The following is a 57,671-nucleotide window of genomic DNA, read 5'->3' as shown; positions in this document are numbered from 1 at the left end:
ATGCCGCGAAAGACGGCGACACCGTGCTCGTACCTGCCGCGTACCGCGCCGTGAACCGTCCTGACCACGGGGTTCGTCTGGCCTGACCGCATGCGCCCACCAGCCCTTCGCCGCACTCTCGTACCGCTCAAGGCATAGCGCCACGCGACCGGGGTTCTATTCCGGGAGGCCCCGGTCGCCACGGCTGGGGGACAATGGAGACCACGCACGCGATGCGCGACCGAGGAGGCTGCCGTGACGGACGCACCCGTAAGGATCGCCGAGGCCGACGGGCAGCACGCGGTACTGGCCTTCTCCGGAGACCTGGACGCGCCCGCCCTGGGCGTGCTGGAGGAGTTGCTCCTCGACCCGCGGCTGCGGGAGCCGGGGACCTGGACCCTGGAGATGAGCGGTCTGGACCACATCGACCTGGCCTGCGCCTACGCGCTGCTGCGGACGGTGACGCGCACGCCGGAGCCGGTGGCCCTCACCGTCCGGGGCGCCCGCCCGGCCGTCCACCGCACGCTGCGGCAGGCCGGTCTGGACACGGTGGCGGCCTTCACGGCGTAACCGGACCGCCGGGTCAGCCGCCCACGTCCACGTGGTTGTCGGGGGCCCCGTCCCCGAACGGCGGCAGGTCGCCGCGCTCGACCGGCGTGGCGGGCGCGGGTTCGGTGGAGGGCAGGAGGCGGTCGGTCTCGGCGGCGTAGGGGCGGTGGGCGGCGAGGGCGGCCGCGCGCAGGGCGTCGCGCGGTACGGCGTCCTGCTCGGCGGACACGCGTACGACGTGCCCCTCCTCGGGCACCGCGTACTCGTGCCGTCCCGCGCCGGTGCGGTACCAGGCCTCGCCGTCGCGCTCGCAGGTGGTGTGCTCGCCGGACATGTCGCCGACGGGCTGCTCGGGGCAGGTACCGGCGGAGATCGTGCCCCGGTCGACGGCCAGGCGCAGTAGCGCGTTGGTGTCGCGGTCGACCCAGGTGGCGGAGAAGCCGTCGTCGCCGAGGACACCGACGGACTGCTGGGCGAGGGTGAAGCCGGGAGCCTCGGTGACGTAGACCAGTTCGGGGGCCACACCCATCGCCTGGGCGCGGGACGTGAGTTCGCCGGTGCCGGGGGCCGCGGCCGGGGCGGCGGCCGAGGGGGGACCGGACGGACGGGGGTCGCCCGCCTTCTCGGTGCCGCAGGCGGTGAGCAGCAGCGGGGCCAGCACCAGCACCGGCAGGACACGCGCGTGACGAATCATGCGGTCATACTGCCGCACCCGCGTTCCACACCATGGAGTCCCGGTCACTCCGGTCGCGGGTGACTTCCGGTGGTCGAGAAATCCATTTCACGTACGGGCCGACCTGCCGCAACGGCGATTTCACTCGGGCAGCTCCAGGCTCCGCGCCTCCCCGACCTCACGCCGCAGCAAAGCGGCCCTTCCTCCCGATTTGCCCCCAACATCGTGGCTCAGCAGCCCAGTTGACGCACCCACAGCGCCCTAGTACCGTCCGCTGAAATCGATTTCGAAGCTGGCCGACCCGAGTCGCACCGGGAGCAGAATCCCATGCCCAGATCCGCCCCACCCCTCAGACCGGCCAGAGCCCTGGGCAGTGCCCTGGCCGCAGCCTCCGTCGTCCTCGGTATGGTGCTGACCGCCGTGCCGTCGAGCACGGCCGCGGACGCCCCGGCCCCGGAGCCCTCCGCCGTACCGGCCGCCGCCCTCGCCTCCGCGTCCCCTCCGGCCGGTGACTTCTTCTCGACCGTCGCGGTGGACCCCGCCGCCTCCGTGGGCGCCCCCGCGGCCGGCGACAACAAGAACCACGGCGACCTCTGGCCCAACTGCTGGGCCGACGACGACAGCGTGTACACCGCGTACGGCGACGGCGTCGGCTTCGGCGACGTCTACAGCGACATCGGCGTCGCCAAGGTCTCCGGCATGCCCGGCGGACTGACGGGCACGCAGCTCTCCACGGACGTCGGCCAGATATGGAGCGAGGGCCACAACCGCAAGCCCACCGGCATGGCCTGCGTGAACGGCGACCTCTACCTCGCGGTGCAGGACCTGGCGATGGACTTCAACGACGCGCCGGCCGCCACCATCGCCAGATCCACCGACAAGGGCCGCACCTGGACCTGGGACCGCGACCGCCCCATGTTCGGCGGCGGCGTCTTCACCACGGTGATGTTCCTGGACTACGGCAAGAACTACGCCAACGCCCCCGACGACTACGTGTACGCCTACGGCCTGGACCACAACTGGCGGGACTCCTTCGACGACACCGTCCCCGACCCGGTCGACCTCTACCTGGCCCGCGTGCACAAGAACTCCGTCATGGACGAGAACGCCTGGCAGTACGCATCCGGTACCGACGCCTCCGGCAACCCGGTCTGGTCCGCGGACATCGCCCGGCGGCAGCCGGTCCTCCACGACGACCGCCACGTCTACCAGGACGTGTTCACTCCCGGCCGGGCGCGGAACATGACCGTCCTCGGGCAGGGCGGCGTGGTCTACAACAAGCCGCTCAACCGGTACGTCTACACCTCGTGGACCGAGTACACCTTCGAGTTCTACGAGTCCCCGACGCCCTGGGGGCCCTGGAAGCACTTCGCGACCAAGGACTTCGGCGGCTACCCCTGGACCCACACCAAGCACGGCGGCTACGCGACCACCATCCCCTCCAAGTACATCAGCGCCGACGGCAAGTCGATGTGGCTCCAGTCCAACGTCTGCCCCTGCGGCGGCGGTTACCCGTTCGGCGACCACTGGGCGTACACCTTCTCCCTGCGGCAGCTGCGTCTGGAACCGCGCCGCGACACCGTCCCGGACAACGCCGCCGACCCGGACCGCAACCTCGCCCGCGAGCCCGGCACCGTGCCCGTCCAGCGGGCCACCCACTTCGGCAAGGACGCGTACTACGCCGACGGCAACCGGGACCAGAGCGAGGACGACTGGAACGACGAGCGCAAGACGGAGAGCTGGTGGGGCTACACCTGGCCGCGCCAGTACATGATGAACAGGGTCACCTACACCACCGGTGACATGTTCGCCGACGGCGGCTGGTTCGCGGCCGACCTGAGGGTGCAGGTACGGCGCGACAACCGGTGGGTGGACGTCTCCGGGCAGCGTGTGGGTCCCGACTACCCGTACGGCAGCTCCGCGGGCCCGCACCGGACCTACACGTTCTCCTTCGACCCGACGGCGGGCGACGGCGTGCGGATCGTCGGACGGCCGGGCGGCGACAGGACCTTCACCTCCATCGCGGAACTCGAGGTCCACTACGGCGACGCGGGCGGCCTGATGCTCGGCGGCTCACCGACCGACGTGACCGGTGACGGCAAGGACGACATCGTCACGTTCACCCGCGGCAGCGCCGCCGAGGTCTACGCGGCGCCCTCGGACGGCACCGCCTTCACCGGTGGCGGCAAGTGGAACGACCACTTCGCACCCGCCGGGGAGACACCGCTCACCGGTGACTTCAACGGGGACGACAAGGACGACGCGATCACCTTCACCCAGGGGTCGACGGCCGACGTCTACGTGGCGCCCTCCACCGGCACCTCGTTCGCCGCCGGGCAGAAGTGGAGCGACCACTTCGCACCCGGCGGCGAGGTCCCGGCCGTGGGCGACTTCGACGGCGACGGCACCGACGACATCGTCACCTTCACCCAGGACGACTCCTCCGACGTCTACGTGTCCCTCTCCAGCGGCACGTCCTTCGCCACCGGCGGGAAATGGCACGACCACTTCGCACCGCGCGGCGAGTTCCCGGCCGTGGGCGACGTGAACGGCGACGAGAAGGACGACATCATCACCTTCACCAAGGGCACCGAGGCCGCCGTCTACGTCGCCTTCTCCGACGGCTCGTCCTTCGGACCCGCGCGCAAGGTCCTCACCGGCTTCTCCCCCGGCGCCGAACTGCCGCGCGTGGGCGACTTCGACGGGGACGGCCTCGACGACATCGCCTCCTTCACCGCCGACGCCGCCGCCGAGGTCCGCGTCGCCCTGTCCGACGGCACGGGCTTCGTCGCCAAGGGCGTCTGGCACGAGGGGTTCTCGGGCCCCGGCGCCTTCCCGTACGTCGGTGACTTCGACGAGGACGGCCGGGACGACGTGGTCTCCTTCGACCACGCTCCCGGGGCCGACGTGCACGTGGCGCTCTCCACCGGCACCGCCTTCGGGGCGTCGAGGAAGTGGAACGACTTCTTCGGCCTCCCCGGCGAAACCTCTCTCTGAACCCGACCGACGGCGACCGCCGTTCCCGAGGAAGGACCTCCGAAGTGCGAAGACGGCAGCTCAGTCTGGGCCTGGCCGGCACCGCCGTGCTGGCCCTGGGCTCCCTCCTGCTTCCCGCCCAGCCGGCCTCGGCCGCCGGCCCCCGCCCCGACTTCCGCGCGCCCTGGCCGTGCGGAGAGGGACGGGACTACTACCACCACTCCTCCGAGGTCCACAACGCGATCGACTTCAACATCGCGGGCTCGGCCGACCTCGGCACCCCGGCCCTGGCCTCGGCGTCCGGCACCGTGATCGACGCCGTGCCCATGCCCAACAGCTCCGGGTACGGCAACTACGTGCGCGTCGACCACGGCGGCGGCTGGACCAGCCTGGTCGCCCATCTGGACCGCATCTCCGTCGCCAAGGGCCAGTACGTCCGTACCGGCGACGAGCTGGGCAAGGTCGGCAACACGGGCGAGTCGTTCGGCGCCCACCTGCACTACGAGCAGGAGGCCGACGGCCAGAACATGCCCGTCGTGATCGACGGCGTGGCACTGCGCTACAGCGCCACGGCCGCCCGCCACACCAGCGGCAACTGCGGCACACCCCAGCCGTTGCTCGGCGGTTCGCCGACGGACTTCACGGGTGACGGTGTGGACGACATCGTGACGTTCACCCAGAACCCGGAGGCGGACGTCTACGTCGCGCCGTCCACCCGCGCCGGATTCGGCGAGGCGAAGGTCTGGCACGACTTCTTCGCCCCCGGCGGCGAGACCCCGCTCACCGGCGACTTCAACGGCGACCACAAGGACGACGTCGTCACCTTCACCAAGGGCACCGACTCCGACGTCTACGTCGCCCTCTCCAACGGCAACGGCTTCGCAACCGCCACCGTCTGGCACGACCACTTCGCCCCCGGCGGCGAAGTCCCGGCCGTCGGCGACGTCAACGGCGACGGCTACGACGACATCGTCACCTTCACCCACGACGCCGACGCCAAGGTCTACGTCGCCCTCTCCAACGGCACCGACGGCTTCCACACCGCCACCGTCTGGCACGACTTCTTCGCCCCCAACGGAGAATTCCCCGCCCTCGGCGACATCGACGGCGACGGAGACGACGACCTCATCACCTTCACCCAAGGCACCACCGCAGACGTCTACGCCGCCCTCTCCAACGGCAAGGACGCCTTCGGCACCGGCCAACTCGTCCACGACCACTTCGCCCCCGCCGGAGAACTCCCCCGCATCGGCGACGTGAACGGCGACCAGAAGGACGACATCATCGCCTTCACCCAAGGCACCGAATCCGACGTCTACGTCGCCCTGTCCGACGGAAGCAAGTACGGCCCCGGCTCCCGCTGGAACGACTTCTTCTCCCCCACCGGCGAATTCCCCTACGTCGGCGACTACGACGGCGACGGCAAGGACGACATCGTCACCTTCACCCACAACACCGAAGCCGACGTCTACGTATCCGTCTCCAACGGCACCGACGGCTTCGTCAACGGCCGCAAATGGCACGACTTCTTCGGCACCCCCGGCGAAACCAGCCTCTGACCGACCAGTACGAAAGGGAACCTCTGTGAATCGCAGACCCGGGAGACTGCTCCCGGCCGCACTGTCGCTGGCCTCGCTGGTCATCGGCTCGCTGTTCGCCGGCGCGGGTACCGCGTCGTCCGCACCCCCGCCCGGCCACGACAAGGCACCGGGCGTGACCACCAAGGCGGCGGTCACCTCCGCCGACGTCAGGGCCGCCGGTGTGCTGTCGCGCGCCGAGCGGGTGGCCAAGCTGACCGGGCCCGGCTCGACCAGCGCCACCGATGCCCGCTGGCAGTTGAAGGCGACCGACCTCGGCATCATGTGGGACAACGGCAAGGGCGAGATCCTCACCGCGTTCGGTGACTCGTACGGCAACGGCTGGACGGGGCCGGGGGCCGCCGTCGGCGACCCGGCCACGCTCGACTGGCGTTGCAACCTGGTGGCGCGCAGCGCCGACCGCAACCTGGCCGACGGCATGAACATCGACAGCATGGCGACGGACCGTCCGGGCCACGCCAAGCAGGTCCTGCCGTGCAAGCGCGTCGACAACGACGAGCTGACCACCATCCCCACCGCCGGCATCTCGGTCGGCGACCGGCAGTACATGCACTACATGTCGGTGCGCCGCTGGAGCGCGAAGGGCGGCGAGTGGTTCACCAACTACTCGGGCATCGCCTACTCGGACGACAACGGCGAGAACTGGGTCAAGGACGCCGACGCCCGCTGGCAGAACGACGCGGGCTTCGGCAACAAGTTCCAGATGGCGGCCATGCTCAAGCAGGGCGGCTACGTCTATCTGTACGGCACCAAGAACGGCCGGTTCGGCGACGCGTACCTGTCCCGTGTCCCCGAGGGGCAGCTCCTGGAGCCCGGTGCCTACCGGTACTGGACGGGCGGCGACTGGGTGACCGACCCGTACGCCGCGACGCCGGTCGCCGGTGGTCCGGTCGGTGAACTGTCCGTGCAGTACAGCCGCTATCTCGGCCGGTTCGTGATGATGTACCTGGACGACCCGGGCGGCTCGGTCGTGATGCGGACCTCGGCGACCCCGTGGGGGCCGTGGAGCGGCAAGCAGGTGGTCGCGTCGGGCGCCGACTACCCCCAGCCGTACGGGTCGTTCATCCACCCGTGGTCGGCCGACTCCAACAGTCCGTACCTGTACTTCGCGATGTCGCAGTGGCAGCCCTACAACGTCTTCCTGATGCGGGTGCGGCTCACCGGCGGCGGCATGGCGGGCGGTTCTCCGGCCGACTTCGACGGCGACCAGAAGGACGACGTCGTCACCTTCACCCAGGACGACCGGGCGGACGTCTATGTCGCGAGGTCCACGGGCAACGGGTTCGACGGCCGGGAGGTGAAGTGGAACGACCACTTCGCGCCCGGCGGCGAGACCCCGTTGACCGGCGACTTCAACGGCGACCGCAAGGACGACGTCGTCACCTTCACCCACGGCGCGAACGCGGACGTGTACGTCGCCACCTCCGACGGCAAGTCGTTCGGCACGGGCCAGAAGTGGCACGACCACTTCGCTCCCGGCCGCGAGGTGCCCGCGGTCGGCGACTTCGACGGTGACGGCGTCGACGACATCATCACGTTCAGCCGCGAGGACACGGCCGACGTGTACGTCGCCCTCTCGGACGGCGGGGCCTTCGGCGAAGGCCGGAAGTGGCACGACGACTTCGCGCCGTGGGCGCAGTTCCCGGCCGTCGGCGACGTGGACGGTGACGGCCTGGACGACCTCGTCGCCTTCACCCAGGACGCCAGTAACGACGTGTACGTCGCCCTGAACGAGGGCGGGAAGTTCGGCGCCCCGTACAAGGCGCACGACCACTTCGCGCCGGAGGGCGAGCGGCCCCGGGTCGCCGACGTGAACGGGGACGGCCACGACGACATCGTCACCTTCACCGGAGGGGAGGCCGCGGACGTCTACGTGGCGCTGTCGGACGGCGCCGTGTTCGGCGGCGGCCAGAAGTGGGCGGACTTCTTCGCCCCGGACGGCGAGTTCCCGTACGTCGGCGACTACGACGGCGACGGCAACGCCGACATCGTCACGTTCACCCACAACGACCTCGCCGACGTGTACGTGAACGTGTCCAACGGCAGCGACGGGTTCGTCGACGGCCGCAAGTGGCACGACTTCTTCGGCCTCGCCGGAGAGACGAGCCTGTGACGCCCGGCGCCGCCGCCTACGGCTGGTGGGCGGCGGCGTCCTTCGTCAGTTTGACGGCCTGGCGCAGGCTGAGGCCTGGGGCGGCCTCGCGCAGGGTCTTGACGGCGCGGACGGAGTCGACGGGGCCCTGGTGACCGGCCGCGGCGAGGCGTTCGTGCACCCAGCGTGCCAGCAGCTCCGCGTCGGGGACCGCGGCGGACCGCTCGACCAGGGCCGCGGCGCGCTCCAGTCCGGGCCGTTCTTCGGGCGTCGCCTCGGCGAGCGCCTGGCGGATGTCGTGCGCGGCGACGTCCGTGTCGCGCAGGACGAGGACGTTGAGTTCCGGTGGGGCGAGTCGTCCGAGCATGCGGCCATGATCGGCTGTGCACCCGGTCGTGTTCAACGGACTTGAGGAGCTTCTGAGGCGGGCGGCGCGGCGCCCGGGTGTCCGTTTCCTTCAAGACCGGGTGCGCGCGCCCTGCCTACGGTGGCCCCATGACCGCACGATTCAACGCCATCGGCCTCGTCGTCTCCGACATGGCCGCGTCCGTGACCTTCTACCGCCGGCTCGGTTTCGCCTTCCCCGAGGGCTCCGAGGAACAGCCGCACGCCGAGGCAGCGCTGCCGGGCGGGATCCGGCTGCTGCTGGACACCGAGGCGTCCATCCGTTCCTTCACTCCCGGATGGGAGCCGCCTGCCGGGGGCGGGCGGCACTCGCTCGCCCTGCTGTGCGACACGCCCGCCGAGGTGGATGCCCTGTACGCCGAGCTGACCGGAGCCGGCTGCAAGGGCGAGCGCGAGCCCTGGGACGCCCCCTGGGGGCAACGCTATGCCGTCGTCAACGACCCCGACGGCCACGGCGTCGACCTGTTCGCGCCGCTAGCTTCCGCGCAGTAGCTCGCCGGGGGTGGCTCCCGCCAGCTCCCGTACGTCCCGGGTCAGATGGGCCTGGTCCGCGTATCCGGTGCGGGCGGCCGTCTCGGCCAGGGGCGTGCCGTCCCGGGCCAGGGCGAGGGCGCGTTGCAGGCGCAGGACGCGGGCCAGCGTCTTGGGGCCGTAGCCGAAGGCCGCCAGGGAGCGGCGGTGCAGGCGCCGGGCTCCGATGCCGAGCGCGTCGGCGGTCCCGGCGACCGGGCGGCCCGCGTCGAGGGCGGCGACGACCCGGGCGAGCAGCGGGTCCGGGGGCCCGGCCTCGGCGGCGCGGGACAGCGCGGCCTCGTCCAGGCCGGTCGCCGGATCGGGGGCGGCGTTCACCCGGGCGGCCAGCCGCCTCGCGCGGGCGGCCGGCCAGAGGTCGGTCAGCTCGACGCGCCGGTCGCGCAGGGCGTCGGCGGGGACGCCGAGGAGGGCGGGCGCGGTGCCGGGGTAGAAGCGGACACCGGCCCAGGGCCCCTGGGCGCTCCCGGTGACGTGGGCCCGGGTGTCGGGGCCCGCGACCAGTAGCCGGCCGTCGTACCAGAGCAGATCCATACAGCCGTCGGGAAGGACCCGCCCGGGACCGGGCCCGGACGGCGTGTTGGTCCACACCACCGCCCCGCTCAGCCGGGACGCCCGCTCCGCGTACACGCCTGCCAGGTTACGCCGGGGCCGGGACCCGGTACTCCTGCGGGCTGACCCCGTACGCCCGTTTGAAGGCGGTGGACAGGGCGAACGCGCTGCCGTAGCCGACCTGGCGGGCGATGGCGCCGAGGGTGTCCTCGCTGTCGCGCAGCCGGTCGGCGGCCAGGGCGAGGCGCCAGCCGGTGAGGTATCCCATGGGCGGTTCGCCGACCAGGTCGGTGAAGCGCCGGGCGAGCGCGGCACGGGAGACCCCGGCCTTGGCGGCGAGGGACGCGACGGTCCAGGGGTGCGCCGGGTCGTCCTGGAGCAGCCGCAGCGCCCGGCCGACGACCGGGTCGCCCAGCGCCCGGTACCAGGCGGGTGCCTCGGCCGCGGGCCGGGCGAACCAGGCCCGCAGCGCGGCGATGACCAGCAGGTCCAGGAGCCGGTCCAGGACGACTTCCTGGCCCGGCTCGTCCCGCGTGACCTCCGCCATCAGCAGCGGGGTGAGGGGGTTGTCCCACGCCTCGGAGGTGAGGGACAGCAGCGGGGGCAGCGCGTCGAGGAGGCGGCCGCCGATCTCGCCCCGGACCAGGTAGGTGCCGATGAGGAGGACGGCCTCGCCGTCGGCGCGGTCGCCCCAGGTGCGTACGCCGAGGTCCATCGAGCCGTTGAGGGGCCGTCCGTCGGGGTAGCTGCACGCGCCGCCCGGCAGGATCACCGCCTGCGGGGCGGTGCCGGGGTCGTCGGCGCAGACGTACGGGTCGGGGCCGCGGGCGATGGCCAGGTCACCGGCCCGCAGCCGCAGCCGCTCCCCCGTGTCCGGCACGATCCAGGCGCCGCCGCGGACCATGAGCATGACGGTCAGCGGCGCCCGGTCCTCGACGCGCACGGCCCACGGCGGGTCGAAACAGGCGCGGATCATGAAGGCCCCACGGGCCCGGGGGCCCTCCAGCAGTCCGGCGAGTGCGTCCACGGTGCCAGTGTCCCGGTTCGGCCCGCGATTCGTTCACCGAGGGGTGCCCGGGGCCTCCGCACTCCGTGCGACGGCGGCGTCGAGCGCTCTCCTGGCGGCCGCGACGACGGTGCCGTCGGTCAGGAAGTGGGTGTCGTCGGCGGCCGAGGTGCCGCCGGCGCCAAGCGGCACCCAGCCGGCCGCGCGCCGGGGGGTCGCCCGGGTCTTGGCCGAGAGGTGCACCGAGGTGGCGCCCGCCGCCAGCAGCGCGGCGATGTCGTCCGGCCGCACTCCGCCCCCGGCGGCCACGTCGGTCCCGGGGGCCGCGGCGGCCATCGCGGTGAGCGCGGCGCTGCCCCCGACGGCGGTCGGCGCGCCGCCGGAGGTGAGGACGCGGGTGATGCCGAGCCCCGGCAGCGCCGCGACGGCGGCCACCGGGTCGGCCGCCTGGTCCACCGCGCGGTGCAGCGTGACCCCGGCGGCGGGGTCGGTGTCCCGCGCGGCGCCGGCGAGTGCCGCGAGGGCGTTCGTGTCGAGGGCGCAGTCCGCGGTCAGCGCCCCGACGACGACGCCGCGGGCGCCCGAGCGCAGGGCGGTGCGCACCTCGGCTGCCATCAGGGCGACCTCCTCGGCGTCGTACACGAAGTCGCCGGGGCGGCAGCGGACGAGGACGTGGACGGGCGGCCCGGACTCGACGGCCGCCTCGACCGTCGCGGTCGAGGGGGTCAGGCCGCCCAGTTCGAGTGCGGTGCACAGTTCGACGCGGTCCGCCCCGTTCTCGCGGGCGGTGCGGGCGCCGGCCGGGGAGACGACGGCGATCTCGAGGCTGGGGCGGGGGCTCATTCGTCGTCCCCGGTCAGCGGCCGGTCGGCGGCCGGGATCAGGCGGGCGGTCAGGTCCGGGTCGGCCATGGCGGGGTCGAAGGGGAACATGGGCCGGCGGATGCGGCGGTGGCCGAGGCGTACGAGGTCCTGGTCGACGCCGCCCGGGGTGAGCGCCATCTTCCAGTCGGCGGCCATCGCGAACAGCTCGGGTTCCAGGTAGCCGATCTTCACTACGACGATGTCGGCGCCGCGCGGGTCGAGGTCCAGGTCGGTGAAGTCGTGCTCGTGGTGGTAGGGCTTGCGCAGCTCGGTGAGGATCACGTAGGCGCTGCCGACGCGGACGACCACCTCGGTGCGGGCGTCGCGGTCGCCGAGCCGGACGGCGTGCACGACTCCGGTGAGGGTGACGGGTCCGGCGTGCCGGTCGTCGACCTCGGCGCCCGCCGTCACCGTCACCGTGGCTCCGACACCCGCGGCGGCGGCCTGCCGGACGGCCTCGGGGCCGGGCACCGAGGCGTACAGGACGGTCGGCCCGTCCTCCTTCTGGAACTCGGGGCGGGCGAGCAGGCGGGCCAGGCCCCAGGTCACGTCGCCGGCGCCGCCCGCGGTCGGGTTGTCGCCGGTGTCGCTGACGTAGTACGGGCGCCGCTCGCCGGCCAGGGCCTCGTCGAGGATGTCGTCGAAGGTGCCGGTGGGGGCGACGAAGTCGAAGTCGTGGCGGGCGTCCCAGAAGCCGCGGGCCAGCCGTTCGGCGCCCGCGGACACCGCCTGCTCGTCGTGCCCGGTGACGACGACCGCGGCCCGGTTGCGGGGTTCGTCCGCCCAGGCGTAGCCGACCCAGATCGCCGCGTCGATCACGCCGTCCTGGGCCTCGACCTCGGGGACGGCCGCGTACACGCTCTTCGCGGGCTCGATCCGGGTGGAGGTCTGCTCACCGGCCAGCAGGACGGGCACCGGCACCCATGCCTTCAGCGGGCGGGGGGCGCCCGAGGCGAGGTGGGTCAGCAGGTTGCGGACGGCGCGTTCCTTGGTCTCCATGTGGTCCTCGTGCGGGGCCATCCGGTAGCAGGTGATCAGGTCGCTGCGGTGGACGAGGGCGCGGGAGACGTTGCCGTGCAGGTCCATGGAGGTGGAGACGATCACGTCGTCGCCGACGACGGAGCGCACCTTCTCCAGCAGCAGGGCCTCGGCGTCGTCGACGCCCTCGACGGTCATGGCTCCGTGGATGTCGAACCAGAGGCCGTCCAGCGGGGGCAGGGCGGCGAGCCGGGTGAGGAGTTCCCCGGTGAGTTCCTCCCAGGCCTCGGCGGTGACGGTGCCGCCGGGCAGCGACTTGCCGACCAGGGCGCCGTGCCAGTCGGCCGCCTCGCGCAGTTCCCCGCCGGCGGCGAGGAAGGGGTAGCGGTCCAGTACCTCCTGGCCGCGGGAGGGGTGGAAGGCGGGCGCCTGGGTGCGGGCGGGCGAGAAGGTGGACGACTCGATGCCGAGGCCGGCGATGGCGACGACGGGGCGGCGGGAGGGGGCCGGGGCCGAGGTGGGGGTTGAGGTGGGGGTGCTGGGGTGGGACATGGCTCCTCGTTCGTGCGGGTGGTGCGGGAGGGCGTTGTTTCAGGGGATTTCAGGAGGTTCAGGGGGTTTCAGGAGGGTCACGGGGTGGTGGGGGCCTGGAACCGGTCCGGGTCCAGCTGCGCTCCGCCGACCTGGCGCAGCGCCTGCCCCAGTGCCCGCTGGAGGGCGAACAGTCCGGCGCCGACCAGACCGGCATCCCGGCCGAGGACGGCTCGTTCGATGGCGAGGTGTTCGGTGACCAGCGGGTGGCAGCTCTCGTAGAGCTGGCTGCGGACGGCGGCGACGAACGGCTCGACGGTGGAGAGGATGCCGCCCAGGTAGACGGCGTCCGGGTTGAAGAAGTTGACGTTCGCGGCGAGCACCTGGCCGAGGTAGTCCCCGGCCCTGCGCACCGCCCGGTTGGCCTCCGGGTGCGCGTCGGTGGCCAGCCGCACCACGTCCTCGGCGCTGGTGACCTCCACGCCCCCGTCCCGCAGCACCCGGACCAGTGCGGCGCCGGAGGCGACCGTCTCCAGGCAGTCGGTGTTGCCGCAGGAGCAGGGCACGTGGTCGCCGCGGGCGATGCGGATGTGGGTGATCTCCCCGGCCGCGCCCGTGCCGCCGCGGTAGAGCCGGCCGTCGACGAGGGCGGCGGCGCCGATCGCGGTGCCCATCTTCACCATGATCACCTGCTGGTGGCGCCCCTTGCGGGCGATGTGCTCGCCGACGGCCATGCAGTTGGCGTCGTTGTCGGCGACGGCGGGCACCGCGAAACGCTCCCGGAGCCAGGACTCGACGGGGAAGCGGTTCCACCCCGGCATCCGGGAGGGCTGTACGACACTGCCCGTCGCGGTGTCCACCGGGCCCGGCAGGGAGAGACCGACACCGCGCAGCCGTCCCCGCCCGTGGTGTCCGACCAGCTCTTCCAGGGTGGCGGCGAGCCGGGAGAGGGCCGCCTGCGGGCCCTCGGCGATCACCAGCGGCACGGTGGAGACGTCGCGCAGTTCGCCACCGGGCAGGACCACGCCGACCCGGGCGTGGCTGCCGCCCAGGTCGGCGGCGACGGCGAACTCGTCCTGGCCGCCGAGTCTGAGCACCTTGCGCGGACGTCCGCCGGTGGAGGACTGGGTCCCTTCCTCGGCGACGAGGCCGTGCTCGACGAGCTGGGCCACGGCCACCGAGACGCTGGAGGCCGCGGCGCCGAGCAGCTCGGCGAGCTGGGCCCGGGAGGTCGCCCGGCCGGAGGCGATGAGTTCGAGGGCTCGCGCCGCCAGTGCCGAGGTGCCTGCCGTCCTCCGGCCGGGCGTACTTATTTCATTCATGTACGTGCTTACTTCCCCATCGTCGGTCCGATGCAGACAGTACGCCTAAAACGCCGTCCCGTGAATGGTGATCAGTGCGGCAATTCCCGGCTACGACAGGGGCGGGACTTTTTTCAGAAACGGAGATACTTAGTTGTTACTCAACTTTGTTTGTGCCTGCACCGAGTCAGGCGTTAGCTACCTCCAGGCCACTCACCTGGAGGAGATACATGTCCCCTGCTCGCACAGCGCCACGCCGACGCCGGGCGCTCGTCGTCGGCGCATGCGCGGCCGTGGGCGTGCTGCTCAGCGGCTGCACGGGCGGCGTGTCCGCCCCCGCCGGCTCCAAGGACGAGATCAACTACGCCCTCCCGGCGAACTTCACCCCGAACTGGATCGTGCCGATCGGGACGCCGGGGCACCTCAACACGAACAACGCCTCCATATCCCAGGTGCTGTGGGAGCCCCTGATCGCCTACGACGGCTCCTCCGGCGAGATCGGCTGGAACAAGGACAACTCGCTGGCGACGGACGCGAAGTTCGCCGCGGACGACAAGAGCGTCACCATCACCCTCGGCGACCGTCACTGGAGCGACGGTGAGCCGATCACCTCCCGGGACGTCGAGTTCTGGTTCAACCTGGTCAGGGAGAACAAGAAGTCGTGGGCCAGCTACAGCCCGGGCAAGGCCCCGGACGTCTGGTCGTCCTTCAGGACCATCGACGACCGGCACTTCACGCTCGACTTCGACCGCGCCTACAACCAGCAGTGGATGCTCGCCAACGAGCTGAGCATGATCCGCGTGATGCCGCAGCACGTGTGGGACAAGACCAGCGACTCCGGAACCGTCTCCGACCTCGACCGCACCCCGGCCGGCGCCAAGAAGGTGTGGACGTACCTGATCGACGCGGGCAAGAAGATCTCCCGCTACGCGAGCGACCCGCTGTGGAAGACGGTCAGCGGACCGTACCGGATCAAGTCCTTCTCCACCTCCGGCCGGGTCGAGCTCGTCGAGAACGAGAAGTACGACGGCGGGGGCGCGGCCCACGTCGAGCAGATCAACCTGCTGTCCTTCACCACCGTGGCCGCCGAGGAGAACGCGCTGCGGGCGGGCACGGTCGACTACGGCTACATCAGGGCCTCCGACCTCGGGATCAAGAAGTCCTTCACGGACCTCGGCTACCACGTCGAGCGGTGGTCCGGCTGGGCCGTCACCTACATGCCGTACAACTTCAACAACCCCGAGATGGGCGCGGTCTTCCGGCAGTTGTACGCCCGGCAGGCCATCCAGATGTCCGTCGACCAGAAGACGCTGTCCAAGGTGCTCTACAACGGCACCGCCGTACCCACCTACGGTCCCGTCCCGCAGGGGCAGCCGTCCGGCTTCCTCTCGGACGAGCAGAAGGCGGAGCCGTACCCCTTCTCCAACTCCGCGGCGCGCAAGCTGCTGACGGACCACGGCTGGAGCATGAAGGACGGCACGATGGTGTGCACCTCACCGGGCGCGGGCGAGGGGCAGTGCGGCGAGGGCGTCGAGAAGGGCACCGAGTTCAGAATGCGGGTGCTCTCCCAGTCCGGCTCCACCGAGACGGACAACATGATGAGCGCCCTGCAGTCCTCCTTCGAGGAGACCGGCATCGACTTCGACATCAAGACCGCACCGGTCAACTCGGTCCTCTCGCAGACCGGACAGTGCGAGAAGGACGACCCCGCCTGCAAGTGGCAGCTCTCCTTCTTCGGCAGCGCGGGCAGCTGGTACTTCCCCGCCTACCCCAGCGGTGACGCGCTCTTCGCGAGCGGCGGCGGCTCCAACTTCGGCAGCTACTCCAACCCCGAGGTGGACCGGCTGATCGACCGGACCACCACCTCCTCGTCGTCCGACGCCATGCTCGACTACAGCAAGGCCCTCGCCGAGGACCTGCCCGTCGTCTGGCTTCCCGAGCCCGACTACCAGGTCTCCGTGATCAGGGACGGTCTCGGCGGATTCGCCCAGGACTCCCTCGCCAACTTCCACCCCGCCATGTGGGCGTGGACCGAGTGAGCCCGCGCCCGCGTCCCCTCACCGGCAGCCGTCCCGTCCCCACCCAGTCACCCGGAAACCCATGAGTACATACTCCTTCCTGATCAGGCGGGTCCTGCAGGCCCTGGCGGTGGTCCTCCTCGTGACCGTCGTGGTGTTCTGCCTGCTGCACGCCCTGCCCGGGGGGCCCGCCCGCGGCATCCTCGGCCCCTAGGCCACCGCCTCGCAGATCGCCGCCTTCAACCACGAGCAGGGGCTCGACAAGCCGCTGCCGGTTCAGTACGTGTACTACCTGAACCAGCTGATCCACGGCGATCTCGGCATGTCCTACACCCTCAACGAACCCGTCTCCCAGCTGATCACCGAGAGGCTGCCGAAGACCCTGCTGCTGACCGTGCTCTCGGCGGTCGTCGGCCTGCTGGTCGCGGTGCCGCTCGGGGTGTGGCAGGCCGTCCGCCGCAACAAGCCGGTCGACTACGTCATCACCACGCTCAGCTTCATCGCCTACTCCACCCCCGTGTACTTCCTCGGACTGATCCTGGTCCTCGTCTTCAGCCAGGTCCTGCCCTGGTTCCCGGCCCAGGCACCCCAGGGCAACAGCGTCGCCGACGTCCTCTCGCAGCCCCAGGGGCTGGTGCTGCCGGTGGTGGCCGGCGCGGCCACGATGGTCGCCGTCTTCAGCCGCTACATGCGCTCGGCCACGCTGGAGAACCTCACCGAGGACTACGTGCGCACGGCGCGGGCCGGCGGCACCCGTCCCCGGGCCATCCTGACGCGGCACGTCTTCCGCAACTCGCTGACCCCCGTGGTGGCCATGCTCGGCTACTACATACCGGTCCTCTTCGGCGGTGCGCTGGTGGTGGAGCAGCTCTTCAACTACCCGGGCATGGGCCTGCTGTTCTGGACCGCCGCCCAGTCCTCCGACTATCCCGTGCTGCTGGGCTGCGTCCTGGTCATCTCGATCGCCACCGTGACCGGCACCCTCCTGGCCGACGTCCTGCAGCGCGTCATCGACCCCCGAGTGAAGGCAGGTCGGTCATGAGCTCCCTCACCTCCCTGGACGGGCTCGCCGCGAAGCCCGAGCGCGCCGCCTCCGGCACCCGGCTCGCGGTCCGCCGCTTCCTGCGCAACCGCCTCGCCGTGGTCGGGCTCGGGATCGTGGTCTTCTTCGTGCTGTTCTGCTTCGTGGGTCCGCTGCTCTACACCACCGACCAGACGCACACGCTGCTCCAGCAGGTCAACCAGTCGCCCAGCGGCGCCCACTGGCTCGGCACCGACGCCGTCGGCCACGACGAACTGGGCCGGCTGATGTACGGCGGCAAGGTGTCCCTGATCGTCGGTCTGTCGGCCGGTGTGCTGGCCACGGTCATCGGCACGCTGTGGGGGGCCGCCGCCGGTTACGCGGGCGGCTGGATCGACGCGGTCATGATGCGTGTGGTGGACGCGGGCATCGCCATCCCGGCCCTGTTCATCCTGCTGGTGGTCTCGGCGATCACCACCCCCGACCTGACCGGCCTGGTCCTCATCCTCGGTCTCATCTCCTGGCTGGTGCCCTCGCGCCTGGTGCGGGCGGAGACGCTGACCCTGAAGAACCGGGACTTCGTCCTCACCCTGCGCGCGATCGGCGGCACCCACGCGCGCGCCATCATCCGGCACATCCTGCCGAACTCGGTGTCGACCGTCATCGTGGCCGCCACCTTCCAGATCGCCGACGCGATCCTGCTGGTGGCCTACGTCTCCTACCTCGGTCTGGGCGTCCAGCCCCCGTCCACGGACTGGGGCGGCATGCTCTCGTCCGGCATGACGGCGGCCTACTCGGGCTACTGGTGGCTGATCGTGCCACCCGGCCTCGCCATCATCCTGGTGGTGTGGGCGTTCAACGCGATCGGAGACGGACTCCGGGACGCATTCGACGTGAGGGGGCGGGCATGAGCGCCGTTCGACGACCGGCCGCTCCCGCCACCGGCGGGCACATCCTCGACCTGGACGACCTGGGCGTCGTCTTCACCACGGAGACCGGCACGGTACAGGCCGTGCGCGGCGTGTCCCTGAGCGTCGCGCCCGGCGAGACGCTCGCCCTGGTCGGCGAGTCGGGCTCGGGCAAGTCCACCGTCGCGCTGGCCGCCATGGGCCTGCTCGCCGGCAACGCCCGGGCCACCGGAACGGCCGTGGTCGACGGGATCGACATCGTCGGCGCCGACGAGGAACAGCTGTCCGGGCTGCGCGGATCGACCGTCTCCATGGTGTTCCAGGAACCGGCCACCGCGCTCGACCCGCTGACCCGGGTCGGCAAGCAGATCGCCGAGGTGATCCGCAACCACCGGCGGATCTCCGCGGCGGACGCCGCCGCGCGCGCCGTCGAACTGCTGCGCCGCGTCGGCATCCCCGAGCCCGAGCAGCGGGCCCGCTCCTACCCGTTCCAGCTCTCCGGCGGCCAGCGCCAGCGCGTGGTCATCGCCATGGCCATCGCCAACGAACCGGCGCTGCTGATCGCCGACGAGCCCACCACCGCGCTCGACGTGACCGTGCAGGCCGAGATCCTCGACCTGCTGCGGCGGCTCGCCGCGGAGACCGGCACGGGTGTCCTGCTGGTCACCCACAACATGGGCGTCGTCGCGGACTTCGCGGACCGGGTCGCGGTGATGTACCAGGGCGCCGTCGTGGAGACCGGGCCCGTCGAGGACGTGCTGCTGCGTCCGACGCACGACTACACCAAGCGGCTGCTGTCCGCCGTACCGCGCCTGTCCGTCGCCGAATCCGGTGAGCCCGGTGCGTCATCAGGTGCGTCGGGTGCGTCCGGTGCGTCCGGTGCGTCCGGTGAGCGGCGGGCCGACGGGTCCGGTGCCGCGCCCGGCTCAGAGCCCGCGGTCGAACTCAAGGACGTCTCGGTGGTCTTCGGCCGCGGGAAGCAGGCGGTGCACGCCCTCAAGGGTGTCTCCTTCGCCGTCCACCCCGGGGAGACCCTGGGCCTGGTGGGAGAGTCGGGTTCCGGCAAGTCCACCGCCTCCCGGGTGGCGCTCGGCCTGATCACGCCCACGGCCGGGTCCGTCACCCTCTTCGGCGCCGACCTGGCCGCCACCCGCGCGCGGGCCCGGCGTGCGCTGCGGGCCGGCATCGGTGTCGTGCTCCAGGACCCGGTCGCCTCGCTCGACGCCCGTATGACGGTCGGCGAGTGTGTCGCGGAACCGCTGCGGATCCACCGCCGGAAGCTGTCCGGCAGGGAGCGGGAATCCCTGGTCGCCGACGTGCTGGACCGGGTCCGGCTGCCGCGCGAGGTGGCCCGGCGCGCGCCGCGCGAGCTGTCCGGCGGCCAGCGCCAGCGCGTGAGCCTCGCGCGCGCCCTGGTCCTCGAACCCCGCCTGCTGGTGGCGGACGAACCCACCAGCGCCCTGGACGTGAGCGTGCAGCAGGCGGTCCTCGAAGTGATCGGCGAGCTGCAGGAGGAGCTGGGCTTCGCCTGCCTCTTCGTCTCCCACGACCTGGCCGTCGTGCAGCAGTTCGCCCGCCGGGTGGTGGTGATGCGGGCGGGGCTGGCCGAGGAGCAGGGCCTGACGTCGGCCACCCTGCTGCACCCGGAGACCGACTACACCCGCCGTCTGCTGGCTGCGGTGCCCGTGCCCGACCCCGTCGTGCAGCGCGGCCGCCGGGCCGAGCGGCTGGCGACCCTCGCCGCCGGGCGGACGGAGGAGCAGGGGTGAGCGGTCCCGGCGCCCCGGTCTTCGCCGGGGTCGACATCGGCGGCACCACCACCCAGGTGGTGCTCTGCGACGAGGAACTGAAGGTGCTCGACCGCGCGGAGGTGGCCACTCCGGCACGTTCCGGCGGCCGGGCGATGATCGCCGCGACACTCGACGCGCTCGCCGCCGTGCGGGCGCGCACACCCGGCCGGCTGGCCGCCGTGGGGGTGGGCGCGGCCGGAGTGGTCGACGCGGCCTCCGGTCACATCCTGGTGGCCAGCGACTCGTTCACCGACTGGGCCGGCTTCCCGGTGACCGCCGCCCTGCGCACCGCACTGGGCGTACCCGCCTTCCTCGACAACGACGTCAACGCGTTCCTGCGCGGCGAGATCGCGTGCGGTGCGGCGGCGGACGAGGAGGACGTCCTCGGCATGACCCTGGGCACCGGTGTCGGCGGGGCGTTGTGGACGGGGGGCGAGCTGCGCACCGGGGCGCACGGCGCGGCCGGCGAGATCGGCCACATCCCCGGCTTCGGCGACCTGCCGTGCACCTGCGGCGGCCGCGGCCACCTGGAGACGCTGGCCTCGGCCCGTTCGCTGCGGGCCCGCTACGGCGAGCGCACCGGGCGGGAGCTGACGGCCCGCGAGGTGGCCGAGGCGGCCCGGGACGGGGACGCCGACGCCCACGGCGTGTTCGCGGCGGCGGGCGCCGGTATCGCTCGCGCGATCGTGATGACCGCGGGCCTCGTCGACATCGGCACGGTCGTGATCGGGGGCGGCGTCAGCGGCGCCTGGACGCTGCTGGAACCGCTGATCCGGGAGCCGCTCGCCGCCGAACCGCCGATCAGCGGCCACCCCGTCAAGCTGCTGCGGGCGGCCCTGGGAAGCGACGCCGTGCCGCTGGGCGCGGCGGCCCGGGCCCGCCACGAGCTGACCGCCCGCTGAGCCCCGGGCCGCTGAGCCCCGGGCCGGTGTGCGCCGGCCCGGTGTGTCCGGCCCGCCGCAGCTCCGGCGGGCCGGGCGGAACGCCTACGGTGCGGGGCGCATGGGCACGCCCTTGTTCAGCGTGCCGGTGCCGGTCCCGGTGTACAGGATCAGCGTGCCCTGACCGCCGACGGCGGCGATGTCGCCCTTGCCGTCGCCGTTGAAGTCGCCGCCGACGATGCGCTTCATGGGGGTCCAGGTGTTGTCCGGCCACAGCTTGCGGGCGAGGTCGAGGCCCCCCGCGGAGTTGCCCGCGTACCAGTTCAGGCTGCCGTCGTCCCGCACCGCGACCAGGTCGTCGCGGCCGTCGGCGTTGATGTCGGCGGTGCCGGTGAGGCGGGTCTTGCTCCAGGTGGCGTCCGGCCACATCTTGACCTTCTCGCCGGTCAGCACGCCGTCGGCGCCGGTGTGGTAGCCGTAGAGGTTGCCGTTGCCCCACTGGGCGATCAGACCGTCACGGCCGTCGAAGGTGAACCGGGAGACCTGCTCGATCGTCTTCCAGGACGTGTCGTGCCACATGGGCGTGCTCTTGTTGAGCATGCCGGTGGGGGTGCCTGTGTACAGGTTGAGGGTGCCGTCGCTTCGCACCGCGGCGATGTCGCCGTTGCCGTCGTCGTCGAAGTCGCCGCCGATGATCTGCACCATCGGGCCCCAGGTCTTGTCGTTCCACAGTTCGCGCCCGTACTCCAGCGTGCCGTCGGGCTTGGTGTAGAAGGCGTGCAGGGATCCGTCGTCCAGGACGGCGGCGATGTCGGTGCGGCCGTCGCCGTTGAAGTCCGCGGAGGCCACCAGGTCGCTGAGACTGCCGGTGCCGAGATCGCGGTTGACGGTCTGTCGCACGAAGTCGACGTCGCTCGCCGCGGCGACGGCGTCCGTACTGGTCGACTCCGATCCGAAGCAGCCGCCCTGCATCGAGCGGCTGTTGACGCCCACCAGCTCCAGGGCACCGTCGCTGTTCCGGAGCAGCGGGCCGCCGGCGTCCCCGGCGCACACGGCGTCGCCGTCCTGGCCGGTGACGTTGACCGCGTCGGCGGTGACCGAGGTGACCGTGAAGGCGCCCTGGTGACGCTGGACGGGCACCCATTCGTCCTTCGTGCGTCCGAAGCCGACGGCTGTGAGTGGTGCGCCGGGGTCCGGTGCGCCGGCCGCGAGGGGCACCGGGGCGATGTCGGGGACGGCCTTGTCCAGCCGGGCGAGAACCATGTCCCGGTCGGGGTGCGGGACGAGTTCGACCACCTCGCGCACATAGCCGTTGGCGATGCCGGAGTCGGCCCGGCCCACGGTGGCCCGGGTGAGCCGCTCGGGCTTTCCGGCCGGCACGGCGACCGACCGGGCGGGGTCGTCCGCGAAGCAGCTCGCCGCGGTGAGCACCCACTGCGCGTCCACCAGAGCGCCGGAGCAGGCGCGGTAGTCGGTGCCTATGGTCAGACGAACGGCGAAGTCCAGCTTCGCTTCGGTGGCCGGAGCACCGGCGGTGGCATGAGCCGGGCTGGACGCCAGGGCACCGGCCAGCAGGGCGGCGGCGGCCGTCAGGACCGTGCCGCCGGTCAGGGCCCCGCGAGCCCGCCGCGTGCGGATTTCTTTGTTGAGCAACGTACTTCCCTTCTTCGGAATCATGGTGGCCGCAAAAGGGCCTTCCGAATTCGCAATGGAAATACCTGACACGTGACGCATCGTACACAAGCCGTCCCGAAGAGCTGCACAGCAAAGTCACCGGCAGCTCGGAATTTCTTCACGGAAATGTGCATGGTATGCGAATGAAGTGCGGCACTACCGCTGGAAGCGGACACAACGCCCAAGGTGTGGAGCACTGCCACATAGAGTGTGATCTTGCTCGTCGGATTTCCGGAAACCGCATTGTTCCGCCATCGAGAAATTACCCTCGGCCGAAGCGGCGGCTATTTCCCTTTTCCCTTGCCCTCAGGCGGCGTCGTCGCCGTTGTTGTGGTTGTGGGTCTGGGTGTGGTTCGCGGGAGGCGCGCTCTTCGGGTGGCTGCGCAGCCGGGCCGTGACGTCCTCGGGGGGCAGGAAGCGGGACCAGCGCTCGGGGAACTCGGAGGGCATGTCGGGGTCGCCCTCGCCGTTCGCGGTCGTACGGGCCACGTACTCGGCGACCTGGGCCTGGCGCAGTCGTTCGTTGGCCTCGCGGGCGGCGGCGGTCGCGGCGGCCGGCCACACCCGGTCGATGGCCGCGTTGACCGCGGCGCCGACGAGCACCGCGAACGCGGACACCCCGATCCACAGCAGCACGGCGACGGGCGCGGCGAGGGAGCCGTAGATGGTGGGGCCCTCGACGGTGCTGGTGAGGTAGATGCGCAGCAGGAAGCTGCCCAGCACCCACATGGCGAGGGCGACCAGCGCGCCGGGGACGTCCTCGATCCAGGGCGAGCGCACGGGCACCGACACGTGGTACAGCGTGGTCAGGAAGGCCACGGAGAGGATGATGACGACCGGCCAGTACAGCACTTGTACGACCGTCGTCGACCAGGGCACGACCCGCACCACGGCGTCCGGTCCCGCCACCATCAGCGGCAGCGCGATCGACCCGATCACCAGGGCCACGATGAAGAGGAGGAAGGCCATCAGGCGGGTCCTGACGATGCCCCGGACGCCGTCGAGGCCGTACATCACGGTGATGGTGTCGATGAAGACGTTCACCGCGCGGGATCCGGACCACAGGGCGAAGAGGAAGCCGATGGAGATGACGTCGGGCCGGCCGCCCTTCATCACGTCGTCCAGGATCGGCTCGGTGATCTGCCGGACGCCCTTCTCGGAGAGCACGGCGCGGGAGGCGTCCAGGATGTTGTCGCGCAGGCTCTCGGTGGTGTCGGCGCCGATCCAGGAGTCGACGTAGCCGAGCAGCCCGAGGAGGCTCAGCAGCAGGGGCGGCACCGAGAGCAGGGTGAAGAAGGCGGCCTCGGCGGCCAGGCCGAGGATGCGGTACTCCATGCACGAGTTGACCGTGTCCTTCAGCAGCAGCCAGGCGGTCCTGCGTTTGGAGACGTTCCGGTAAAGGACCCGGGCACGGTGGAGCCGGCCCGAGGGCCGTTCGGGAGAATCACTTGCTGGCTGCACTCCCTAAAGGTATCCGGCGCGGAGGGCCGCGCCGGTCCGCGGACGCCCGGTGATCGCGTACCGCCCCGCCGCGGTCCCCCGGCACGGTAGGTTCACGTCCATGGCAGGCAGCACCCACACCGTGACGAATCAGGCGCCGCCGCTGACCGGCTACGACGTCTTCACCTCTGACCGTGCGCTGACGGAGGCGGTCCGGCGGCAGCTGCCGGCGGGAGCGCGCGAGGAGGCGCTCGCCGAGCTGTCGGGGCTCGGCCGGGGCTGCGGGTCGGCGCAGACCCAGGAGTGGGGCGCGCAGGCCGACGCGCACCCGCCGGTCCTGCGCACCCACGACCGCTACGGCCACCGCGTCGACGAGGTCGACTTCCACCCGGCCTGGCACCGGCTGCTCGGCAAGGGCGTCTCGGCGGGCCTGACCGACGCCTGGTCGCGGCCGGGCGGGCACGTGCGGCGCGCGGCGGCGTTCCTGATGTGGACCCAGGTGGAGGCGGGCAACTGCTGTCCGCTGTCGATGACCCACGCGGCGGTGCCGGCCCTGCGCGCCGACCCGGGACTGGCCGCCGAGTGGGAGCCCCGGCTGACCTCCCGGGTCTACGACCGGGAGCTGCGGCCCGCCCACCTGAAGGCCGGGGTGCTGTTCGGGATGGGCATGACGGAGAAGCAGGGCGGCAGCGACGTACGGGCGAACAGCACGGCGGCGCGGCCGCTGGCCGAGGACGGGACGTACGAGCTGACCGGGCACAAGTGGTTCTGCTCGGCGCCGATGTCGGACGGCTTCCTGGTGCTGGCGCGCGCTCCGGAGGGGCTGACCTGCTTCCTGGTGCCGCGCGTGCTGGCGGACGGCACCCGCAACGTGTTCCTGATCCAGCGGCTCAAGGAGAAGCTGGGCAACCGGTCCAACGCCTCCGCCGAGGTCGAGTTCGCCGGGACCTGGGCGCGCCGGGTCGGTGCGGAGGGGCGCGGGGTGCCCACGATCATCGACATGGTGGCGGCGACCCGGCTGGACTGCGTGCTGGGCTCGGCGGGCCTGATGCGCCAGGCGGTGGCGCAGGCGGTGCACCACTGCGCGTACCGCGAGGCGTTCGGCGCGAAGCTGGCCGACCAGCCGCTGATGCGCAACGTCCTCGCGGACCTGGCGATCGAGTCGGAGGCGGCCACGACGCTCGGGCTGCGGCTGGCGGCGGCCTGCGACGCCGCCGCCGGCGGCGACGAGCGGGAGCGGGCGCTGCTGCGGCTCGCGGTGCCGGCGGCCAAGTACTGGGTGACCAAGCGGTGTGCGCCGGTGGTGGTGGAGGCGGCCGAGTGCCTGGGCGGCAACGGGTACGTCGAGGAGTCCGGGCTGCCCCGGCTGGTGCGCGAGTCGCCGCTGAACTCGGTCTGGGAGGGCGCCGGGAACGTGCAGGCGCTGGACGTGCTGCGGGCGCTGGGCCGGGAGCCGGCGGCGCTGGACGCGTATCTGACGGAGGTGGGCGCGGCGCGCGGGGCCGATCACCGGCTGGACGCGGCGATCCGCGGGCTGCTGACGGAGCTGGCCGACCTGGCGGCCGCCGAGGGGCGGGCCCGGCTGCTGGCGGAGCGGCTGGCGCTGGTGCTGCAGGGCGCGCTGCTGGTGCGGTACGCGCCGCCTGAGGTGGCCGACGCGTTCTGCGCCTCTCGGCTGGGCGGCGACGGGGGCGCGGCGTTCGGCACGCTGCCGCCGACCCTGGACCTGGCGGCGGTGGTGGAGCGGGCGCGGCCCGTGGTCTGATTCCGGCCGCGTGGCGCGGGGGTGGTGCTGCGCCGACACGGCACCACCCCCGCCACACGGGCCCGTTCAGGCCGCGTACGCCGCTCGGGACGGCGTGGTTCAAGTTTGGACACCCGCGAAGCCGTCCACCAGGGTTGCAGGGGGTTGCAACTTGCGGTCGGCTGTGTGCGGACCGTGCCCGCGGGGCGTGGGCAACCGGTCAGTATGAGACGAACATTCGCCTTCCGGAAGGACGAGGTCCCGTGGCGCTCTCGCCCATGGACGTGACACAGTTGGCCGCCGCCGACACGGCGCGGGCGGCCCGGATGCTCAGCGAGGTCCGCTCCGCGAGACTCTCGGGCGGGCGGGCTCCGGTGGCGCCGCGTCCGGTGATCGAGCAGTCCTGGGACCGGATGCTGCGCAGCGGCGTCGACCCGGAGCACGACTTCCGTTCCGGCCTGCTGACGCCGCAGGAGGTGCTGCGGCGGCGCGAGTGCTCCCAGCTGCGGCACGTCCTGCCGGTGCTGCGGGAGGCGCTGCTGTCGGTCGCGGACGTGGCCCACCACATCATGGTGGTCGCGGACGAGGACGGCCGGGTGCTGTGGCGCGAGGGCAGCGCGCGGGTGCTGCGGCGGGCCGACGGGCTGGGGTTCGAACTCGGGGCGGACTGGCGCGAGGAGGTGGTCGGCACCAACGGCGTGGGGACACCGGCGGTGACCGGGCGGCCCGTACAGGTCTTCGCCTCCGAACACTTCGTGCGCTCGCAGGCGACCTGGACCTGCGCCGGGGCTCCGATCACCGACCCGCGCAGCGGCCGGCTGCTCGGGGTGGTCGACGTGAGCGGCCCGCTGGAGACGATGCACCCGGCGACACTGGCCTGGGTCGACTCGGTGGCCAAGCTGGCCGAGGCCCGGCTGAGGGAGCTGCACACGCGCTCGCTGGACCGGTTGCGGGCGGTGGCGGCCCCGGCGCTGGCCCGGCTGGCGGGGCGGGCGCTGGTCACGGACCGGGACGGCTGGACCGCGGCCGTGACGGGGATGCCCTACGTGGACCGGGTGATGCTGCCCAAGTCGCCGGAGACGGGGATCCGGTGGCTGCCGGCGTTCGGGGCGTGCACGGTGGAGCCGCTGGCCGAGGGCTGGCTGGTGCGGGCCGCGGCGGGGCCGGGGCCGCAGGACGCGACCCGGATCGTGCTGGACCTCGCGCAGCCGCGCCGCTGGTCGGTACGGGTGCTGGGCGGCGCGGAGGACTGGGCGCGGGAACTGAGTCCGCGGCACGCGGAGTTGCTGTACCTGCTGGCGGTGCACCGGGGTGGCCGCAGCGCCGCCGGGCTGGCCGAGGACATGTTCGGCGACCCGGCCCGCACGGTGACGGTGCGGGCCGAGATGTCACGGGTGCGGAGGTATCTCGGGGCCCATCTGGAACACCGGCCGTATCGTTTCTGCGAGGACGCGGAGGTGGAGATCCTGCTCCCGGCCGACCTCCGGGACCTGCTTCCCCACTCCACGGCTCCGGCGGTGGCGCTGCGGCGGGTGTCGCCGGGCGTGCCGTGACGGGGCGCAGGCGCGCGGGGCGCCCCGGATGGCCGTAAAGGCGGGTTGATTCCGCATATTTGCATCGTCTGCGTCCGCCGGGCCGTCCGTCTGCCGTAGCATCATTGACGGACCGTCCCATCCGCTCCTCGGGCAACGCGACCACCGTCGAGCGCAGTTGGTCCGGCGTCCGTGGAGGTTCGATGAAGCAGCGCGGCAGACACCGCAGGCGCAGACGGGGCAGGGCGCTGCGCGCCGCCCTGACCGGCGCCGCCCTCGCCCTGACCGGTGCCGCCACGCTGATCAGCGCCTCGCAGGCCACGGTCGCCGACGACCCGGGCGCCCTCAAGCCCCTCACCTCCGCCGCCGAGACCGGCGCACTGCGCCTGACCGAGCACCGGGTGCCCACGGCCTGGCTCGACCGGCTCTCCGCCTCGATGGGCGACCCGGTGGGCGTCGACACCGTCCTGGAGTCCGCCGACCGCACCCTGCGCGACGCCGCCGACTGCACGGCCGGGGAGCGCGAGGCACTGCCGGTCTCCCCCGCCGCCACCCGCGCCTACTGCTGGGACGAGGCCGACACCGACGGCTGGCGGCCCGGCGCGGTCACCACCTCCGGTGACGCCGACGAGGACGGCCGCTGGGGCGCCCACCAGGTCATCCTCTCCGCCTGGTCCCGCGACGACGGCACCCCCCAGGGCGGCCTCGCCCGGGTCTCCTTCGTCGACGCCGACGACCCCGGCCGGCTCGGGTACACCTCGGCACTCCTCGCCGTCCCCGTGGACGGCGGCCACGACTACCGGGGGCTCGCCTCGCCCGTCACCGGCATGGTCTGGTACCAGGACAAGCTGCTGGTCACCACGGCCGCCGGGGACCGCGACGCGCTGTACGTGTACGACGTGGAGCGGGTCCAGCGCGCCACCACCGCGGCGGACGCCGTCGGGCGGGTGCCCGGCGGCTGGGCGGCGGGCGGCCACCGGTACGTACTGCCCGCCATCGCCTCCTACCGGCTGCCCGACACCGACGGCGCGGCCCGCCCGGGCGCGATCTCCCTGGACCGCGGCACCAGCCCCGACAGTCTGGTGGCCACGGAGCACGTGGCCGCGGACGGCGACCGGCCCACCCGGCTGTGGCGCTACGCGCTGCGCACGGCCACGGATCCCGACCGCACCGGACTGCCCGCCACGGACTCCGCCGGCCATGTGGACGCGGTCGAGGCGTACGAGACCGGGGCGGCCGAGGTCGGGGGCGTGCTGTCGTACCGGCCGCCCGGCGCGACCCGGTCCGACTGGTATCTGGGGCGCGCGGCCGGCGGGCAGGACGGGCGCGGGACGCTGTGGCGCCAGGACGCGGAGGGCGCCCGGGCCGTGGAGTGCGGCGCGGACCGCTCGCAGCAGTGCTGGAGCGGACCGGCGGGCTCGATGTCGTACTGGGAGCGGACCGGCGAGGTCTGGTCCCAGTCGGGCCGCATGCTGTTCGCGCTGCCGCTGACGTCGATCGAGGACGCGCTCGACTGAGCGGCCGTCGCGGGCGCCCCCGGCCGCACGGAGCGGGGATCGACAGATCCGCGGAACGGATGATTCCCTGACCGGCATGACCAACATCGCCGTGACCACGTGGTCCCTGGAGCAGACGGCGCCCACCGATCTGCTGCCGGCCGCCGCACCGGAGGGGGACGTCCGGATCGTCCGCGCCGAGGTGCCCTCCCCCGAGTTCAGCCGTTTCCTGTACGCGTCGGTCGGTGGCGACATCCGCTGGACGGACCGGCTCGGCTGGAGCCACGCGCGGTGGCGGGAGCACCTGGAGCGGCCGGGCGTGGAGACCTGGGTCGCCCACGACCGCGGCACGCCCGCCGGATACGTGGAGCTGACGCCCGGCGACGACGGGGTCGTGGAGATCGAGTACTTCGGCCTGATCGAGGCCTTCCGCGGCCGGCGCATCGGCGGCCACCTCCTCTCGTACGGCACCGCCCGCGCCTGGGACCTGGCGGAACGCTGGCCGGGGCTGGCCACCACCAAGCGGGTGTGGCTGCACACCTGCAGCAAGGACGGCGAGTACGCCATGGACAACTACCAGCGCCGCGGCTTCCGGCTCTTCGACACCAAGGTGGAGGAGGAGGCGGACGTGGCCACCCCCGGACCGTGGCCCGGGGCCTTCCCCGCCTGACCAGCACCGACACGTCTGTTTTCGGCCGTCCGGCCGAGCCCTCACCGCACATGTGATCCACGACACCCTTGTCTCGCTCCACGAGACAAGGGTGTCCACATTTTGGATTAAGCTGGACCAGTCACAGATCGCCGTGCCACGCTTCCGTCATGCCTGGAACTGGAATTGCCTTGGTGAGTCGGCGGCACGTCGACCTCGGCCGCATGTCCAGCGCCATCTGTCCGGGCCGCTGAGAGCACTCTCCAGCACCTCCGGATTCCCCGCATTCGCCTCGCTCCCGCGCAATGACGCGCACGCGTGTCTCACGTACGCCCACGTAGTGCCATGCGCCATGCGCGCAGGTCAGAGCCGCATTTCGCCTGTCACCAAAGGACGTGTCACCCATGGCCGCCACCCCGCCCGACTCCGCTGCCGCGACCCCGCGCCGCAAGGTGAGCCGTCACCGCGGCGAGGGCCAGTGGGCGGCCGGACACTTCACCCCGCTCAACGGCGCCGAGCAGTTCAAGAAGGACGACGACGGTCTCAATGTGCGGACACGCATTGAGACGATCTACTCCAAGCGGGGCTTCGACTCGATCGACCCCAACGACCTGCGCGGACGCTTCCGCTGGTGGGGCCTGTACACCCAGCGCCGTCCCGGCATCGACGGCGGCCGCACCGGTCTGCTGGAGCCGGAGGAGCTCGAGGACGAGTACTTCATGATGCGCGTCCGCATCACCGGCGGGCGGCTCACCACCGAGCAGTTGCGGACCATCGGCGAGCTGTCCGAGACCTACGCCCGCGGCACCGCCGACATCACCGACCGGCAGAACATCCAGTTCCACTGGGTCCGCATCGAGGACGTGCCCAGCATCTGGGAGCGGCTGGAGGCCGTCGGCCTGTCCACCACCGAGGCGTGCGGCGACTGCCCGCGCGGCATGCTCGGCTCCCCGGTGGCCGGCGTCGCCGAGGACGAGATCATCGACGGCACGGCCGCCCTGGACGAGATCGCCCGCCGCTACCTCGGCGACCCGCGCTTCTCCAACCTGCCGCGCAAGTACAAGACGGCGGTCAGCGGCTCCCCGCTGCTCGACGTCGCCCACGAGATCAACGACATCTCCTTCGTCGGCGTGGTCCACCCCGAGCACGGCCCCGGCTTCGACCTGTGGGTCGGCGGCGGCCTGTCCACCAACCCCAAGTTCGGTGTGCGGCTGGGGGCCTGGGTGCCCGAGTCCGAGGTCCCGGACGTGTGGGAGGGCGTCACCTCCATCTTCCGCGACCACGGCTACCGGCGGCTGCGCAACCGCGCCCGCCTGAAGTTCCTGGTCGCCGACTGGGGCGCGGAGAAGTTCCGCAAGGTCCTGGAGGACGACTACCTGGGCCGCAGGCTGATCGACGGCCCGGCGCCGGAGATGCCCGCGCAGCAGTGGCGCGACCACATCGGCGTGCACCGCCAGAAGGACGGCCGCTTCTACGTCGGCTTCGCCCCGCGCGTGGGACGCATGGACGGCTCGGTGCTCACCAAGGTCGCCGAGCTGGCCGAGAACCACGGCTCGGGCCGGGTGTCCACCACCGTCGAGCAGAAGATGATCGTCCTCGACGTGCCCGGCGACCGGGTCGACTCCCTCGTGGAGTCCCTGGAGGCGCTGGACCTGCGGGTCAAGCCCTCGCCGTTCCGGCGCGGCACGATGGCCTGCACCGGCATCGAGTTCTGCAAGCTCGCCATCGTCGAGACCAAGGAGCGCGGCAGCGACCTGATGGACGAGCTGGAGCGCCGGATGCCGGACTTCGACGAGCCCCTCACCATCAACATCAACGGCTGCCCGAACGCCTGCGCCCGCATCCAGACCGCGGACATCGGCCTCAAGGGCCAGCTGATGACCGACTCCGAGGGGCGGCAGGTCGGCGGCTACCAGGTGCACCTGGGCGGCGCCCTCGGCCTGGAGCCGAGCTTCGGCCGCAAGGTGCGCGGCCTGAAGGTGACCTCCGACGAACTGCCGGACTACATCGAGCGCGTCCTCACCCGCTTCCAGGCCGAGCGCGAGGACGGCGAGCGCTTCGCCGCCTGGGCGGCCCGGGCCTCCGAGGAGGCCCTGTCGTGAGCGAGCGCGCCGCGCCCTTCTACTGCCCCTACTGCGGCGACGAGGACCTGCGTCCCGGCGAGCAGGGCCACGGCGCCTGGGAGTGCGGGGCGTGCAACCGCGCATTCCAGCTGAAGTTCCTCGGACTGCTCGCCCGGGGTCTTCAGTCCGACTCCGACTCCACGGGAGGGGAACGGATATGACGGCGGTTCAGGAAGAACGTACGGCCGAGGACCTCAAGGCGCTGGCCGAGCGGGCGGGCCGCGAGCTGGAGGACGCCACCGCGCTGGAGATCCTCCAGTGGGCGGCGAAGACGTTCGGCAGCCGCTTCTGCGTGACCTCCTCCATGGAGGACGCGGTCGTCGCCCACCTCGCCTCCCGCGCCCTGCCCGGCGTGGACGTGGTGTTCCTCGACACCGGCTACCACTTCCCGGAGACCATCGGCACCCGCGACGCGGTCGAGGCCGTGATGGACGTGAACGTCATCACGCTCACCCCCCGGCAGACGGTCGCCGAGCAGGACGCCGAGTACGGGCCGCGGCTGCACGACCGCGACCCCGACCTGTGCTGCGCGCTGCGCAAGGTGAAGCCGCTGGAGGAGGGCCTGCGGGGCTACCAGGCCTGGGCGACCGGGCTGCGCCGGGACGAGTCGGAGACGCGGGCGAACACGCCGGTCGTCGGCTGGGACGAGAAGCGGGGCAAGGTGAAGATCTCGCCCATCGCCAAGTGGTCACAGGAAGATGTGCAAACGTACGTCACCGAGCACGGCGTCCTCACGAACCCGCTGCTGATGGACGGCTATGCCTCCGTGGGCTGCGCGCCCTGCACCCGTCGTGTGCTGGAGGGCGAGGACGCCCGCGCCGGACGCTGGGCGGGCCGCTCGAAGACCGAGTGCGGACTGCACGGCTGACATGACGACCACCAAGGGACCGACGGCCACCGGGCCGACGACCACCCGACCATCGAGATCCAGGGAGAACCACGTGACGACCGGAGCCACCGTCTGGCTCACGGGGCTGCCCAGCGCCGGCAAGACCACCATCGCCCGCGAGCTGGCCGACCGCCTGCGTGAGGAGGGCCGGCGCGTCGAACTGCTCGACGGCGACGAGATCCGCGAGTTCCTCTCCGCGGGCCTCGGCTTCGACCGCGCGGACCGGCACACCAACGTGCAGCGCATCGGCTTCGTCGCCGAACTGCTCGCCCGCAACGGCGTCACGGCCCTGGTCCCGGTGATCGCGCCGTACGCGGACAGCCGCGACGCGGTGCGCGAGCGGCACGGGGCGAACGGCACGGCGTACGTCGAGGTGCACGTGGCCACGCCCGTCGAGGTGTGCTCGGTGCGCGACGTGAAGGGCCTGTACGCCAAGCAGGCCGCGGGCGAGCTGACGGGGCTCACCGGGGTGGACGACCCGTACGAGGAGCCCGTCAAGCCCGACCTGCGCATCGAGTCGCAGGACCAGACCGTGCAGGAGTCCGCCGCGGCGGTCCACGCGCTGCTCACCGAAAGGGGACTGGCATGACGACGACCGCCGAAGCGGCGCGGGAGGGTACGGCGGGCCCGTACGCCCTCTCCCACCTCGACGCCCTCGAGTCGGAAGCCGTGCACATCTTCCGCGAGGTGGCGGGCGAGTTCGAGCGGCCGGTGATCCTCTTCTCCGGCGGCAAGGACTCGATCCTGATGCTGCACCTGGCGCTGAAGGCGTTCGCCCCGGCGGCCGTGCCGTTCTCCCTGCTGCACGTGGACACCGGGCACAACTTCCCCGAGGTCCTCGACTACCGCGACCGCACGGTCGAGCGGCACGGGCTGCGCCTGCACGTCGCCTCCGTGCAGGACTACATCGACCGCGGGGTGCTCAGGGAGCGCCCGGACGGCACCCGCAACCCGCTCCAGACGCTGCCGCTGACCGAGAGGATCCAGGCGGAGAAGTTCGACGCGGTCTTCGGCGGCGGGCGCCGCGACGAGGAGAAGGCCCGGGCCAAGGAGCGGGTGTTCTCGCTGCGCGACGAGTTCTCCCAGTGGGACCCGCGCCGCCAGCGCCCCGAGCTGTGGAACCTGTACAACGGCCGGCACGCCCCCGGCGAGCACGTCCGCGTCTTCCCGCTCTCCAACTGGACCGAGCTGGACGTGTGGCAGTACATCGCCCGCGAGGGCATCGAACTGCCGCAGATCTACTACGCCCACGAGCGCGAGGTCTTCGCCCGCTCCGGCATGTGGCTGACGGCCGGTGACTGGGGCGGCCCCAAGGACGGCGAGACGACCGAGAAGCGGCGGGTGCGCTACCGCACCGTCGGCGACATGTCCTGCACCGGCGCCGTCGACTCGGACGCCGACAGCATCGAGAAGGTCATCGCCGAGATCGCCGTCACCCGGCTCACCGAACGCGGCGCCACCCGCGCCGACGACAAGATGTCCGAGGCCGCGATGGAAGACCGCAAGCGCGAGGGGTACTTCTAGACATGACCAGCACCACTGAACCCGTCGAGCCGCTGTCGGTCTGGCAGCTGTCGGAGTCGACCCTGCTGCGGTTCGCCACCGCGGGCTCGGTCGACGACGGCAAGTCCACGCTGGTCGGCCGGCTGCTGCACGACTCCAAGTCGGTCCTCACCGACCAGTTGGAGGCCGTCGAGCGCGCCTCCGCGAGCCGCGGCCAGGAGGCCCCGGACCTGGCGCTGCTCACCGACGGCCTCAGGGCCGAGCGCGAGCAGGGCATCACCATCGACGTGGCCTACCGCTACTTCGCCACCCCGCGCCGCCGGTTCATCCTGGCCGACACCCCCGGGCACGTGCAGTACACGCGGAACATGGTCACCGGCGCCTCCACGGCCGAGCTGACGGTGATCCTGGTCGACGCCCGCAACGGCGTCGTCGAGCAGACCCGCCGGCACGCCGCGATCGCCGCCCTGCTGCGCGTCCCGCACGTCGTCCTCGCCGTCAACAAGATGGACCTGGTCGACTACCGGGAGTCCGTGTTCGCGGCCATCGCCGAGGAGTTCACGGCATACGCCACCGAGCTGGGCGTCCCGGAGGTCACCGCGATCCCCATCTCGGCCCTGGAGGGCGACAACGTGGTGGAGGCGTCGGCGGTCATGGACTGGTACGGCGGCCCGACGGTGCTCGAACACCTGGAGACCGTCCCGGTCAGCCACGACCTGGCGCACTGCCACGCCCGGCTGCCGGTGCAGTACGTGATCCGGCCGCAGACCGCCGAGCACCCCGACTACCGCGGCTACGCGGGGCAGATCGCCGCCGGCACCTTCCGGGTGGGCGACGAGGTCACCGTGCTGCCCTCGGGCCGCACCTCGAAGGTGTCCGCCATCGACGTGCTCGGCGAGCCGGTCGACGCCGCCTGGACGCCGCAGTCGGTGACGCTGCTCCTGGAGGACGACATCGACGTCTCGCGCGGCGACCTGATCGTGCCCAGCGAGGACGCGCCGGCCACCAGCCAGGACGTCGAGGCCACCGTCTGCCACGTCGCCGACGCGCCGCTCACCGTGGGCCACCGGGTGCTCCTCAAGCACGGCACCCGTACCGTCAAGGCCATCGTCAAGGACATCCCGGCCCGGCTCACGCTGGACGACCTGTCGCTGCACCCGCACCCCGGGCAGCTGGTCGCCAACGACATCGGCCGCGTGAAGGTCCGCACCGCCGAGCCGCTGCCCGCCGACTCCTACGCCGACTCGCGGCGCACCGGCTCGTTCATCCTGATCGACCCCAGCGACGGCACCACGCTCACCGCCGGCATGGTCGGCGAGTCCTTCGCCGCGCCGGAGCCGGTCAAGGACGCGGCCGACGACGACGGGTGGGACTTCTGAGCATGTCCTCCCCCGACTTCTACTCCACGTTCGCCAAGGAGGGCGGCCGCGTCGGCAGCGGCGCCGAAGGCAGCGGCCAGGGCGGAGTGGCGCGATGTGCGCGGTGACGTACGCGCACCGCTCGCGCGCCCTCACCCCCCACAGCCGAAGACCTGCCGACCTCCCGGCCACGCCCTGACACCTCGGACCCACCGACAGGCGTGCGTGCCGGACCAACGAGAGGAACACCTCCCGTGCCTGCCACCACCGCCCTGCGCCGCACCCTCGCGGTCATGGCCGCCCTTCCGTTGCTCACCCTGGCCGCCTGCGGGTACGGCTCCGAGGCGAAGGACGACGACAGCGCCAAGGTCGCCGAGGGCGCCGAGAAGATCGACGGTCTCGACTCCGTCCGGATCGGCTACTTCGGCAACATCACCCACGCCACCCCGCTGGTCGCCAACCAGAAGGGCTTCTTCCAGAAGGCGCTGGGCGCCACCGAGGCCAAGTACGCGGTCTTCAACGCGGGCCCGTCCGAGATCGAGGCGCTGAACTCCGGCTCCATCGACATCGGCTGGATCGGCCCCTCGCCCTCGATCAACGGCTACACCAAGTCCGGCGGCAAGAACCTGCGCATCATCGGCGGTTCGGCCTCGGGCGGCGTGAAGCTCGTGGTCAACCCCGACAAGATCAAGTCCCTGAAGGACGTCAAGGGCAAGCGCATCGCCACCCCGCAGCTGGGCAACACGCAGGACGTGGCGTTCCTCAACTGGATCGCCGAGCAGGGCTGGAAGGTCGACGCGCAGAGCGGCAAGGGCGACGTGACGGTCGTCCGCAGCGACAACAAGGTCACCCCGGACGCCTACAGGTCCGGCTCCCTGGACGGCGCCTGGGTGCCCGAGCCCACCGCGTCCAAGCTGGTGGCCGCGGGCGGCAAGGTGCTCCTGGACGAGTCGACGCTGTGGCCCGACGAGAAGTTCGTGATCACGAACATCATCGTGTCGCAGAAGTTCCTCAAGGAGCACCCGAAGGCCGTGCAGGCGGTGCTCGAGGCGTCGGTCGACACCAACGAGTGGATCACGGCCAACCCGGACGAGGCGAAGACCGCGGCCAACGCCCAGCTGGAGAAGGACTCCGGCAAGGCGCTCCCGGCGGACGTGCTGGACCCGGCCTGGGAGTCGATCAAGCTCACCGACGACCCGCTGGCCTCCACCCTCGACGCCCAGGCGGAGCACGCCGTGAAGGCCGGTCTGCTGGACGAGCCCGACCTGAACGGCATCTACGACCTGACGCTGCTGAACAAGGTCCTCAAGGCCAAGGGCAAGCCCGCGGTCGACGACGCCGGGCTCGGCGTCGAGTAAAGCCCGGATCCGACCACCCAGGAGGTGACGACCATGGCCACGACCACGACCCTCGCCAAGGCCGCCGACGGCACCGAGCCGGCCGAGTACGCCGCCCGGATCGAGCACGTCTCGAAGTCCTTCGCGGGCCCCGCCGGGCAGCAGCTCGTCCTGGACGACATCACCCTCGATGTCGCGCCCGGCGAGTTCGTCACCCTCCTGGGCGCCTCCGGCTGCGGCAAGTCCACGCTGCTGAACCTGGTGGCGGGCCTGGACCGGCCCAGCGCGGGCGGCATCAGCACGGACGGGCGGCCGGCCCTGATGTTCCAGGAGCACGCCCTGTTCCCGTGGCTGACCGCGGGCAAGAACATCGAACTCGCCCTCAGGCTGCGGGGCGTGCCCAAGACCGAGCGCCGCGACAAGGCGGAGGAACTGCTCGAACTCGTCCGTCTGAAGGGCGCGTACGGCAAGCGGGTGCACGAGCTGTCGGGCGGTATGCGCCAGCGGGTCGCGATGGCCCGGGCGCTGGCCCAGGAGAGCAAGCTGCTGCTGATGGACGAGCCGTTCGCGGCGCTTGACGCCATCACGCGGGACGTGCTGCACGACGAACTGACCCGCATCTGGCGCGAGACGCAGGTGTCCGTGCTGTTCGTGACGCACAACGTCCGCGAGGCCGTGCGGCTGGCCGAGCGGGTGGTGCTGCTGTCCTCCCGTCCCGGGCGCATCGCGCGCGAGTGGACGGTCGGCATCCCGCAGCCGCGCCGTATCGAGGACACCGCCGTGGCGGAGCTGTCCGTCGAGATCACCGAAGAACTGCGTGGGGAGATCCGCCGACATGGCCAGCACTGACACGACGCGTCCCGCCGGGGGCGCGGGGGCGAAGGACGGCGGCGACCTCGCCGGTCTGGAGGCGGGCCTGGACGCACTGGAGTCGGTGCAGCAGGGACGCACACCGCTGCGGCAGACCCTGGTGGAGAAGGTCCTGCCGCCCACCGTCGCGGTCCTGCTGGTCCTCGCGGTGTGGCAGGCCCTGGTCTCCTTCGAGATCGTCGACGACCCCACCAAGCTGCCCGCACCGTCCGACGTGTGGGACGTGCTGCACCAGGCCTGGCTCCAGGGCGAACTGCTCGGCTACATCTGGACCAGCGTCTCGCGCGGTCTGCTCGGCTTCTGCTTCGCGCTGGTCATCGGCACCCCGCTGGGGCTGCTGGTGGCGCGGGTGAAGTTCGTGCGGGCGGCGATCGGCCCGATCCTGTCCGGCCTCCAGTCGCTGCCGTCGGTGGCCTGGGTGCCGCCGGCCGTGATCTGGCTGGGCCTGAACAACTCGATGATGTACGCCGTCATCCTGCTCGGCGCGGTGCCCTCCATCGCCAACGGCCTGGTGTCCGGCGTCGACCAGGTCTCCCCGATCTTCCTGCGGGCGGGGCGCACGCTGGGCGCCACGGGGCTGAAGGGCACCTGGCACATCGTGCTGCCGGCCGCGCTGCCCGGCTACGTCGCCGGTCTCAAGCAGGGCTGGGCCTTCTCCTGGCGCTCGCTGATGGCCGCAGAGATCATCGCCTCCTTCCCCGACCTGGGCGTCGGCCTCGGGCAGTTGCTGGAGAACGGCCGCAACGCCAGCGACATGGCCATGGTCTTCGAGGCCATCCTGCTCATCCTGGTCGTCGGCATCGCCATCGACCTGCTGATCTTCAGCCCGCTGGAGCGCTGGGTGCTGCGCAGCCGCGGGCTGCTGGTGAAGGGCTGAGGCACACCATGTCCGCACCGGCCCGCCCCGTACTCCTGGTCGTTGCCCACGGCAGCCGCGACCCGCGGCACGCCCAGGCCGTGCACGCCCTGGTCCGCCGGGTGCGTGCGCTGCGTCCGGACGTACGGGTGGAGACCGGCTTCCTGGACTTCAACGTCCCCTCGGTGCAGGGCGTCCTGGAGTCCCTGGAGACGGAGGGCGTGCGGGACGTCGTGGCGCTCCCGCTGCTGCTGACCCGCGCCTTCCACGCCAAGGCGGACATCCCCGCGGTACTGGCGGCGGCGCCGCCGCGCCTGAGGATCCGGCAGGCCGAGGTGCTCGGTCCCTCGCCGCTGCTGCTGTCGGCGCTGGAGCGGCGCCTGTACGAGGCGGGCCTGACGCCCGCCGACAAGTCCTCGACCGGGGTCGTACTGGCCTCGGCGGGGTCCTCCGACCCGGAGGCGATCGCAGTGATCGCTGAAATCGCGCGGGAGTGGCGGCACACCGGTTGGTGCGCCGTGCGGCCTGCGTTCGCCTCCGCATCCCTTCCGCGCACCGAGGACGCGGTACGGCGGTTGCGCGAGCTGGGCTGTGCGCGCGTCGCCGTCGCCCCGTACGTGCTGGCGCCGGGCTTCCTGCCGGACCGCATCGCGCGGGGCGCGGCCGGGGCGGACGTGCTGGCGGACGTGCTGGGGCCCGCACCTGAGGTGGCGCGGGTCCTGCTGGAGCGGTACGACGCGGCGCGGGTGCCGGTGGCGCTGGCGGTCGGCGCCTGAGGCCCGGGACCCCCGTCAGGCGCCCGTCAGCTCCACCAGCTTGGTGACCGTGTTCCAGTTGCGGCTGGTGGCGATCAGGCCCTTGTTGACGCGGGGTTTGGCGAGGGCCTCGGCCAGCTTGGAGCGGCCCAGGCCGTCCGGCGCGTAGAGGTACAGGGCGCGGTCGCCGAGGCGGAACTCCTCGGGGTGGAAGGACGGGGCGTCGATCCCCGCGAACCGGTCCGCGTCGACGGGCGCGGAGAAGTAGGTGACGTGCAGCTGCTTGCCCTCCAGCTCGGCGGCCGGGAACGGGCACGCCTCGACGATCCCCTTCAGATAGGCGTGGTCGCGCACGATCACGTCCACGGGGAAGCCGAACCGCTTCTCGATCGCTTCCGCCAGCTCCGCGGCCAGGGTGTCCTCGTCGTCGTGGCCGGACGCGAAGACGGCCTGTCCGCTCTGCAGATGGGTGCGTACGGCGTCGTGGCCGAGGGAGGCCAGCAGCGCGCGCAGGTCGGCCATCGGGACCTTCCGGCTGCCGCCCACGTTGATCCCGCGCAGCAGCGCCGCGTACCTGGTCGTCATCCGCACACCATAGAACGGCCGTCGTGCCCCGTGGGGGTGGGCACGACGGCCGGGTCCGCGCGCCGGGCGCACGTGCGCGTCACTCTCGCCGATGCGGTGCGCGGGGTTCAACCGCTACACACGCCTGTGACTTAATCAACAACTCTTCCAAAAGGCTCCGGGGCGCCACGGCACCCTGATCAACGTCCCTGGTATCGCCGGGTAGATGTAAGGGGCCGGGATCCTCCTCAGCGGTGAGTGCGGCGGTACGGAGGGATGAGGACGGCGCCGCCGCACGTCACCGGAGAGCACGACGCGACGGCCTTATGCGGCCCATACCTTCGAAACGCAAGGTGGCGGCAGGGGGCCGGCACCGCTCATGAGGGGGCAGGCCGGTCATGCGGAACCGAGAGACACGGGTGCGGGGCATAGCTGCCCGGGCGGGCGGCTGGAGTGCCCGGCACCGATGGGCCGCCGTCGGGATCTGGGTGCTGTTCGTCGTCCTGGCGACGGGGCTCGGTTCGGCGGCCGGCCGGGTCGACGTCAAGGACAGCGACCAGATGGGCGGCGAGACGCACACCGCCGCCCGGATCGTCGAGGACGCCGGGATCGACGAGCCGGCCGGCGAGACGGTCCTGATCCAGGCGAAGTCCGGTGATGTGAAGGCCACCGACGCCGAGTTCCGGGCCGCGGTCGGCGCGGTCGTCACGGCGGTGGAGGGCACCGGGAAGGTCACGGGCGTCACCTCGCCGTACGACGCGAAGACGATCTCGAAGGACGGCCGCAGCGCCCTGGTGCAGTTCGACATGCGCGGCGAGGCGGACACCGCGGGCGAGCGGGTCGAGCCGGTGCTGAAGGCGGTCGAGGGGGTCCAGAAGGAGCACGACTCGCTGCGGATCGAGGAGATCGGCGGCGCCAGCATGATGAAGACGTTCGACGACGCGTTCGGCGACGACTTCAAGAAGGCCGAGTACTCGGCGGTGCCGGTGGCCCTGGGCATCCTGCTCGTCGCGTTCGGCGCGCTGGTGGCGGCGCTGGTCCCGGTGGCGCTGGCGATCACCGCGATCGTCGCGACGATGGGGCTGATGGGCCTGGTCAGCCATGTCCAGCCGATGAGCGAGACCGCCAACTCCGTGATGCTGCTGGTCGGTCTGGCCGTCGGCGTCGACTACTGCCTGTTCTACCTGCGCCGGGAGCGCGAGGAGCGGGCCGCCGGGCGGGACGCGCAGACGGCGCTCAGGATCGCCGCCGCCACCAGTGGCCGGGCGATCGTCGTCTCCGGCGTCACGGTGTGCGTGGCGATGGCGGGCATGCTGTTCACCGGCATCGCCGAGTTCGAGGCGATGGGCCTGGCCTCGCTGATGGTGGTCGCGGTCGCCATGGTCGGCTCGGTGACGGTACTGCCGGCGCTGCTGTCCCTGCTGGGCGAGCGGGTGGAGAAGGGCCGCGTGCCGTTCCTGCGGCGGCGCCGGCCGAGCGGCGGCACCGGTGAGGGCAGCCGGTTCTGGACGGCGGTGCTCAAGCGCGTACTGGCCAAGCCGCTGCTCGCCGCCGCGGTCGCCGTCGGCGCGCTGCTGGCCGTCGCCGCGCCCGCGCTGGGCATGAAGACGCAGAACCTCACGCTGGACCAGGAGTTCGGCGACTCGCTGCCCATCGTGCAGACGTACAACCGGGTCAACGAGGCCTTCCCCGGCGGGTCCGACCCGGCCGAGGTGGTCGTGAAGGCCGACGACATCAACGCGCCCGAGGTGCGGGCCGCGCTCGCCGACTTCCGGGAGCGGGCGATCAGTTCGGGGGCCTCCCTCGGGCCCGTGGACATCACGATGCACGACGAGCAGAACGTCGCGCTGGTGTACGTCCCGCTGGTCGGCGGCTCCGACCAGGACAAGGCGGGCGAGAGCCTGGACAAGCTGCGCGACGACGTCCGGCCCGCGACGCTCGGCAAGGTCGACGGCGTCGAGGCGCCGATCACCGGTCAGGTGGCCGGAAACAAGGACTTCAACGACCAGCTCGTCGGATCGGTCCTGCCGGTCTTCGCCTTCGTCGTGGTCTTCGCCTTCCTGCTGATGCTGCTGTCCTTCCGCTCGCTGACGATCGCGCTCACCTCGATCGTCCTCAACCTGCTGTCGGTGGGCGCGGCGTACGGCATCCTGGTCGCCGTCTTCCAGCACGGCTGGGGCGCCTCGCTGGTGGGCGCGGAGGGCGTGGGCGCCATCATCACGTGGCTGCCGCTGTTCCTCTTCGTGATCCTGTTCGGACTGTCGATGGACTACCACGTGTTCGTGGTCTCCCGGATCCGTGAGGCGCGGCTGCGCGGGCGCTCCACCCGGGACGCGATCCAGCACGGCGTGGTCACCACGGCGGGGGTCGTCACCAGCGCCGCCGTCATCATGGTCGCGGTGTTCGCCATCTTCGGCACGCTGTCCATGCAGTCGATGAAGCAGATGGGCGTGGGCCTGGCGGCGGCGGTGCTGATCGACGCGACGATCATCCGGGGTGTCCTGCTGCCGGCCGTGATGTCGCTGCTCGGCGAGCGCAACTGGTACCTGCCGAAGTGGCTGCACCGGCTGCCGGACCTGACCCACGACGAGTCGCCCGAGGCGATCGCGCCGGCCGTCCGGGACGGCGAGCGCGGGGAGCGGGGCGAGCCGGTCGGGGTCTGACCGGCACGCACCACGGGCGGGGGCCCGCCGGTTCCGGGGGAACCGACGGGCCCTTCGCCGTGCTGTGGCGGGTCAGGCGCGCGCGGCGGCCAGCTCCGCCTCGATGAGGTCGGCGGCCCGCCGGGTGCCGCCCTCCTGGGCCATCCGCGCCTGGATCTCCTTCAGCCGCGCCGCCGCCTCCGGGTCGTCGACCAGGGCGAGGGCGGCGGTGCGCAGCGCCTCGGCGGTGGCCTCCTCGGTCGCGAGGGTACGGGCGACGCCGAGGCCCTGGAGCATGTCGGCGTTGCCGAACTGGTCCGCGGCCTGCGGTACGGCGATCATCGGCGTGGCGGTGGCCAGGCCCTCCTGGCTGCCGCCCGCACCCGCGTGGGTGACGAACAGGTCGGCCTGCTGGAGGATCGCCAACTGCGGTACCCAGGTACGGACCTCCACGTTGTCCGGTACGTCGCCCAGCTCGGCGGGGTCGACGTGCCGGCCGACCTGGAGCACGGTGTGCCAGCCGGGCAGCTCGCCGAAGGCCCGGACGCACTCCCGGTAGAACGCGGGCTGCTTGGTGAAGGCGGACCCGAGGGAGACGAGGACGACCTTCGCCGCGCCCTCGGGACGGGTCCAGTCGCCCTCGGCGGTGCGGTCCCCCTGGCAGGCGCCGACGAAGGTGTACGTCTTCTCGTCCACCCGGTCGGCGTTGGGCTGGAGTGCCTTGGGGATCAGCACCAGGGAGCGGTCGGGGCGGCCGACGAAGGGGTCGGGGTGGTCGGTGATGCCGTTCTCCTCCAGCCAGGCGTGGAAGCGGGCGTAGTACGCCTGCCCGCGCTCGGTCTTCAGCGGCTCCTCCCACATCGGCTCGCCGACCTCCTGCTCATAGCCCTCCCAGGCGACCATGCAGGGCGACAGGGAGATCACGGGCACGTCCCAGCGGCGGCCGAGGACGCGGGCGGTGTAGGAGCCGATGTCGTGCAGGACCAGGTCCGGCTCGTCGCCCTCGTAGGCCTCGGCGAGCTGCGGGAGTGCCTGGATCGCGTCGTCGAGGAAGGGCTCCACGTTGTCCAGCAGGGTGCTCCCCCACGCCTCCGGGTCGGCGTCGGGACCGGGCAGCGTGCTGTTCCAGAGCTTGGGTTCGGCGCCCGCCTCGGCGACCTTGTCCGCGAGGATCGGCGGGATCGCGTACGTCACCCGGTGCCCTCGTGCGACGAGCTCGCGGATCACCTCCAGGCTGGGGTTCACGTGGCCGTGGGCGGCGATGGAGAACATGGCGATGTGCGCGGGACTGGTCATGCGACGACCGTATGCGAGACGAGACGTCTCGTGCAACTCTTTTCGGTTCATGGCGCCAGCTCCTCGTGCAGCCGCAGCCACCGCTCGGGGGCGACCTCTGCGACGAGTGCGCCGGGGTCGAGCCGCGCGGCCCGGAACGCCGCGTCCACCCGGCGCCGGGGATGGGCGCGCCGCAGGGAGGCGTGCAGTGAACCGCCGACGCCGGAGAACCCCAGCTCGACCAGGTCCGTCCAGCCGCGTCCCGCGCCCGCGCCGATCAGCGGGGCGGGGCGGCGTTCGATGCGGAGGATGCCGGCGTCGACGCGCGGCGCCGGGCGGAAGCGGAGGCGGCCCACCCGGCCGACCAGCCGCCACTCGTGCCGCGGCCAGGTCAGGATCGTGAGCCGGGTCCAGCGGCCGTAGTCGCCGGTGCGTTTGCGGGCGTACTCGAGCTGGGTGAGGAGGGTCGCGTCGGTGAGGCCGGGCGCGGTCAGGCACCAGTCGACGATGTCGGCCGTGCGCGAGAAGGGCACGTTCCCGGCGACCGAGAACGGCGTGCGCGGGGGCCGGGCGGCGAGGAAGTCACCGGGGACGACGCGGACGTGCGGGCTGCGCGCGAAGCGTGCGCGGAGTCCGGGGACGAGCCGTGGGTCGATCTCGTAGGCGTGCAGCTCGCGGCTGCGGCGGGCGAGCGGCTCGGTGAGCGCGCCCTTGCCCGCGCCCACTTCGAGCACGAGGGGAGGGCGCGGGCGGTCGGCGGCGGCGGCGAGCCGGGCGACGTGCTCGGCGGTGGCGCGGTCGGCGAGGAAGTTCTGCGAGAGCGTGCGGGCACGCTGGGTGGGGCGGGCCATGGCCTGCGGTCCTTGTCTTCCGTGACAGGAGGGGAAAAGGGCAGCCGAAGGCCCTGACCGGAAGACGAAGGCAAAAGGGAATGCGAGGGCTCAGCCCCGCCGCGCGTGCGCGGGACGCGTCGGGCGCGTCGGGCGCGTCAGCGGCGGGGGGACCCCGGGCCGGTCAGGGCTCCGGGGCCGCGCCGCATCCTGATGGAGTACGTGCAGCCCCGGCCGAGACCGGAGTCGAAGATCGCGTTGAAAGCTGCCACGGACGCGACGCTAGGCGGCCGGGCACGCGGCGGGCAACGGGTTTTCGCGCGGGCGGCCCGCGACGGGCGTTCGACGATCGGCCGTCGGCGGGCTTCCCGCGGGCGCCGTCAGCGCTGGTAGCGGGCGAGTACCAGGTTGCCGTCCTCCTCCAGTCTGTGGCGCAGTTCGCCGATGCCGATCGCTCCGCTGTAGTACTCCTGGAGCGCCGGGGTCGCCACCTTGTCCTTCCACTCGGCGTAGCCCCGCACCGACTGCGCGGGCGCCGGGCGCAGGTGGGCGGCCAGGGCGGTGCCGGTGGCCCAGCCGTGCTTGTCGGTGTGCAGTGCGGGGTCCTTCAGGGCCTGCTCCCCGGTGGGCAGCATCCAGTCGCCGAGCGCGAGGCGCACCATGTTGTCCGGCTGGAGGAGGAAGTCGACGAACGCGGCGGCCTCCTTCTTGTGCGGGCTGTCCTCGGCGACGGACAGGGTCTGCGGGCTGACCCCCTGGGCGAGCCCGTCGGCGCCGGCCGGGGCGGGCAGCACCTGCCAGTCGAAGCCCTCGGGTGCCTGCTGCTCGATCTGCTGGCGGTAGGAGAAGCCGAGCGGCACCATCGCGTACTTGCCCGCGAAGAAGCCGGGCAGGGTGTCGGAGCCGCCGCTGCCCAGGGTGGTGGGCGAGGCGCTGCGGTCGGTGTCGACCTGGTCGTGGACGGTGCGGGGCACCACCTGGTCGCCCGCCTCGAAGCGGACGGTCACCTTTCCGTCGGCGCCGCGGTGGAACAGCTTGCCGCCGGTGGACAGGGAGAGGTTGAGCGTGGCGGAGACGGGCTCCTTGAGCGGCCAGGCCACCCCGTACGTGCCGTCGCCGCTCAGCTCCTTCGTCACCTGCCGGAACTCCGCCCAGCTCCAGGGGTGTTTGGGCGTCGGGATCCGGACGCCGGACTTCTTGAGCAGGGTGGCGTTGGCGATCAGCACCCGCGGTTCCTGGAGGAACGGCACTCCGTAGACGCCGTCGCCGAAGGCGACCGTCTCCCAGCTGCGTTGCGGTATGTCCGACTTCAGCCGCGCGGGCAGCAGTTCGGTGAGGTCGGCGAGGTAGCCGCCGTAGGCGAAGTCGGCGAGGTCGTCGGAGGCGTCGTGGATGATGTCGGGCGCCTCGCCGCCCTCGAAGGAGGTGAGCAGCTGGTCGTGGACGCTGTCCCAGCTGCCCTGGACGTACTCGACGCGCACGTCCGGGTGGGCGGCGTTCCACTCCCGCACCAGTTCCTTGTTGGCCCGCACGGACTCGTCCTGCCAGGCCAGGGACTGGAAGCGCAGGGTGATCCGGCCGTCGTCCGCCCCGTCGCCGCCGCCCGAGCAGCCCGCGAGCAGCAGGACGGCACAGACGAACAGGGTGAGGATCCTCGTGGGCGTCCGCATCATCAGCTCTTCACCGCCCCGGCGAGCATGCCGCCCGTGATCCGCCGCTGGATGAGGGCGAAGACCAGCAGCGAGGGCAGGGTGGCGAGGAAGGCGGCCGCGGCGAGCGGTCCGAGGTCGGCGACGCCCTCGGCCCCGATGAAGTGGGTGAGGATCACGGGCAGGGTCTGCTTCTCCGGGGTCTTCAGCAGCACCAGCGCGAAGAAGAACTCGTTCCACGCGGTGATGAACGCGAACAGGGCCGTCGCCACGATCCCAGGCGCGAGCAGCGGCGCGGTCACCGAGACCAGGGTCCGCAGCCGTCCGGCGCCGTCGACCGCGGCCGCCTCCTCCAGCTCGCGCGGCACGGCGCGGACGTATCCGGTGAGCATCCACAGCGCGAACGGCAGCGACCAGACGACGTACACCAGGACCAGGCCGGGGACGGAGTTGATCAGGCCGAGGTTCTTCAGGACCAGGAACAGCGGGATGATCAGCAGGACGAAGGGGAATGCCTGGCTGACCACGACCCACCCGGCGGCCGCCTTGGCGAGCCGGCCGCGGCGGCGCGCCATGACGTACGCCATCGGGGTCGCGATCAGCACGGCGATCACGGCGGCGCCGAGCGCGGCGAGCAGGGAGTTGAGCCCGGCGCGCAGCAGTGGCTGCTCGTCGAAGGCCTGCCGGAAGTTGTCGAGGGTGGGGTCCTCGGGGATCCAGGTGGGGTGCAGACTGGCCAGCTCGCGCGGCGGTTTGAACGCGATGGAGATCAGCCACAGGAACGGGAAGGCCAGGAAGACCAGGTAGCCGAGCAGCGCCGCGTACTGGCCCGTGCGGGCCGCGGTGGAGGTTCTCACGCCTCGGCACCTCCCTTGGCCTCGCCCCGGAGCCGGCCGACGAGGAAGACGGCCAGCAGGACCGAGATCAGGGCGACCATGACGCAGCCCATGGCCGCCGCGTAGCCGAACTGGCCGTAGCGGAAGGCCTCTTCGTAGGCGAAGAGCATGGGCAGCCGGGTGCGGCCGCCGGGGCCGCCGTTGGTCAGTACGTAGACCAGGGCGAAGGAGTTGAAGTTCCAGATGAGGTTGAGCGCGGTGATGGCGAGCGCGACGGGTCTGAGGGCGGGCCAGGTGACCGTGCGGAAGCGGCGCCAGGCTCCCGCGCCGTCCACCGCGGCCGCCTCGTGCAGCTCGCGCGGGGTGTTCTGGAGTCCGGCGAGCAGCGCGACCGTCGTCTGCGGCATGCCGGCCCAGACGCCGACGACGATGACGGCGGGCAGGGCGGTGCCGAGGCCGCTGAGCCAGTCGTGGCCGTTGCCGAGGCCGAGGTCGCGCAGGGTTTCGTTGAGGATGCCCGCGTCCGCGTTGTAGACCAGCCGCCACATGATGCCGACGACGACCTCGGGCATCGCCCAGGGGATGATCGCCAGGGCCCGGGCCAGCCAGCGCAGCCGGAGGTTCTGGTTGAGCAGCAGGGCGAGACCGAGGGCGAGCAGGAACTGCGGCACGGTCACCCCGACGGCCCACACCAGGCCGATCCGGAACGACTCCCAGAAGAGCGTGTCGTGCAGCAGGTCCCGGAAGTTCAGGGCGCCGATCCACTCGGTGGGCTCGGTGCGGCCCGACTGGGCGTCGGTGAACGCCAGCAGGATGCCGTAGAGCAGCGGTCCGACGCTGAGGACCAGGATCGGGATCAGCGCGGGCAGCACCAGGAACCAGGCGCCGTGGTCCGGCGCACCCCGAGGGGCGTCCGGGCCGGGCGCACGGTGCGCCGGTCTTCTCGACTCGGTCACCAATGTCACGTAATCAACCCCTTTGCACGGCTCGGACGGGCCTGGTCATGGTCGTGAAGTGACCGCGTCCCGTCAAGAGCCCCGGGACGTGCCCCCACCTGTGCGAATGGGACACTGGCCGACGGATGGCGGGAACCGCACGGACACGGAGGCACGGGACGATGGACGAGGCACGGGCGCGGGAGGTGCTGGCCGCGGCGGAGGTGCTGCCCGGCCCGGCGTCCAAGGCGCGGCTGCTGGCCCTCGGCGAGAACGCGGTGTTCGCCGCGGGTGACCTGGCGGTCAAGGTGGGCCGCGACGCGGAACTCCTCGGGCGGGCCCGCCGGGAACTGGCCGTCGCCCTCTGGCTGGAGGAGGCGGGCGTCCCGGCGGTGCGGGCGGCGGCGCCGACGGCCCTGTTCGTCGACGGGCACCCGGTGACGGTGTGGCGGCGGCTGCCCGAACCGGTGCGGCCCACCGAGCCCCGGGACGTGGCCGCGCTGCTCCGGCTCGTCCACGAGCTGCCCCTCCCCTCCTCCTTCGAGCTGCCGCCCCGCGAGCTGCTCGGCGGCGTGGAACGCTGGCTGCGCCTGGCGGGCGAGGTGATCGACCCCGCGGACGCCGCGTATCTGCGTGCGCGCCGGGACGGCTTCGCGTCGGCGGCCGCCGCGCTCACCCCGCACCTGACGCCGGGTCCGATCCACGGGGACGCGCTGCCCCGCAACGTGCACGTCGGTCCCGACGGGCCGGTCCTGATCGACCTGGAGACCTTCTCCGCCGATCTGCGCGAGCACGACCTCGTGGTGATGGCGCTCAGCCGGGACCGCTACGGGCTGCCCGCCGAGGCGTACGACGCCTTCACCGCGACCTACGGCTGGGACGTGCGCGAGTGGGACGGCTGCGCGGTGCTGCGCGGCGCCCGGGAGACCGCGAGCTGCGCATGGGTGGCCCAGCACGCGCCGAGCAACCCGAAGGCGCTGGCCGAGTTCGAACGCAGGGTGGCGTCGCTGCGGGACGAGGACCCCGAGGTGCGCTGGTACCCCTTCTGACCCGGGGGTGCGTCGGGCCGGGGTGCGTCGGGCCGGGGTGCGTCGGGCCGGGCGGTGACGGGCCGGGTCAGACCCGCTCGTCGGCCGGCTCCTCGGCCAACTCGCGCAGCGGCCAGGTCCCGTCGACGACGGCCGTGGCGTCGCCCTTGCGGCGCAGGAAGCTCTGGAAGTCCGCCGCCCACTCGGCATACCACTCGATCTGGCGGCGGTGCAGGTCCGCCGGTCCGAGGGCCGCGACCTTGGGGTGGCGGCCGGCTATCGCGCAGGCGAGCCGGGCCGCCGCGAGGGCGTCGGCCGTGGCGTCGTGGGCGGCGTCGAGCGGGACTCCGTACTCCCGGCAGACCGCTTCCAGATTGCGCTTGCCCCGGCGGTAGCGGTCGACGGAGCGGTCGATCGTGTACGGGTCGATGACCGGGGCGGGGTCCAGGCCGCCCAGCCGCTCGCGCAGGGACGGCAGCGCGTGGCGCCGCAGTTCGGCGGAGAGCAGGGTGAGGTCGAAGGCCGCGTTGTAGGCGACGACCGGGACGCCCGCCTTCCAGTGGTCCACGAGGACCGTGGCGATGGCGTCCGCGACCCGGTCGGCGGGCCGGCCCTCGCGGGCCGCGCGTTCGTTGGTGATGCCGTGCACCGCGACCGCGTCCGCCGGGATCTCCACTCCGGGGTCGGCCAGCCACTCCCGCCGGCCGAGCGGCTCCGAGCCCCTGACCTCGATCACGGCTCCCGTGACGATGCGCGCCTCGCGCGGATCGGTGCCCGTCGTCTCCAGGTCGAAGCCGATCAGCAGGTCCCGGTGCCAGCCCATGGGCGGTCCCCCTTCTTGGTGGTGCGTTCCCCCAGTGGTCTCCACCCTCGCACGGGCCACTGACAATCAGAGGATCGCATTCCGCTTACGCCCGCACCGATCCCGGGCCCGCCTTCACGACACCGGCCTCGAATCCGCCCACATCAGCTCGAATTCCTCACGGTAGGTAGGGAAAAGTCCCACCTCGTCGACGTGGTCCGACTTCACGACCTTTCCCCCGTTCCGCCCGTTGCGCAGGACCAGGACCGGCGCCTCCATGCCCCGGGTGCGGCGCAGGTAGGACTGCACCACCGCGATGCCGTCGGCGCCGTCGCCGTCGACGAGGTAGGCCGTGAAGCGGGGCGTCTCGTCGAAGACCTGGATCTCGAAGGCGCCCGGGTCCCGCAGCCGGGCCCGCACGCGGCGCATGTGCAGGATGTTCATCTCCACGGCACGGCTCAGCTCGCCCCGCTTGATGCCCAGTTCGCGCTCGCGGCGCTTGATCGCGCTGGAGGCCGGGTTGAGGAAGAGCAGCCGTACCCGGCCGCCGCCCTCGGCCATCCGCAGCAGGCGGCGGCCGGAGAAGTTCTGCACGAGCAGGTTGAGGCCGATGCCGAGGGCGTCCACGCGGCGGGCGCTGCCGAACAGGTCCTCGGCCGGGAACTGGCGCAGCAGCCGCACCCGGTCCGAGTGCACGGCGACCACGTCGGCGTAGCGGTCCCCGACCAGGTCCTCCACCGCGTCCACCGGGAGCCGGCGCGCGGACGGCACGTCGCTGCCCGCGCCGAGCACCTCGAGCAGCCGCGCCGAGGCCCGCTCGGCCTGGTTCAGGACCGCCTCGGACAGGGCCCGGTTGCGGGAGACGACGTTGCGGGTGACCTCCAGCTCGTCCAGGGCCAGTTCGACGTCGCGGCGCTCGTCCACGTAGGGCTCGAAGCAGGGCCAGTGCTGCACCATCAGCTCGCGCAGCTGCGGCAGGGTGAGGAAGCTGAGGACGTTGTCGTCGGCCGGGTCGAGCAGGTAGCCCTTGCGGCGGCTGACCTCGCGCACCGCGACGGCGCGCTGCACCCACTCCTGGCCGGCGGGTCCGGCGGCGGCGACCACCCAGTCGTCGCCGTGCACCGGTTCGTAGACCGGCCGCAGCACGGCGGCCACGACCGCGCGCAGCCGCTGCTCGACCAGGTTCAGCCAGATGTAGGCCCGGCCCGCCCGCTGCGCACGCGTGCGCACCTCGTGCCAGGCCCCGGCGTCCCAGTCCAGCTCGGGACCGATCGCGCCCGCGTTCATCGGCCGCGCCAGGGACACCGCACCGGGCGGGACGTCCGTGGAGTTCCCCTGGTGACCGTCGTCGTCACCAGGAGGCAGCTCCAGCCCTCCCGAGCCCACCCGAGTACCGCCTTCCGCTCCCCCGGACACTGCCGGGGACACCCCGTCCCAACGATCAAGGAAGGGTACTCCGGTAGCGGTCCGCGGTGCAGCCCGATGGACGGGCCGGTTTTGCCAACCTCCTTGATCCAAAGGCGTGTTCCGCTCGTGCTCACACCGGGGAGTGAGCGGATTCATAGCGGTGACGTGCCCGGGTGCCGCAGCGGCGGCTCCGCCCCCTCCCGGCGACGCGCACGGAGGGATCGCCGCCCGGGTGGGTAGGAGGACGTACGTGCTAGGTGGTCGCCTCACTTTCGGGGAGACTTCCGGGGGACTCGGAGCCAAGGCGTCCGCACCGGCGCCCCACACCTGAAAGAGTCGTGTTCATGCAGGTCTGGCCTGGAGAGGCGTATCCACTGGGTGCCACGTACGACGGCGCCGGCACCAACTTCGCGGTCTTCACGGAGGCCGCCGACCGAGTAGAGCTGTGTCTGCTGCACGACGACGGTTCGGAGACCGCGGTCGAGCTGCGGGAGAGCGACGCCTTCGTGCGGCACGCGTACGTGCCGGGCGTGATGCCGGGGCAGCGGTACGGGTACCGCGTGCACGGCCCGTACGCCCCGGAGCGCGGACTGCGCTGCAACAGCGCCAAGCTGCTCCTCGATCCGTACGCGCGTGCGATCAGCGGGGAGGTCCGGTGGGGCGAGGAGGTGTACGGCTACCACTTCGGCGCACCCGAACGGCGCAACGACCTCGACTCGGCCCCGCACACGATGACGTCGGTCGTGGTCAACCCGTACTTCGACTGGGGCGACGACCGGCGCCCCCGGACGGAGTACCACCACACGGTGATCTACGAGGCCCATGTGAAGGGCCTGACCATGCGCCACCCGGGCCTGCCCGAGGAGCTGCGCGGCACCTACGCGGCCCTCGCGCACCCGGCGCTCATCGAGCACCTCACGGGGCTCGGGGTGACCGCGCTGGAGCTGATGCCGGTGCATCAGTTCGTCAACGACCACCGGCTGGTGGACATGGGCCTCAACAACTACTGGGGCTACAACACGGTCGGGTTCTTCGCCCCGCACAACGCCTACGCCTCCTGGGGCGACCGCGGCCAGCAGGTGCTGGAGTTCAAGTCGGCGGTCAAGGCGCTGCACGAGGCGGGGATCGAGGTGATCCTGGACGTCGTCTACAACCACACAGCCGAGGGCAACCACCTGGGCCCGACGCTGTCCTTCAAGGGGCTGGACAACCCCTCGTACTACCGGCTGGCCGACGATCCCCGCTACTACACGGACACCACGGGGACCGGGAACTCGCTGCTCATGCGGTCCCCGCACGTACTCCAGATGATCATGGACTCACTGCGGTACTGGGTCACCGAGATGCACGTGGACGGGTTCCGTTTCGACCTCGCGGCCACCCTGGCCAGGCAGTTCCACGAGGTGGACCGGCTGTCGTCGTTCTTCGACCTGGTGCAGCAGGACCCCGTGGTCTCCCAGGTGAAGCTGATCGCCGAGCCGTGGGACGTGGGCGAGGGCGGCTACCAGGTGGGCAACTTCCCGCCGCTGTGGACCGAGTGGAACGGCAAGTACCGGGACACGGTGCGGGACCTGTGGCGCGGCGAGCCGCGCACGCTGGCGGAGTTCGCGTCCCGGCTGACCGGGTCGTCCGACCTCTACCAGGACGACGGGCGCCGCCCGCTGGCCTCGATCAACTTCGTGACCTGCCACGACGGCTTCACCCTGCACGACATGGTGGCCTACAACGACAAGCACAACCACGCCAACGGCGAGGACAACCGGGACGGCGAGAGCCACAACCGCTCCTGGAACTGCGGTGTCGAGGGCGACACCGACGATCCGGCGGTGCTGGAGCTGCGGGCCCGGCAGATGCGCAACTTCGCCGCCACGCTGCTGCTCTCCCAGGGCGTCCCGATGCTCAGCCACGGCGACGAGTTCGCCCGCACCCAGCGGGGCAACAACAACGCCTACTGCCAGGACAACGAGCTGGCGTGGGTGGCGTGGCCCGACGACGGCCACGACCTCCTGGAGTTCACCCGCGCGATGGTCTGGCTGCGCAAGGACCACCCGGTCTTCCGCAGGCGCCGCTTCTTCCACGGGCGCCCGGTGCAGGGCACCCACGACGAGCTGTCGGACATCGCCTGGTTCACGCCGGAGGGCGCGGAGATGACCCAGCGGGACTGGAACTCGGCACGGGCCTCCGCGCTCACGGTCTTCCTGAACGGCAACGCGATCTCCGAGCCCGGCACCCGCGGGGAGCGCATCGCCGACGATTCGTTCCTGCTGATGTTCAACGCCGCGCCGAGGCCGCTGGACTTCGTGGTGCCGGTCGACCACGGCCGGCAGTGGGAGGTGGTCGTCGACACCGCCCTGACGGCCGGGGTGCCCGCGGGCACGGGCCCGAAGGTGCAGGCCGGGGACCGGCTGACGCTGCTGGACCGGAGCCTGACGGTGCTGCAGCGGCCGGTGTAGGGGGCCGGTGCGGGCGCGTCCCCCTGCACCCGTCAGGGGGACGGTGACAGGAAAGGCCGCGGGGCGGGTACGTAGGTTTCCATGACACCTGAGCGACCCGGCCCCGCCTCACCCCCCGTCCTCCCCTCGGCCACCTACCGGCTCCAGCTTCAGCCGGCCTTCCCCTTCAAGGCCGCGGCGGCGGCCGTGCCGTACCTGGCCTCGCTCGGCGTGTCGCACCTGCACCTGTCCCCCGTCCTGGAGGCGGTCCCGGGCTCGCTGCACGGCTACGACGTCGTCGACCACGCGCGCGTGCGCGGCGAACTGGGCGGTGAGGAGGGCCTGCGGGCCCTGTCGCGCACCGCGCGGGAGCACGGTCTGGGCCTGGTGCTGGACATCGTGCCCAACCACATGGCGATGTCGCCGCGCCACAACCACGCCCTGTGGGAGGTGCTGCGCGAGGGGCCCGGGTCGCCGTACGCCCGCTGGTTCGACGTCGACTGGGAGGCGGGCGGCGGACAGCTCCTGGTGCCGGTGCTCGGCGCGCCGGTCGGCGAGGTGCTGGACGACCTCCGGGTCGACGGAGACATGCTGCGCTACCACGAGCACGCCTTCCCGCTGCGGGACGGCACCGCGGACCTGCCGCTGCCGCGGCTGCTGGACGCGCAGTGGTACCGCCCGGTGTGGTGGCGGCTGGCCCGCACCGAGCTGAACTACCGGCGCTTCTTCAGCATCTCCGAGCTGATCGGTGTGCGCGTGGAGGACCCGGAGGTGTTCGAGGCGACGCACGGCACCGTCCTGCGGCTGCTGCGCGAGGGCGTGATCGACGGACTGCGCGTCGACCATCCCGACGGCCTCGCCGAGCCCGACGCGTACCTGGAGCGGCTGCACCGGGCGAGCGGCGGCCGGTGGACGGTGGTGGAGAAGATCCTGGCGGACGGGGAGCGGCTGCCCGCCGCCTGGCCCGTCGCGGGCACGACCGGCTACGACGCCCTGCGGCACGTCGACGGGCTGTTCACCGACCCCGCCGGGTACGGGCGACTGCTCGACCACTACCGCCGGTTCGCCGCCCCGCGGGCGGATCTGGGCGGGGACTGGGCGGCGACGGTGCGGCGCGCGGCGTACGAGGTGCTCACGCGCGAGCTGGCCACCGAGCTGGACCGGCTGTCCCGGGTGGCGCACCGGCTGTGCGCCGCCGCGCCGGACCCGGCGCTGCGCGACCGGGCGCCCTGGGCGTTGCGCACGGCGCTGGTGGAGCTGCTGGTGCGGCTGGAGGTGTACCGGCCGTACACCTGCGTGGACGCGGCGGCGGTCGTCACCGAGGAGGCGGCGGCCCGGGCGCGGCTCGCCTTCACGGTGCCCGAGGAGGCCGGCGCCGTGGACGTCGTACGGGGCCTGGTGCTGGGGCGGTACGGGGACGGCCCGGACCACGTGGAGTTCCGGACGCGGTTCGCGCAGACCGCGTCGGCGCTGCGCGCCAAGTCCGTCGAGGACACGGCCTTCTACCGCTACGTGCCGCTGCTGTCGGCGACCGAGGTGGGCGGGGACCCGGGCCGGCCGGCCGTGTCGCCACAGGAATTCCACGCCTACTGCGCGCGCGTGCAGCGCGACTGGCCCGCCACGGGCACGGTCGTGTCGACCCATGACACCAAGCGCAGCGCCGACGTGCGCGCCGCGCTGGCGGTGCTCACCCAGTGCCCCGAGCGGTGGGCGGACGTCCTGGCCGAGGCCACCGGGGCCACCGGCACGCACGAGGGGCCGCCGGACGGGCAGCTGGCGTGGGCGGCCTGGCAGACGGTGTTCGGTCTGGGCCCGGCGGACCTGGAACGCGTACGGGAGGCGCTGCTGAAGCACGTGCGCGAGGCGGGCACGCACACCGCCTGGACGGAGCAGGACCCCTCGTACGAGGAGGCGGTGGCCCGGTTCGTGGCCGCGGGTCCGGGCGGCGCGCCGGGCGCGCGGGTGAGTGCCCTGCGCGAGGCGCTCGCGCCGCACATCCGGGCCAACGTCCTCGGCACCGCCCTGGTCCACCTGACGATGCCGGGCGTACCGGACCTCTACCAGGGCACCGAGCACGAGTACCTGGCCCTGGTGGACCCGGACAACCGACGCGCGGTGGACTTCCCCGCGGCCGGGGACGAGGGCTGGGCCGGGGGCCCCGGGGCGAAGGCGGCGGTGACGCGGGCGGCGCTGGCGCTGCGGGCCCGGCGGCCCGGCGTCTTCGGCGGCACGGGGACGTACGAGCCGCTGCCCGCCGAGGGCCCGGCGGCGGCACACTGCGTGGCGTTCGCCCGGTCCGGCCGGACCGTGACCGCCGTGACCCGGCTGTCGCTGCGGCTGGCGGAGGCCGGGGGCTGGCGCGACACGACGCTGGAGCTGCCGCCCGGCAGCTGGGCCGACGCGCTGGCGCCCGGACGGGAGTTCGCGGGCCACGCGCGCGTGGCGGACCTTTTCGCGGACCGGCCGGTGGCGCTCCTGGAGCGGGTGGAGGCGACGGGAACACGGGCGGCCGGAGGCTGATCGCGGGTCAGTCGCGGTGCATCGGCACCGCGGCCTCGGAACCCCGGCCGGGCTCACCCGGGCGGGCGCCCGCGGCGGTGTGCCGTCCGGCCAGTTCGAAGGCGGCGAGCACGACCCGGGTCTGGTATTCCACCTGGCGCCCGACCGGTATCCAGTGCGCCCCGCAGCCGTCGCGGTAGTCGGCGCAGCCCTCGTCGACGAGCCGGTCCAGCTCGGACAGGACGCCCGCCGGATCGCCTCCGGTACGGGTGACCAGTTGGTGCAGCAGCCCCGCGGTACGCAGCGACAGGCGGCGTCCGGCGAGCCGCAGTGCCACGAGGTGGGAGGTGTTCATCGGCGGCAGTGAGCGGTCGGTCCCGTCGTCGGTGTCGGGGTCCCACTCGTCGGCGAGCCGGGGGCAGACCAGCAGGTAGTCGTCGACCGGTGCGAGCAGGTGCGCCGCCTCCGGCACGGCGGCGAGGTGGGGCCTGAGCCGGGCGAGGACGCGGCGCAGCCGGCGGGTGTCGTGGCGCAGGGTGCGGCTCACGGTGCGCAGGACGCCGTCGCGGTCGACGGGGGGCGAGTCGTCCGCCACGGCGGCCACGCCCCACATGGGAGCTTCGACGACCGCGGTGACGGTGCCGTGGCGCCGCGGGTGGCACCAGGTCGAGTCGACGGCGGCCTCGGTGATGGCGGCGGTCAGGTCGCCGCGGCGGGGCGGCGGGATGCGGTAGACGGCGGGTCCGAGGTCGGGCCAGTACAGGGTGTCGTAGGCGCCCAGTTCGCGGGGTATGCCGAGCCGGGCCGCGGTGTGGGAGATGCGCTGGGCGAGGCCCGGCAGCTCGTGGGTCAGCTCGACGAAGCCGCCGCCGACGTCCACGCCGTGCAGGGAGCACTGCAGGAAGGGCCGCAGTTCGTCCTGGAGCGCGAGCAGGGTGCGGGTCTCGGGCAGCGTGGCGCGGTCCGGGCCGTCGGGCAGCCACTCGGGCTGCTCCAGGAAGCCGGGGCGGAAGAAGTTCCGGGCGTAGCGGCCGAGGGTGTAGGGGCCGGTGAGCCAGCCCTCGTTGCGGCGCAGGCCGTCGGGGTCGACGCAGAGCAGCAGGTTCCAGGTGGCGTCGGCGCCCTCGGTGAGCCGGGGGTCGGCCATGGCCCGCTCGGCCAGCCGCAGGGCGGTGGCGCCGCCCACGGGCTCGTTGGCGTGCGGGCCGCCGACGACGAGGACCTGGCGGCTGCCGTGGCCGACGGAGAGCAGCAGCAGCGGGCTGCCCGCGCGGGATGTGCCGACACGCCGCAGCCGGGCGTGTCGGGGATACCGGGCGACGAGTGCGGCGGCCCGGGCGCCCAGCTCGTCCACGGTCGGGTAGCGCAGGAGGGGCGGCAGGGCACACCTCCACGAAGCGAGCCGTCGATTCACCTGGTGTGCGCGGTGTACGCACAGTCAGTCACGACTTGCGGGGTACGTCAACACCACGAAAAGCAAAGCGGTTTGAGCCACGGAGACGGCCACGACTCCGAGTGAAGCGCGGGCCAAGGATCCACCCGGAGGGGCCGCCGGGTCGCCGGGGCGGGTCAGTTCGCCGCCAGGCGGAAGGACATCTCGCCGAAGCCGATCTGATCGCCCTCCCGGACGACGGCCGCGCCGATGACCCGCCGCCCGTTGACCGTGGTGCCGTTCGTGGAGCCCAGGTCGCGCAGTACCCACATGCCGCCCTGAAGGCCGAGTTCCGCGTGCACCCGGGAGACCGTCTCGTGGCTCAGCCGCAGTCCGCTGGCCGGATCGCGCCCTATGCGCAGCGGATGTCCGGCGCCGGGGTGCGGCAGCAGCAGCTTGGGCAGCCGCTCGGCCCGCCACGCCCGGCCGAGTCGTACGCCGAATCCGGACACCGCCTCGACG

At 72.4% G+C, this 57,671-nt stretch carries 48 protein-coding genes and 1 pseudogene (2 of these 49 cut by a window edge); 29 read left to right on the top strand and 20 right to left on the bottom strand.

Annotation, left to right across the window (positions count from 1 at the left end):
- Positions 1–92, bottom strand: the 5' portion of a protein-coding gene (locus ACH4D3_RS01905; protein WP_398315308.1) for a carboxylesterase/lipase family protein. Its footprint begins 1,426 nt before the window's first position; 92 of the gene's 1,518 nt are visible here — the first part of the coding sequence; it begins with the start codon at positions 90–92; the stop codon falls past the left edge of the window.
- A 142-nt stretch (positions 93–234) separates the two neighbouring features.
- Here ACH4D3_RS01905 and ACH4D3_RS01900 point away from each other — a divergent pair, with 142 nt between their 5' ends.
- Positions 235–549, top strand: coding sequence for an STAS domain-containing protein (locus ACH4D3_RS01900; protein ID WP_398315306.1), 315 nt, complete (start codon positions 235–237; stop codon positions 547–549).
- A 13-nt stretch (positions 550–562) separates the two neighbouring features.
- Here ACH4D3_RS01900 and ACH4D3_RS01895 read toward each other — a convergent pair whose 3' ends face one another.
- Positions 563–1,222: a hypothetical protein gene (locus tag ACH4D3_RS01895; RefSeq protein WP_398315304.1), complete on the bottom strand. Its 660-nt coding sequence runs from the start codon at positions 1,220–1,222 to the stop codon at positions 563–565.
- Positions 1,223–1,528: 306 nt separating this feature from the next.
- Here ACH4D3_RS01895 and ACH4D3_RS01890 point away from each other — a divergent pair, with 306 nt between their 5' ends.
- The 3 genes from ACH4D3_RS01890 to ACH4D3_RS01880 are packed head-to-tail and all read left to right on the top strand — an operon-like array spanning position 1,529 to position 7,888.
- Positions 1,529–4,198: an FG-GAP-like repeat-containing protein gene (locus ACH4D3_RS01890; protein ID WP_398315302.1), complete on the top strand. Its 2,670-nt coding sequence runs from the start codon at positions 1,529–1,531 to the stop codon at positions 4,196–4,198.
- A gap of 44 nt (positions 4,199–4,242) precedes the next feature.
- The gene (locus ACH4D3_RS01885) at positions 4,243–5,736 is read left to right on the top strand and encodes a peptidoglycan DD-metalloendopeptidase family protein (RefSeq protein WP_398315300.1); all 1,494 of its coding nucleotides are present in this window, start codon (positions 4,243–4,245) and stop codon (positions 5,734–5,736) included.
- A gap of 25 nt (positions 5,737–5,761) precedes the next feature.
- Complete coding sequence (locus ACH4D3_RS01880; protein WP_398315298.1) at positions 5,762–7,888, top strand: DUF4185 domain-containing protein; 2,127 nt, start codon at positions 5,762–5,764, stop codon at positions 7,886–7,888.
- Between the two features lie 16 nt (positions 7,889–7,904).
- On the opposite strand, the gene ACH4D3_RS01875 is transcribed toward ACH4D3_RS01880, so the two are convergent.
- Positions 7,905–8,234: a hypothetical protein gene (locus tag ACH4D3_RS01875; RefSeq protein ID WP_398315296.1), complete on the bottom strand. Its 330-nt coding sequence runs from the start codon at positions 8,232–8,234 to the stop codon at positions 7,905–7,907.
- A gap of 128 nt (positions 8,235–8,362) precedes the next feature.
- Between ACH4D3_RS01875 and ACH4D3_RS01870 the strand changes: the two genes are divergently transcribed.
- Positions 8,363–8,764, top strand: a complete 402-nt coding sequence (locus ACH4D3_RS01870) for a VOC family protein (RefSeq protein ID WP_398315294.1) — start codon at positions 8,363–8,365, stop codon at positions 8,762–8,764.
- Here the strand turns inward: ACH4D3_RS01870 and ACH4D3_RS01865 are convergent.
- From ACH4D3_RS01865 to ACH4D3_RS01845, 5 genes are all read right to left on the bottom strand, one after another.
- Positions 8,747–9,433, bottom strand: a complete 687-nt coding sequence (locus ACH4D3_RS01865) for a helix-turn-helix domain-containing protein (RefSeq protein WP_398315292.1) — start codon at positions 9,431–9,433, stop codon at positions 8,747–8,749. The genes ACH4D3_RS01870 and ACH4D3_RS01865 overlap by 18 nt on opposite strands.
- A gap of 10 nt (positions 9,434–9,443) precedes the next feature.
- On the bottom strand, positions 9,444–10,382 hold the full coding sequence (locus ACH4D3_RS01860) for an AraC family transcriptional regulator (protein WP_398315290.1): 939 nt from the start codon (positions 10,380–10,382) through the stop codon (positions 9,444–9,446).
- A 33-nt stretch (positions 10,383–10,415) separates the two neighbouring features.
- Complete coding sequence (locus ACH4D3_RS01855; RefSeq protein ID WP_398315288.1) at positions 10,416–11,204, bottom strand: copper homeostasis protein CutC; 789 nt, start codon at positions 11,202–11,204, stop codon at positions 10,416–10,418.
- Positions 11,201–12,754, bottom strand: a complete 1,554-nt coding sequence (locus tag ACH4D3_RS01850; RefSeq protein WP_398315286.1) for a M81 family metallopeptidase — start codon at positions 12,752–12,754, stop codon at positions 11,201–11,203. Before ACH4D3_RS01850 ends, ACH4D3_RS01855 begins: the two co-directional genes overlap by 4 nt.
- Positions 12,755–12,831: 77 nt before the next feature.
- Positions 12,832–14,055 (bottom strand): ROK family protein, encoded by a 1,224-nt coding sequence (locus ACH4D3_RS01845; RefSeq protein ID WP_398315284.1) that lies wholly within the window; start codon positions 14,053–14,055, stop codon positions 12,832–12,834.
- Positions 14,056–14,264: 209 nt separating this feature from the next.
- On the opposite strand from ACH4D3_RS01845, the gene ACH4D3_RS01840 reads away from it, so the two are divergent.
- The 5 genes and pseudogenes from ACH4D3_RS01840 (at position 14,265) to ACH4D3_RS01820 (ending at position 20,673) form a co-directional block, all read left to right on the top strand.
- Positions 14,265–16,073, top strand: a complete 1,809-nt coding sequence (locus ACH4D3_RS01840) for a peptide ABC transporter substrate-binding protein (protein ID WP_398315282.1) — start codon at positions 14,265–14,267, stop codon at positions 16,071–16,073.
- A 61-nt stretch (positions 16,074–16,134) separates the two neighbouring features.
- Positions 16,135–17,094 (top strand): annotated as a pseudogene (locus ACH4D3_RS01835) (ABC transporter permease).
- A complete protein-coding gene (locus tag ACH4D3_RS01830; RefSeq protein WP_398315280.1) occupies positions 17,091–17,984 on the top strand; it encodes an ABC transporter permease in 894 nt (297 codons plus the stop codon). Before ACH4D3_RS01835 ends, ACH4D3_RS01830 begins: the two are co-directional and overlap by 4 nt.
- Positions 17,981–19,750: a dipeptide ABC transporter ATP-binding protein gene (locus ACH4D3_RS01825; RefSeq protein ID WP_398315278.1), complete on the top strand. Its 1,770-nt coding sequence runs from the start codon at positions 17,981–17,983 to the stop codon at positions 19,748–19,750. Before ACH4D3_RS01830 ends, ACH4D3_RS01825 begins: the two co-directional genes overlap by 4 nt.
- Positions 19,747–20,673: an ROK family protein gene (locus ACH4D3_RS01820; protein ID WP_398315276.1), complete on the top strand. Its 927-nt coding sequence runs from the start codon at positions 19,747–19,749 to the stop codon at positions 20,671–20,673. The genes ACH4D3_RS01825 and ACH4D3_RS01820 overlap by 4 nt, the downstream gene beginning before the upstream one ends.
- Before the next feature lie 84 nt (positions 20,674–20,757).
- On the opposite strand, the gene ACH4D3_RS01815 is transcribed toward ACH4D3_RS01820, so the two are convergent.
- The gene (locus ACH4D3_RS01815) at positions 20,758–22,305 is read right to left on the bottom strand and encodes a trypsin-like serine protease (protein WP_398315274.1); all 1,548 of its coding nucleotides are present in this window, start codon (positions 22,303–22,305) and stop codon (positions 20,758–20,760) included.
- A 327-nt stretch (positions 22,306–22,632) separates the two neighbouring features.
- Complete coding sequence (locus tag ACH4D3_RS01810) at positions 22,633–23,787, bottom strand: YihY/virulence factor BrkB family protein (protein WP_398315272.1); 1,155 nt, start codon at positions 23,785–23,787, stop codon at positions 22,633–22,635.
- A gap of 100 nt (positions 23,788–23,887) precedes the next feature.
- Here ACH4D3_RS01810 and ACH4D3_RS01805 point away from each other — a divergent pair, with 100 nt between their 5' ends.
- The 15 genes from ACH4D3_RS01805 to ACH4D3_RS01735 all read left to right on the top strand — a co-directional run bounded on the left by ACH4D3_RS01805 (position 23,888) and on the right by ACH4D3_RS01735 (position 38,899).
- On the top strand, positions 23,888–25,531 hold the full coding sequence (locus ACH4D3_RS01805; protein WP_398315270.1) for an acyl-CoA dehydrogenase family protein: 1,644 nt from the start codon (positions 23,888–23,890) through the stop codon (positions 25,529–25,531).
- Between the two features lie 242 nt (positions 25,532–25,773).
- Positions 25,774–27,063: a GAF domain-containing protein gene (locus tag ACH4D3_RS01800; RefSeq protein WP_398315268.1), complete on the top strand. Its 1,290-nt coding sequence runs from the start codon at positions 25,774–25,776 to the stop codon at positions 27,061–27,063.
- Between the two features lie 182 nt (positions 27,064–27,245).
- Complete coding sequence (locus tag ACH4D3_RS01795) at positions 27,246–28,559, top strand: hypothetical protein (RefSeq protein ID WP_398316608.1); 1,314 nt, start codon at positions 27,246–27,248, stop codon at positions 28,557–28,559.
- A gap of 76 nt (positions 28,560–28,635) precedes the next feature.
- Entirely contained in the window at positions 28,636–29,208 is a 573-nt protein-coding gene (locus ACH4D3_RS01790) for a GNAT family N-acetyltransferase (RefSeq protein WP_398315266.1), read from the top strand.
- A 149-nt stretch (positions 29,209–29,357) separates the two neighbouring features.
- Positions 29,358–29,441 carry a putative leader peptide gene (locus tag ACH4D3_RS01785; protein ID WP_309475039.1) on the top strand — a complete coding sequence of 28 codons (84 nt, stop codon included), beginning with the start codon at positions 29,358–29,360 and terminating at the stop codon, positions 29,439–29,441.
- 150 nt (positions 29,442–29,591) lie between these two features.
- Positions 29,592–31,289: a nitrite/sulfite reductase gene (locus ACH4D3_RS01780; protein ID WP_398315264.1), complete on the top strand. Its 1,698-nt coding sequence runs from the start codon at positions 29,592–29,594 to the stop codon at positions 31,287–31,289.
- Positions 31,286–31,471, top strand: a complete 186-nt coding sequence (locus tag ACH4D3_RS01775) for a hypothetical protein (RefSeq protein ID WP_398315262.1) — start codon at positions 31,286–31,288, stop codon at positions 31,469–31,471. The genes ACH4D3_RS01780 and ACH4D3_RS01775 overlap by 4 nt, the downstream gene beginning before the upstream one ends.
- Positions 31,468–32,178: a phosphoadenylyl-sulfate reductase gene (locus tag ACH4D3_RS01770; RefSeq protein ID WP_398315260.1), complete on the top strand. Its 711-nt coding sequence runs from the start codon at positions 31,468–31,470 to the stop codon at positions 32,176–32,178. The genes ACH4D3_RS01775 and ACH4D3_RS01770 overlap by 4 nt, the downstream gene beginning before the upstream one ends.
- Position 32,179: 1 nt before the next feature.
- Positions 32,180–32,788 (top strand): adenylyl-sulfate kinase, encoded by a 609-nt coding sequence (gene cysC, locus ACH4D3_RS01765; RefSeq protein WP_398315258.1) that lies wholly within the window; start codon positions 32,180–32,182, stop codon positions 32,786–32,788.
- Positions 32,785–33,723 (top strand): sulfate adenylyltransferase subunit CysD, encoded by a 939-nt coding sequence (gene cysD / locus ACH4D3_RS01760; RefSeq protein ID WP_398315256.1) that lies wholly within the window; start codon positions 32,785–32,787, stop codon positions 33,721–33,723. The genes cysC and cysD overlap by 4 nt, the downstream gene beginning before the upstream one ends.
- Positions 33,724–33,725: 2 nt before the next feature.
- Positions 33,726–35,081, top strand: a complete 1,356-nt coding sequence (locus ACH4D3_RS01755; RefSeq protein WP_398315254.1) for a sulfate adenylyltransferase subunit 1 — start codon at positions 33,726–33,728, stop codon at positions 35,079–35,081.
- 233 nt (positions 35,082–35,314) lie between these two features.
- Entirely contained in the window at positions 35,315–36,418 is a 1,104-nt protein-coding gene (locus ACH4D3_RS01750; RefSeq protein WP_398315252.1) for an aliphatic sulfonate ABC transporter substrate-binding protein, read from the top strand.
- Between the two features lie 33 nt (positions 36,419–36,451).
- Positions 36,452–37,246 (top strand): ABC transporter ATP-binding protein, encoded by a 795-nt coding sequence (locus ACH4D3_RS01745; protein WP_398315250.1) that lies wholly within the window; start codon positions 36,452–36,454, stop codon positions 37,244–37,246.
- On the top strand, positions 37,233–38,144 hold the full coding sequence (locus ACH4D3_RS01740; protein WP_398315248.1) for an ABC transporter permease: 912 nt from the start codon (positions 37,233–37,235) through the stop codon (positions 38,142–38,144). Before ACH4D3_RS01745 ends, ACH4D3_RS01740 begins: the two co-directional genes overlap by 14 nt.
- Before the next feature lie 8 nt (positions 38,145–38,152).
- On the top strand, positions 38,153–38,899 hold the full coding sequence (locus tag ACH4D3_RS01735) for a sirohydrochlorin chelatase (protein ID WP_398315246.1): 747 nt from the start codon (positions 38,153–38,155) through the stop codon (positions 38,897–38,899).
- Between the two features lie 15 nt (positions 38,900–38,914).
- Here ACH4D3_RS01735 and ACH4D3_RS01730 read toward each other — a convergent pair whose 3' ends face one another.
- The gene (locus ACH4D3_RS01730; RefSeq protein ID WP_398315244.1) at positions 38,915–39,463 is read right to left on the bottom strand and encodes a DUF1697 domain-containing protein; all 549 of its coding nucleotides are present in this window, start codon (positions 39,461–39,463) and stop codon (positions 38,915–38,917) included.
- A gap of 377 nt (positions 39,464–39,840) precedes the next feature.
- Between ACH4D3_RS01730 and ACH4D3_RS01725 the strand changes: the two genes are divergently transcribed.
- Positions 39,841–42,105, top strand: coding sequence for an MMPL family transporter (locus tag ACH4D3_RS01725; protein ID WP_398315242.1), 2,265 nt, complete (start codon positions 39,841–39,843; stop codon positions 42,103–42,105).
- Positions 42,106–42,177: 72 nt separating this feature from the next.
- Here the strand turns inward: ACH4D3_RS01725 and ACH4D3_RS01720 are convergent, their stop codons facing one another.
- The 5 genes from ACH4D3_RS01720 to ACH4D3_RS01700 all read right to left on the bottom strand — a co-directional run bounded on the left by ACH4D3_RS01720 (position 42,178) and on the right by ACH4D3_RS01700 (position 47,639).
- On the bottom strand, positions 42,178–43,431 hold the full coding sequence (locus ACH4D3_RS01720; RefSeq protein WP_398315240.1) for a glycosyltransferase: 1,254 nt from the start codon (positions 43,429–43,431) through the stop codon (positions 42,178–42,180).
- Complete coding sequence (gene erm(O), locus ACH4D3_RS01715; protein ID WP_398315238.1) at positions 43,428–44,210, bottom strand: 23S rRNA (adenine(2058)-N(6))-methyltransferase Erm(O); 783 nt, start codon at positions 44,208–44,210, stop codon at positions 43,428–43,430. Before erm(O) ends, ACH4D3_RS01720 begins: the two co-directional genes overlap by 4 nt.
- Positions 44,211–44,569: 359 nt before the next feature.
- Positions 44,570–45,862, bottom strand: coding sequence for an ABC transporter substrate-binding protein (locus tag ACH4D3_RS01710; protein WP_398315236.1), 1,293 nt, complete (start codon positions 45,860–45,862; stop codon positions 44,570–44,572).
- On the bottom strand, positions 45,862–46,695 hold the full coding sequence (locus ACH4D3_RS01705; protein WP_398315234.1) for a carbohydrate ABC transporter permease: 834 nt from the start codon (positions 46,693–46,695) through the stop codon (positions 45,862–45,864). Before ACH4D3_RS01705 ends, ACH4D3_RS01710 begins: the two co-directional genes overlap by 1 nt.
- Positions 46,692–47,639: a carbohydrate ABC transporter permease gene (locus ACH4D3_RS01700; RefSeq protein WP_398315232.1), complete on the bottom strand. Its 948-nt coding sequence runs from the start codon at positions 47,637–47,639 to the stop codon at positions 46,692–46,694. The genes ACH4D3_RS01705 and ACH4D3_RS01700 overlap by 4 nt, the downstream gene beginning before the upstream one ends.
- Positions 47,640–47,791: 152 nt before the next feature.
- Here ACH4D3_RS01700 and ACH4D3_RS01695 point away from each other — a divergent pair, with 152 nt between their 5' ends.
- Entirely contained in the window at positions 47,792–48,658 is an 867-nt protein-coding gene (locus ACH4D3_RS01695; protein ID WP_398315230.1) for a phosphotransferase enzyme family protein, read from the top strand.
- Between the two features lie 67 nt (positions 48,659–48,725).
- On the opposite strand, the gene ACH4D3_RS01690 is transcribed toward ACH4D3_RS01695, so the two are convergent.
- The gene (locus tag ACH4D3_RS01690) at positions 48,726–49,460 is read right to left on the bottom strand and encodes a 3'-5' exonuclease (protein WP_398315229.1); all 735 of its coding nucleotides are present in this window, start codon (positions 49,458–49,460) and stop codon (positions 48,726–48,728) included.
- Positions 49,461–49,574: 114 nt separating this feature from the next.
- Positions 49,575–50,825 (bottom strand): SAV2148 family HEPN domain-containing protein, encoded by a 1,251-nt coding sequence (locus ACH4D3_RS01685; protein WP_398315227.1) that lies wholly within the window; start codon positions 50,823–50,825, stop codon positions 49,575–49,577.
- Between the two features lie 365 nt (positions 50,826–51,190).
- Between ACH4D3_RS01685 and glgX the strand changes: the two genes are divergently transcribed.
- Positions 51,191–53,299, top strand: a complete 2,109-nt coding sequence (gene glgX / locus ACH4D3_RS01680; RefSeq protein WP_398315225.1) for a glycogen debranching protein GlgX — start codon at positions 51,191–51,193, stop codon at positions 53,297–53,299.
- Between the two features lie 81 nt (positions 53,300–53,380).
- Positions 53,381–55,798, top strand: coding sequence for a malto-oligosyltrehalose synthase (gene treY, locus ACH4D3_RS01675; protein WP_398315223.1), 2,418 nt, complete (start codon positions 53,381–53,383; stop codon positions 55,796–55,798).
- A 7-nt stretch (positions 55,799–55,805) separates the two neighbouring features.
- Here treY and ACH4D3_RS01670 read toward each other — a convergent pair whose 3' ends face one another.
- Positions 55,806–57,131, bottom strand: coding sequence for a M14 family zinc carboxypeptidase (locus ACH4D3_RS01670; RefSeq protein ID WP_398315221.1), 1,326 nt, complete (start codon positions 57,129–57,131; stop codon positions 55,806–55,808).
- A gap of 215 nt (positions 57,132–57,346) precedes the next feature.
- Positions 57,347–57,671: the 3' portion of an FHA domain-containing protein gene (locus ACH4D3_RS01665; RefSeq protein WP_398315219.1), read on the bottom strand. It continues 227 nt past the right edge of the window; 325 of the gene's 552 nt are visible here — the last part of the coding sequence; its start codon lies off the right edge, out of view; the stop codon is at positions 57,347–57,349.

The sequence above is a fragment of the Streptomyces sp. NPDC018026 genome (assembly GCF_044327745.1).
Taxonomy (GTDB): Bacteria; Actinomycetota; Actinomycetes; order Streptomycetales; family Streptomycetaceae; genus Streptomyces; species Streptomyces rubrogriseus.
Note: the sequence above shows the minus strand (reverse complement) of the source record. Positions and strands in the feature narration are given on the sequence as shown.

Excerpts from the sequence above, each read along its gene's own strand:
- ACH4D3_RS01840 (WP_398315282.1), top strand. The coding sequence starts at position 14,265 with ATGTCCCCTGCTCGCACAGCGCCACGCCGACGCCGGGCGCTCGTCGTC.
- ACH4D3_RS01735 (WP_398315246.1), top strand. The coding sequence starts at position 38,153 with ATGTCCGCACCGGCCCGCCCCGTACTCCTGGTCGTTGCCCACGGCAGC.
- ACH4D3_RS01850 (WP_398315286.1), bottom strand. The coding sequence starts at position 12,754 with ATGTCCCACCCCAGCACCCCCACCTCAACCCCCACCTCGGCCCCGGCC.
- ACH4D3_RS01730 (WP_398315244.1), bottom strand. The coding sequence starts at position 39,463 with ATGACGACCAGGTACGCGGCGCTGCTGCGCGGGATCAACGTGGGCGGC.
- ACH4D3_RS01845 (WP_398315284.1), bottom strand. The coding sequence starts at position 14,055 with ATGAATGAAATAAGTACGCCCGGCCGGAGGACGGCAGGCACCTCGGCA.
- cysC (WP_398315258.1), top strand. The coding sequence starts at position 32,180 with ATGACGACCACCAAGGGACCGACGGCCACCGGGCCGACGACCACCCGA.
- ACH4D3_RS01755 (WP_398315254.1), top strand. The coding sequence starts at position 33,726 with ATGACCAGCACCACTGAACCCGTCGAGCCGCTGTCGGTCTGGCAGCTG.
- ACH4D3_RS01855 (WP_398315288.1), bottom strand. The coding sequence starts at position 11,204 with ATGAGCCCCCGCCCCAGCCTCGAGATCGCCGTCGTCTCCCCGGCCGGC.
- cysD (WP_398315256.1), top strand. The coding sequence starts at position 32,785 with ATGACGACGACCGCCGAAGCGGCGCGGGAGGGTACGGCGGGCCCGTAC.
- ACH4D3_RS01805 (WP_398315270.1), top strand. The coding sequence starts at position 23,888 with ATGGCAGGCAGCACCCACACCGTGACGAATCAGGCGCCGCCGCTGACC.
- ACH4D3_RS01870 (WP_398315294.1), top strand. The coding sequence starts at position 8,363 with ATGACCGCACGATTCAACGCCATCGGCCTCGTCGTCTCCGACATGGCC.
- ACH4D3_RS01690 (WP_398315229.1), bottom strand. The coding sequence starts at position 49,460 with ATGGGCTGGCACCGGGACCTGCTGATCGGCTTCGACCTGGAGACGACG.
- ACH4D3_RS01770 (WP_398315260.1), top strand. The coding sequence starts at position 31,468 with ATGACGGCGGTTCAGGAAGAACGTACGGCCGAGGACCTCAAGGCGCTG.
- ACH4D3_RS01795 (WP_398316608.1), top strand. The coding sequence starts at position 27,246 with ATGAAGCAGCGCGGCAGACACCGCAGGCGCAGACGGGGCAGGGCGCTG.
- ACH4D3_RS01785 (WP_309475039.1), top strand. The coding sequence starts at position 29,358 with ATGCCTGGAACTGGAATTGCCTTGGTGAGTCGGCGGCACGTCGACCTC.
- ACH4D3_RS01725 (WP_398315242.1), top strand. The coding sequence starts at position 39,841 with ATGCGGAACCGAGAGACACGGGTGCGGGGCATAGCTGCCCGGGCGGGC.
- ACH4D3_RS01720 (WP_398315240.1), bottom strand. The coding sequence starts at position 43,431 with ATGAACCGAAAAGAGTTGCACGAGACGTCTCGTCTCGCATACGGTCGT.
- ACH4D3_RS01825 (WP_398315278.1), top strand. The coding sequence starts at position 17,981 with ATGAGCGCCGTTCGACGACCGGCCGCTCCCGCCACCGGCGGGCACATC.
- treY (WP_398315223.1), top strand. The coding sequence starts at position 53,381 with ATGACACCTGAGCGACCCGGCCCCGCCTCACCCCCCGTCCTCCCCTCG.
- ACH4D3_RS01895 (WP_398315304.1), bottom strand. The coding sequence starts at position 1,222 with ATGATTCGTCACGCGCGTGTCCTGCCGGTGCTGGTGCTGGCCCCGCTG.
- ACH4D3_RS01790 (WP_398315266.1), top strand. The coding sequence starts at position 28,636 with ATGACCAACATCGCCGTGACCACGTGGTCCCTGGAGCAGACGGCGCCC.
- ACH4D3_RS01890 (WP_398315302.1), top strand. The coding sequence starts at position 1,529 with ATGCCCAGATCCGCCCCACCCCTCAGACCGGCCAGAGCCCTGGGCAGT.
- ACH4D3_RS01710 (WP_398315236.1), bottom strand. The coding sequence starts at position 45,862 with ATGATGCGGACGCCCACGAGGATCCTCACCCTGTTCGTCTGTGCCGTC.
- ACH4D3_RS01780 (WP_398315264.1), top strand. The coding sequence starts at position 29,592 with ATGGCCGCCACCCCGCCCGACTCCGCTGCCGCGACCCCGCGCCGCAAG.
- ACH4D3_RS01875 (WP_398315296.1), bottom strand. The coding sequence starts at position 8,234 with ATGCTCGGACGACTCGCCCCACCGGAACTCAACGTCCTCGTCCTGCGC.
- ACH4D3_RS01740 (WP_398315248.1), top strand. The coding sequence starts at position 37,233 with ATGGCCAGCACTGACACGACGCGTCCCGCCGGGGGCGCGGGGGCGAAG.
- ACH4D3_RS01745 (WP_398315250.1), top strand. The coding sequence starts at position 36,452 with ATGGCCACGACCACGACCCTCGCCAAGGCCGCCGACGGCACCGAGCCG.
- ACH4D3_RS01695 (WP_398315230.1), top strand. The coding sequence starts at position 47,792 with ATGGACGAGGCACGGGCGCGGGAGGTGCTGGCCGCGGCGGAGGTGCTG.
- ACH4D3_RS01830 (WP_398315280.1), top strand. The coding sequence starts at position 17,091 with ATGAGCTCCCTCACCTCCCTGGACGGGCTCGCCGCGAAGCCCGAGCGC.
- glgX (WP_398315225.1), top strand. The coding sequence starts at position 51,191 with ATGCAGGTCTGGCCTGGAGAGGCGTATCCACTGGGTGCCACGTACGAC.